The following is a 56,967-nucleotide window of genomic DNA, read 5'->3' as shown; positions in this document are numbered from 1 at the left end:
TGCTGGCGCTGGCCTGGGAGCCGCTCTCCGAGGCGCTGCTGCGTGTGGCCCTGCTGCCGCTGTGCCTGCCCTTCAACCTGGCGCTGCTGGGCAGCCTTTCCTTCTTTGGCTGGCTGCACCGCCGGGGACTGAGTGATGAGCGCATCCCGGTGGACTGGGCCTCATGCACGCCTGCGGACATCCGCTGCTTTTGCGCGCAGAAGGAGGTGGCCGACGGCTGTTGGGAGAGGCTCAAAAAAGCAGAGCCTGGACAGCCGCAGCCGAAGACGGCGCGCTCACTTCAGCTTCCGGCCAAAGTGGACCTCAAAGTAAATGCCGAGTGAATCTGCCAGCGCCACTGCGAAGCGGCGCTGGTTCTCGGGAGTATCTCGCACATTGTTCCAAGGGCATTCCAGCTGAATAGCGCTGACCGTGCCGCCGCTGCGCGAGCCGTGAGCCGCGACATCATACACACCGCTGAAGTAGCCTGCCATGAAGCCGGGGCTGGGTCTGGTGGGGCTGGGCAAAGAGCGGAAGCCGCGAAATTCCAGCAGTCCGCCGAGGCTCTGGGGGCCGCGCAGCAGCTCGGCAAAGGTCTGAGGCGAGCGTTTGTCGAGATCGCGGATGCAGGTGGAGGCGATAAGGGCGGTGTCGGCGTTCAGCTCCGCGTCGGAGTGCTTGAGAATGTCTGCCTTCACGAGGTAGCCCAGTTCCACGCGCTGCTCCAGGTGGCGGTGGCCATGGATGTCGAGAAGGAGACCGAGGCCGCTTTTTTTCATCACAGTATCGCAGGCCTTCTGGGCGCTGTCGTGAAAACGGTGCCAGGCGGCCACGGCAGTGGGGTCTCCTTGGGCGGCTTCTTCGAGATCGCGGTTGGGGTCGAGCCTTGTGCGGCTGAGGCGGGAGATGATGGCGTGAGGTCTGGCGCCGTAGCGAGACTCCAGCTCTTCGATGATCATCTCAGCCAGCGGTATGGTGTTGGAATCCGTGCCTGTCACGCCATAGCGGCGAGCGAGCACATTGGCCGGTTTCAGGCTGCCGCCGTGGGGGACGGTGAGAACGATGGGCAGCGTGCCGTGACGCACCTCGATGTACGTCTCCAGCTCCGCCGTCTGGGCCTGCAGTGCGGCGGCAGAAACAAAAAGAAAAAACAGGATGCGCATGATCGTGGCCAGTGAAAGACAGTTCCCCGCTTGCTGCCACGTTTTTTCTCGCATCATGATGACCCGACTGCTGCCCGCCCTTCTGCTTCTTTCCACCGCTACGTATGCCGGCAACTGGCCCGAATGGCGCGGCCCGTCCGCCCAAGGACATGCCTCTGCCTCAGGTCTGCCCGACACCTGGAGCGAGACAAGCAACGTGGCCTGGAAGACAGGGCTGCCGGGGCGTGGGCATTCGACCCCTGTCATGTGGGGAGAGCAGATCTGGCTGACGACTGCTCTGGAAACCGCCGCCACGGCTGAGGAGGCCAAGCGCAGGCTGGAAACCAACACCGGAGACCAGCCGCTGACGGTGCTGGGCTCAGTGAGCCTGCGTGCGGTCTGTGTGGATCGAAGCAGTGGCAAGATCCTGCATGACATCGAGCTGCTGAATGTGAAGGACCCGCAGTGGGCGCATCAGCTCAACAGCTATGCCTCGCCGTCTCCGGTGCTGGAGGAGGGGCGGCTGTATGCGCACTTTGGTTCGTTTGGCACGGTGGCGCTGGACACGCGCACTCTGAAGGTGCTGTGGAAAAATCAGGAGCTGAACGTGATGCATGAAAACGGACCGGGCTCCACGGCAGTGCTGCATGGAGACAGGCTGATCGCGCATTTTGACGGCAGCGACGCGCAGTTCATCGCCGCCTTTGACAAGAACACCGGAAAGCTGGCGTGGAAGACCCCGCGCAGCGGAGAGATGGACCCGCGCCCGCAGCAGCGCAAAGCCTATGGCACGCCGCTGGTGGCGACGATCAATGGCAAGCCGCAGGTGGTGAGTTCAGCGGCGAACAACATTTATGGCTACGATCCGCAGACCGGTGCCGAGCTGTGGAAGGTGCATTATGGTGAGCTGGGCTTTTCGATGTCCACGGTGCCGGTGGTGGACGAGCAGCAGATCTACTTCAGCACTGCGTATGGAAAGTCGGCGATGGTGGCGCTGAAATACGAGGGGCTCAAGACGCCTGAGGTGGCGTGGCGCAACAACAAGAACGCGCCCAAGATGTGCTCGCCCGTGCTGCATGGCGGCCTGATTTTCTACGTGGATGACGGCGGCATCGTGAGCTGCGTGGACACGAAGACGGGAGAGGCCTGCTACCGCGAACGCATTGGTGGAAAATACAGCGCCTCGCCGATCCTGGCGGATGGCAAACTTTACTTCTGCAGCCGCGAAGGCGTGGTGACGATCGTGAACGCCGCGAAGGAGTTCAAGATCCTGGCGCAGAACACGATGGATGGCGCGATCATGGCGAGTCCGATTGCCGATGGCAGCGCCCTGTTTGTCCGCACAGACAAGGCGCTGTACAAGATCGGGAAGTAATTACTTCAGTGCTTTGCGCAGCACGGGCTCGAAGATTTCTGCCTGGCGGAGGAAGCCGAGATCCGTGCCGTGGGAGGCATCGTTCGAGCCTTCGGCGTCGGTGCCGTAGAGGGCGTCTCCGCCGATGTAGTGGAGGTTGGCGACTTTCTCTTTTTTAAGCTGTTCGTAGGCGGCCTTGAGGGCGGCGTGGTTGTCGTCGTGGAACTTGGCCTTGCCAGGGGTGATCCAGGAGTTCGTGAAGCGGCGGTCCTCGACGAGGATGATGGGTATGGTGGTGTGCTTGGAGCGGAGCTGCTTGACGAGCGGCCCGCATTTGGCGGTGACGTCTGCGGGGCCCATGTTGGGGAGGCAGTCGATGACGATGGCGGCGGGGTCGAGTTCGTTGAGGAGGTCTCCCACTGCGGCGTCCATCTTGCCATTGCCGGAGAAGCCGAGGTTCATGACCGGGCGGTCCAGATGACGACCGAGGATGGCGGTGTGCACCATGCCGGGACGTGAGGCATTGGCACCATGGGTGATGGAGGTGCCGTAGAAGACAATGGGTTTCTGGCGCGGGGCAAGGCCTTCAAACTTTGCGCCAGCAGGGACGCCGATCTCGAGTTTTTCGACGCCGTTGTAGAGCGGCAGATAGGCGGCGAATTCGTGCTCGCCAGGGGTGATGTCGCCGATCATCACGGTTTCGACGTGTTGCTTGTCGGGCTTGGGGCAGGCGACCCAGCGCCACTTGCCTTTGGCATCGCGTGCGTAGAGGTCGAGCCCGCTGACGCCAGTGGCAGGCATGGCGGGGAGAGCGAGGTTGGCCTTGGAAAGATCGTAGCGGCAGTAGATGGCTTTGGCGTCTGTCTTGAAGCGAACCATCATGCCCGCGCTGTCGCGACTGAGGCCCCACACGGCGGGAGTGACGGTTTTTTCCGCCTTGGCGGGGAAGCGGTCGAACCAGCGCTTGCGTTCCTGGTCTTCCCAGCCACGGCCTTCGACACCCCATGTGGTGACATCATGCCACTGGGCATCTGCGGGAATGGTGGGGCCTTTGGGCTTGGCTGGTGTAGTATTGGGGGCTGGGGCGGTAGGCGCCTTGGGGGCGGCGGTCTGGGCTAGCAGGGACGTGCTGGCAAAGAGGGCGAGGAAGAGGGTTGGTTTCATGAGAGCGCTTTTTTACGTTGGGAGGAGGGATGATCTCACGGTAATCACGCGCAGGCAGCAGAGCCTTTTAGCCGCGCACTTTGGCGAGGGCTTTTTGGGTGGCCTCACGGGCGGTCTTTTCCCAGGTGGAAAGGGAAGAGCGGGCGGTGGGATTTTTCAGAGGGGGAACAGGACCAGGAGCTTCGGAGAGACTGGTGGCGACGGGCTTGCCACTGCGGTTGTGGGTGAGGATGCCGACGGTGACGCTCTGGTTGGTGAAATCGGGTGTGACCCAGACGCGAACGACCGCAGTGAGATGATTGATGGTGGCGAATTTTTTGACTTCGGAACGCTCATTGAAGGGCGTGAGGTGACGGGGCACCTGCTGCATCTGAGTGAAGGGGATGTAGCTGAAGGCACGACTGTCATCCAAGGCACGCTCCACGCCACGCTGAACGGCGAGATGAACTCGGAGTTCCTCTGAGGACTCTGGCTTGAGATGAGGCAGCTGCCGATCTTCAGGATGGCTGCCGGTAGGGCCAATGCCGATGGCTCCGGTGCGCACGTTTCTGAGGCGGCTGAGACTGCCTCCGGTGCAAGAAGACAACACGGCTGCGGTGAGCATGCCGACCATAAGGAGAGTGAGATGTTGGCGGATCGAACTCATGGCATGATATGCCACGAGGGGCAGAATTTGTCATGCAGGAACAGGTTCATGCCTTGATGAGAGACCTGCGTCTTATTCCTTATCGTCGTCGTCATGGTCTGAGAGGGAACCCTCACGAGAACGAGCGAGGAGATAGCCGAAGATGCCTTTGAAAAATCGCCAAGCACCCAAGAATCCGGTCAGCAATATGGCTGCGACACCGTGCTGGGAAATGGCACCAGACCCCTCGGCGAGCCGGTTGAAAAGATAGAAGGCAGCCAGCAGCAGGCCGAGTCCCTGAACCGTTTGTTTGATGGCATCAGTTCTGAGCGTGGAGACCCGTTCTGCGAGCGCGCGCTCGTACATTTGCTGCGCCTCGTCACTTGGAATACCATTGACCTCCAGGCGATGAAGGACATCGGCACGGGACTCTCCCCAGATGACCATGCGGCGGGCCCCCTGAAAAATGCGATCCTTGAATTCGTCGGTCATAGACCGGCGAGGGTAGAACAAGGCGTGTTTAACGGCAAAGCAGAAACTCCTTGGCGTTCACCAGGCTCCAGGTGATGTCCTCCAAGGCGAGGCGTCGGTCCTTGGCGGAGGCGAGGAGGGATTCGATGACTTTGCTTTCGTCCGGTGTGGGAGCGCGGGTGAGCAGGGCCCAATAGAGGTCACGGGTGACGGCGGCGTTGTCAGGATTTTTGATGAGAGAGCCGAGGCGGTTGTACTTCTGCGAGACCACGCTGCTAACCACCGGGCCGCTGATGAACTGGAAGATCTGACCGAGAGAGGTGTCGGTGCCGCGTTCGCACTCGCAAGCAAGCTCGCGCTTGGGGCGTCCAAACTGGACGAGGAAGGCCTCGGGAGACATGGGGTCGGGGCTGCCACGGCCATTGGCGGGCCCAGGAATCTGGCCAGCACGTAGGCCACGATCCCAGTCCTTGAACTGCGGGCTGACACGGAGCGCGCCGTAGAGGGAGTCCATGAGCTGCTCGGCGGTGAGGCGGCGCGGCAGGTGGTGGGAGTAGTTGGTGAGGTCGGTGGCGTTGGTCTCGTTAGGCGTGCTCTCCAGCTGGTAGGTGTGGCTGAGCATGATGGTGCGCACGATGTGGCGTAGGTCAAAGCCGCTGCGGACGAGGTCCTGGGCGAGCGCATCGAGAAGCTGCGGATGGCTGGCGGGATTGGTGAGGCGCATGTCATCGACGGGATCGACGAGGCCGCGGCCCATGAGGTGGTACCAGATGCGGTTGGCCTGGGCTTTGGCAAAGAGCGGATGCTGGGCGCTGGTGAGCCATTTGGCAGCGGCCTGCAGTTCATCTTCCTTTTCGAAGAGGCTGGGCATTTCAGCGCCGAGGAAGCGGGCTTTGGCGGTGTCTCCGGTGCGCGGGTTGGTGATGTTCAGCTTGGCGTTGAGGAAGACGAGCTGTTCGCCGTTGAACTCATGCTTGTCGTTCTTGTCCCTGGGTTTGATTTCTTCGAGGATCTTGTAGTCCACCTTGGCGAAGACGGCGGACCAGTTGTAGTAGTCGTCCTGCGTCCAGCGGTCGAAGGGGTGGTTGTGGCATTGAGCGCACTGGAGGCGTGTGCCGAGGAAGACCTGGGCCGCCGTAGTGGCGCGGAGTTCGGGCGTGCGGTTGGCGCGGTAGAAGTTGGACTCGGGCTCGTGGTAGGTGCTGCCACGAGAGGCGATGAGAGCACGCACCATTTCATTGATGGGACGGTTCTGCGAGATGCAGCTGCGGATCCAGCTGTGGAATGCCTTTGTGCCTTTGGTGTCGAGCGTGCGGGATTCGACCTTGAGTACATCGGACCACTTGAGCGTCCAGTAGTCGGCGAATTCGGGGCGCGCCATGAGGCGGTCGATCAGGCGGGAGCGTTTGTCGCGAGCCTTGTCGGCCGCAAAGGCACGGGCTTCATCTGCAGGTGGTATCATGCCGCAGAGGTCGAGCCAGGCGCGGCGGAGAAAGACCTCGTCGCTGCACAGGCCACTGGGGTTCATGCGCAGGGTCTTGAGCTTGCTGAAGACGTGGGTGTCGATGTAGTTGCCGCGCGGCGGGTTGCTCCAAGCGAAGGCAGCGTTGCTCTTTACGAAGGTGAGGCGAACGGGTGCCGATTGATTGAGGAAGCGCACGAGGATGGCGGGCTCGCCAAACTGGAGGCGTTTGACAAGGCCGCTGCGGCTGACCTCGACGAGGCCGTTTTGCAGAGGCTCGTAAATGGCGCGCTCGGTGACATCGCGCTGAGTGCCGTCTGAGAAGGTGGCCTTGACGGAGATCTGCATTTTGTCCTGAGGCTCATCCAGCACGAGCTCCGCGGGCGAGACGGTGAGCTGGGTGACCTGAGGAGCTGTTTTTTCATCGCGCGGCAGACCGGCAGCGATCCACGAGCGCAGCACCTGGTACTCCCAGTTTTTTGGGTCGAGACGCTTGCCACCTTCATGAGCGATCTGGTTGGCGCCCTTGACCAAAATGAGGCTGCGCTCCGGAGAGAAAACATCCACGCGGCGGCCCGAGCTTTCGCGGGCGAGCGCTTTGAAATCAAGTTCAGGGTCCTGGCCGCGTAGGGAGAGCTTGAAGCCGCCTTTGCCAGTCGCATTTCCATGGCAGGTGCCCAAATTGCAGCCTGCCTTGGAGATGGCAGCCATGACGTCATTGCGGAAGGAAACGGCATCGGCGGCAAACACCGAGGACCCGGCAACGACTGCAAGGGAGCCAACAAGACTGGAGACAAGGCGATTCACGCGGTCGCAGATTACGACCTGGAAGCAGGGTCTCTTCCAAACGCGCAGGGCTATTTCACCTGCGGTGGGAATCAAAACGGAATGTCGTCGTCTTCCATGCCGTCGGTGATGGGGCCTTCACCGAAGTCATCGTGCTGCGGCTGAGGAGCCGGAGCGGGGCGTTGCTGAGGACGCTGCTGCTGGGGAGCGGGGCGCTGCTGGGGACGCTGCTGAGGGCGATTGTAACCGCCGCCGCCACCTCCTCCGCCAGAATAGCCACCGCCGCCGCCACCACCGGAGTAACCGCCTTCATCATCGCCACCACCGCCGCCGCCTGCGCGGTCACCGCCGGGGCTGCCGAGGAACTGCATCTGCTCGCCCACGACGCGCATGCGGGTGCGCTTCTGGCCGGTCTGCTTGTCCTCCCAGGAGTCCATTTGCAGGCGGCCTTCGATGAAGACTGGGCGGCCTTTGTGGAGATATTTGCCAGCGAGTTCAGCCATCTTGGACCAGAGGACGACATCCACGAAAGTGACTTCCTCCACCTTTTCACCACTGTCGGAGGTGTACACGCGGTTCACGGCGAGACCGATGTCGCAAACTGCGCTGCCCTTGGGCGTGTAGCGCACTTCGGGGTCGCGGGTCAGATTGCCGATGAGCATGACTTTGTTATAGGAGGCCATAATGGGCCACCATTGCCGCCCCCGGTGCCGGAGGGCAAGAATTTTGTCATTCTCGTGACGCGCAAATCCGTGCGATGCTGGGGGGGTAATGCAGGAACTGATTGACGGCTTCATCCTCCACCTGGCGACCGAGCGGGGTCTGTCCACAAACTACCAACTGCTGGTGCGGCGGGTGTTGGAGGCGTTTGCCAGCTGGTTCAAAATGAAGCACGAACTGACGGCTGCCGAGGCGGTGACGACGGAGCATGTGAGCGGCTTCTTTTCTCAGCGGAAGAAGGACGGGATCGCGGCGTCCTCGGCGCGGGTGGAACTGATCGCGCTGAAGATTTTCTTTCGTTGGCTGCGGGCGCGCAAGGTCATCGCCACCGACCCAGCGGACCCGATCCTGCCGCCCCGGCAGGAGAAGCACCTGCCGGACTCGCTGAACGAGCAGGACGTGCGGCGGCTGGTGGAGTCTGTGAAGGGCAGCGCGCCGCTGGACCGGCGGGACCGGGCCATTTTGGAGCTGTTTTACGCGAGCGGGGTGCGGCTCTCGGAGCTGGCAGACGCGCGGTTGGAAAATCTGAGCCTGGAGGAGGGGTGGATTCGGGTGACGGGCAAGGGAAGCAAGACGCGGCTCTCGCCCGTGGGCGGAGCGGCGCGGGAGGCCATCGCGGCGTATGTGGAGCATGCGCGACCGGAGCTGGTGGGGCCGAAGTCGCAGAGCCACATTTTCCTCTCACGCAACGGCACGCGGCTGACCACGGCGCGCATCCAGCAGATCGTGAAGGAGCGGGCAGCGCTGTGTGGGCTGGACCCCGCACGGGTGCATCCGCACCTGCTGCGGCACAGCTTTGCCACGCACCTGCTGAACAACGGGGCGGACCTGCGGGTGATCCAGGAGATGCTGGGGCATGCGGACATCTCCACCACGCAGATCTACACGCATGTGGACCAGGCTCGGCTGAAGGAGGTGCACCGCAGGTTTCACCCGAGGGCGTGAGCCGCTACATCGCCCATGCGGGCATAGACTTCGCGGCCTGCGCGGCTGTGTTCGAGGAGGTCGTCGGTGAATTGGATTTTGCCGGGCTCGAAGAGGGTGATGAAGCAGGAGCCGCCAAAGCGGAAATAGCCTTTCTCCGCGCCTTTTTCGACCGGTGTGCCGGGGGTGTAGGTCTGGACGATGGAGCCGACGCAGGTGGCGCCGACCTCCAGCAGCAGGACGTCGCCGAGGACCGGAGTGTGGAGGAGGGTGATCTCGCGCTTATTTTCCCAGTGGATGCTGGCGCGGCGGCGCAGGGCGATGGGGCTGACGGAGTAGAGCGGGCCATTGATGAGGCGGGAGGGCCCGGGTGTGCCTGCACAGGGGAAGTGAAAGCGGTGGTAATCCACCGGGCAGAGGCGGGAGATGAGCATGCTGCCGTGGGCAAAGCGCGCAGCGAGGGACTCATCACGCAACAAAGCGTGGAGGTCGAAACGGGTGCCTTTGACGAAGAAGTCGCCACAGGCTGCGACGTCCGGCAGGACGAGGTGGCGGCCGTCCGCAGGGAAGGTGATCACGTTTTCACCAGGGAAGATGGGGCGGGCCTGGGGTTTGAGCCTACGGTAGAAAAATTCGTTGAAGGTGTGGTAGGAGTCCGGGGACTCGGCGAATTCCGAGGTGTCCACGTCGTAGGTGGCCAGGAAGGGGGCGATTTTAGCCCGGCTGGCCGGGGAGTCCATGCGACTGCCGTACCAACTGGAAAAAGCGGCCCGTTTCACCAAGGAATGCAGCGGCAGGGCACCGAGGGGACTCTCATAGGTGAAGCGCAAAAACCCCTCCCCATAAACCGCCTCGGTTTCGAGACGCCGGGTGATGCGGTTAAAAAAAGTGATAGGGGCGGCGGACATGGACTTGTTCACATAATGCCAAGATAAGAAAACGCTACACGAACAAAAGTGGCGACAAACCCGATTCGAGGCATAGTCGCGACCCTTTCCTGACCGATTCTGTATGACCGAAACCGAAGCCAACCCTGAAAACCAGCCGCAGATCTCCAGCGGACTGGTGGACCTTTCCGACCTGAAATTGATGCCTGCCTGGGTGGGCGAATTCGGCAAAGAAGAAAAGATCAAACAGCGCTACGCGGATAGCGAAGAGCGTCCGCAGCGTGGCGGACGCGATGACCGCCGTGGTGGTGGATTCGGAGGTCGTGATGACCGCCGTGGTCCGCCCCCGCGCCGTGACGGCCCCGGAGGCGGCGGCCCGCGTCAGGGTGCAGGCGGCGGATTCCGCCCACGTGGTGAAGGTGGCCCGCCGCGCCGTGATGGCGATGACCGCCGTGGCCCCCCGCGTCGTTTTGGAGATCGTGACCGCGACCGTGGCGGCCCGCCGCAGCGTGAGTGGGTGGAGATCCCAAAGGATGTGCAGGTGACGATCTTTCCGGATGACAAGTCTGTGGATGCGCTGGCCGCGCACGTGCGCCAGACGGGGCACGCCTTCAGCATGTTTGACGCCGCACGTCTGGTGCTGGCGGGTGGTGACCGCTTCATGGTGCGCTTCCGCTGTGCCGAGGAGCGTGCCACGGGCCTGTATCATGTGTCCGCAGACGGCGGTCTTTTCCTGACACGCGATGAAGCGCTGGCGCATGTGCTGCGCAGCGCCGCACTGGACGAGTACTACCGCGTGGAGGAGATTGAGCTGGAAGCACCGAAGGGAGAGTTTGCCTCCGTGGCTGTGTGCGGCCTGAGTGGCGAGATCATCGCCCCGCCAAGCCACCATAGCTACCAGACAGGTGTGATCCGCATGCACCGCGAGAGGTTTGCGAACATGTCCCTGGAGGACTACAAGCGCCGCATCCGCGTGGAAGCGAATCCGGAGCTGGTGGCCAAGTGGAAGGAAAACATGAGCAAGGGCCGCCGCTGGGTGTGCCTGAAGGGCGAAGTGCCTGAGGGCGGCGAGCCGCTGGCGCTGAGTTCACGTGCCGACATGGAGGCGCATTTCCGCCGCACCTTTGGCAATGATGCCGTGATCGAAGTGCGCGAGGCCGTGGTGCCGGGCAACATCGACAAGCAGAAGCTGGCCCACATCTTCTTCATCATGCTGCGCCAGGCGGTGGACGCCGCGCGCAAGCACCTTTTTGAGATCTCGCAGAAGCTGGGTGCAGGTCTTGAGCGCCGCGGCCTGAAGCTTTTCAAGCGTCGTGCGGGCAAGCAGTTCGTCTGCCGCGTGAAGCCGCGTGCAATCGAGTCCGGCATGGTGTTCTCAGACCGCCTGGCACAAATCGTGGAGCAGCTGAAGATCAACCATGGCATGCCGATGCAGAAGCTGGTGGAGTCAATCGTGCCTTCGCCTGAGGTGCCCGAGGGCACGCCTGCGGATGCGCCGAAGCATCCTACGGAAGAACAGATTGCGGTGATCAAGGACATCCGCTGGCTGGCGAATGAAGGTTACGTGATCGAGTACAGCGACGGCATGGTCTTCCTGGGGGTGCAGGGAGAGCCTGTGGCTGCGAAGAAGGAAGGCGCTGCTGAAAAGGGAGCCCCTGCTGCTGAAGCTGCGCTGCAAGGAGCTCCGGTGGAGGAGTCACTGGCGGAAGAAACGCTGGCTGAGGAGGCTGAAGTGGCGCTGGCATCTCCGGCTGCTGAAGAGCCTGCCAAGGCCGAAGTGCGCGAAGAAGAATCCGCACCAGCAGAGGCTGAGTCCACGCTGAAAGAACCTCCGACGGAAGAATCCATTGAAGAAACAGTGCTGGCGGAAGAGGCCGAAACAGAACTGGCAAAATCCTCGACGGAAGAAGGCGCTGCGTCCTAAGCGCACGTTTTCAAAGATCGAATCTGGCAAAGCCGCGCGGTGAGCGCGGCTTTGTTTTTGATGCGGCGTATGGGCGTCTTTCCCAGAGCGAGCTAAAGCTCGCGAGTACTTTCGACGGCCCAGAGCATCTTGACGGTCTGCACGGCGGCTTTGACGTTGTGGACGCGGAAGATCTGCGCGCCACGGGTAATGCCGGCGGCGATACAAGCCTGGGTGCCGGGATCGCGCTCCAAGGCGGGGACGCCAAGGACGTCTCCGATTACCGTTTTGCGTGAGACGGGAAGCAGGATGGGGCGCTCAAAGCGGTGCAGGCGTTGGAGATCGCGGTAGATGGTGAGGTTGTCATCCCGCTGCTTGGCGAAGTCGATGCCGGGGTCGAGGATGATGTTCTCGCGGGGCAGGCCAACGCTCTCCGCCAGCACAAGGCGCTGGGTGAAGAAATGGTCCAGCGTGTCCATGATGCTTTCATACTGCACGTGGGTGTGAGGCACCTTGGGCTGGCCGACGCTGTGCATGATGAGCAGGCCGGCATTGTGCTCGGCGCAGAGCTTGGCATTGAAAGCATCCGGCAGGCCGCTGATGTCATTGATGAGGTCGCCGCCATGAGGGAGCACTTCGGCGATGACATCGCTGCGCCAGGTGTTGATGGAGAGCAGCGGTGCGTTGAAGCGGGAGCCGAGCTCAGGCCATTTTTCGATGAACGGAAGCAGGCGGTCGATCTCCTCCTGCACGCTGATGGCCTCGCGGTTGGTGCGGGCGCTTTCGGCGCCGATGTCGATGATATCGGCGCCGTCCTGAAGCTGCTGCCTGGCCTGAGCCAGTGCCTGTGTGGGATCGAGTGTGCCGTCTCCGCAGAAGGAATCGTCGTTGATGTTCACGATGCCCATCACCAACGGGCGTCGGGGGAATTCGATGCGGTGCTGACGGGCCTGGAAGATCATAGCGGCCAGGCCTCCGGAAGGGGCACCACTTTGCGCTGGCGTTTCTCAAAGCGGACGGTGGTGGTGTAACCGACACTGCGGACAAGATCGAGGGCCTTGTTGAAATCGACACCGACGTCCGTTGGGATGTGGGCGTCTGAATTGATGACGATGGGGACGTTGGCGGTGAAGGCCATCTCCAGCATCTCGCGGGCGGGATAGATCTCGCGCACGTCTTTGCGCAGGCCGGCGGTGCTGACTTCGAGGATGCCGTTGGTGTCCACGAGCGCCTGGATCACGGGCTCGTAGTAGTGGCGCAGGTCGCCGGAGGGGCGGAGGCCAAAGCGCTTGGCGAGGTCTGGGTGGGCGTGAAAGTCGAACTGGCGGGTGCGGATCATCTGCTCGTAGAGCTTCCAGTACATGCCCCACATGTGCTCGATGTCGGAGGCGGTCTCCCAGCGGGAGACGTGCTTGGGGTCGTCCACGGCGATGCCGTCGTGGATGTAGTGGACGCTGCCGATGAGGTAGTCCCAGTCGGCCATGCCAGCGGTTTCATCGATCCACTTTTGATACCCCTCGATGTGGTCGCATTCGAGGGCGAGGCGGATGGGGAAGTCCGGGAGCGCGGCGCGGGCCTCCTCGACGAGCTCAAAGTAGCGCGGCAGGTCGGAGAGCGGCATGCGCCAGTTGTCGTAAGACTCCGGCATGGGGTTGTGGTCGGAGAGGCCGATCTCCCCCAGACCGATGCTCTGTGCGTGCCGCGCGTAGTCGATGGGGTTGCCCTCGGCATGCAGACAGAGCGGCGTGTGCGTGTGGTAGTCGGTGAGCATGGGAGTTTTTCGCTGCATTGGGCGCGCTGGCAAGTTGATCGCGCCGCATTTCGCGGGCATGAGGGAGATATGGCCAAACTCCAAGCCTTCATTTTTGACCTCGACGGCACGCTTATCGACTCGCTGGCGGACATCGCGGAATCCATCAACCGGATGCTGGACGCCCGGGGGTATCCGCGCTGCGAGAAGGAGGTGTTTAAGCAGATGGTGGGGGATGGGATGGAGAAACTGGTGGAGCGGGCGCTGCCGGAGGCGGTGCGTAGCGAGGCGCTGATCAAGGTCTGCACCGAGGAATACCGTGCACAGTATGATCTTCTCTGGCAGGAGCAGACGCGGCCGTACGAAGGCATCGTGGAGATGCTGGCGGAAATGAAGCAGCGGGGGCTGAAGCTGGGGGTGATCTCGAACAAAGCGCACCGCTTCACCGTGCCGATGACGGAGCATTTCTTTGGCAAGGGGGTGTTTGACCACATCCTGGGCCAGCGCGCGGAAGTGCCGCGCAAGCCGGATGCCGCAGGCGCGCACGAGATGGCGGCCTTTCTGGGCCTGCAGACGGATGAGATGGCGTATGTGGGCGACTCAGGCATCGACATGCAGTTTGCCCGGAACAGCGGGATGCGCGCGGTGGGGGTGCGCTGGGGATTCCGCAGCGAGGCGGAACTGCGCGAGTGCGGGGCTGAGCTGCTTATTTCCCGAGCTGCGGAATTGTTCGATCTTTGCTGAAAATATAGTTTCCGCTGGTACTTGAGCGTCGTGGGAGGTCCGTTAGTGTCGGGGCGCTGTGAAATTTCAAACCTCCTTTTCCCCGATGCGTGCCGGGCTCCTTCTCGGCATGGCGCTGCTGGCCGCCTGCCAGTCCTCACGCAAGCCGCCGCCTCCGCCGCCGGCACCGATCAAGGAGGTGTGGAAATACCCAGGCGAGTGGAAGGGCGGTAACAAGCCGATCACGCGCATGGTCATCAATGTGGATGTGCAGCGCGCGATGTTGTACAGCGGCAAGCAGGAGGTGGGCTGGACGTATTTCGCCAGCGGTATTCCATCCTTCCCGACTCCGACCGGAGAGTTCAAAATTTTGGAGAAGGTGAAGGACAAGGTCTCGAACTTGTACGGCAAGGGTTTTGACAAGGACGGCAAGGTGGTGAACTCCGACTTCAAGCAGGGACGTGATCTACTGCCTGAAGGCGGGCACTTTGAGCCGGCAAAGATGACCTATTTCATGCGCCTGACCGGCGACGGAGTGGGCATGCATATCGGGCCGATCCCTCGGCCTGGACGCCGTGCCTCGCATGGCTGCATCCGGCTGCCGAGCAAGATGGCGCCGATCCTCTTTGAGCATACTGCGGTGGGCACGCCGGTGACGATCACGGGCAATGGCCCTGATTACCAGACTTACCTGAAGCAGTCTGCAGAGAAGGCCAAGGCCAATGCCGAGAAGCTGGCGGCAGCGAAGAAAAAGGCGGCAGAAGCGGCTGCTGCTGCGACGGCGGCCACGACACTGGCACCGGATGATCCAAACGGGCCGAAGGGTGCTGTGACGACACCGCCGCTGGGAGCACCACCCGGAACGCCTGCTGTGGAAGTGAAGCCTGCTGAGCCGGTGAATCCGCCGCCTGCGAACAACTGAGAGTGCGGAGAGATTTGTGAGCGAGGGGCGGCTGAGAGGCCGCCTCTTTTTTGTGCGTGGGAAAGGAGGTGGCGGCGCTGGGCGGGGCGGAAATTTTGTCACTGCTACGCGGCTGAATGAAGCTACGTCCGTCACCGAAGGACTTATACCACGATCAGTTAAAAACGGGTCTGAAGGTGGAGGCACGAGCTGACGGAGGGGGATCATCTTGATCCCCCCACCTGCAGCGGCTTCGCGGATGTGCGATGGCGCTGGATGATGAGGGAGGCTCGGCTTTGTGGAGACGCGAGAATGCAGGGCGATGCAGGAGCGTGTGGGATCGGGACGATCCCACTCCGCCAGAGCGCGGGCTGGCCGCATGGAATGCTGGCTTCCACCCATGAGACCCGTTTTCAGCTGTGCGTGGTATTATGGGAAACCCGGCATGAAACAAAAAGGGGAGAGCGGTGAAGCTCTCCCCTTAGAGTGAAATGAGATCCGGTCTTTGGAGACGGGATTACTTCTTGCCGCCGCCGGCTGCGGCAGCTGCTGCAGCGATGGCCTGCTGGGCTTTCATCTGCTCGATCTGGGCGTCGAGCACCTGGCGCTTGAGGCTGGTGCCGGACTTCTTCGCGTACCAGAGCACCAGCGGGGAGGCGATGAAGATGGAGGAGTAGGTGCCGAGAAGCACGCCAATGGTGATCGGCATGGCGAACTCGAGCATGGCAGGATTGCCAAGGAAGAGAAGCACGACCATCGGAGCGAGGGCGGTGGGGCCGGTGAGGAGCGTACGGGAGAGGGTCTTGCAGATGGCCTCGTTCATCAGCTCGCGCATGGTGGAGCCGCTGCCGTTCTGGATGGTCTCGCGGATACGGTCAAAGACGACGATGGTGTCGTTGATGGAGTAACCAGCGATGGTGAGCAGCGCGCCGACGTGGATGACACTGAGCTCCTGGCCGAAGAGAACGCAAAGGCCGGGGACCATGAGCACGTCGTGGAAGAGGGCGATGATGGCACCGAGGGCGAAGGCGAACTCGTAGCGCAGCATCAAGTAGGCGAAGATGGCGACGAGGGCGACCATCATGGCCCAAAAGGACTGCTTGGCGAGCTCGGAGCCGATGACAGAACCCACGGTGGCGATGCTGGTGCCTGCGACGGTGTCGGTCTTCCACTTGGCGGTGATGGCATGCTGGATGGCGGGGCCGCTGAGCTCTTCACAGCGAATGCTGATGTTGAGGGCTCCGGTGGCGTCGTTCTTGCGCTGGATGTAGTAGCTGCCGAGATCCTTGCCGCCATCCTGCTTGAGGTTCTTGAAGAGGGCGTCGAATTCGCCATCGGCGATGTCCTTGCCTTTGGCGAGGGTGACGTCCACACGGCTGCCGCCGCGGAAGTCGATGCCGAAGCCAGCGCTGCCTTTGACGGCCAGGGTGCCGAAGGAGATGGCGGTCACTACAAGGGAGGCGATGATGAACTTGGGAGCCGAGGAGAGGATGTCGAAGACCTTGTCCGGGATGATCTTGGTGGTGTGGATCTTGTGGAGGAGGTTCTTGTCCACCACCCACATGAAGATGACGCGGGTGACGATGAGTGCGCCGATCATGGAGGAGACCAGACCGATCATGAGGGTGACGGCGAAGCCTTTGACCAGACCGCCGGAGATGACAAACAGGATGAGGGCCGAGATCAGGGTGGTGATGTTGGAGTCGGCGATGGCGGAGAAGGCCTTCTCATATGCGGCCTCCAGGGCTCCAGCGAGGGTCTTGCCGGCCTCCATTTCCTCACGCAGTCGCTCGTAGATCAGAACGTTGGCATCCACGGCCATGCCGATGGTGAGCACGACACCCGCGATACCGGGCATGGTGAGCGTGAAACCGAAGAGGGCCATGGAGCCGAAGAGAATGGCGATGTTGATGACCAGACCGACGATGGCCACGATGCCGGCCAGACGGTAGATGAACATCATGAAGCAGGTGGTGATGATGAGAGCGGCGATGCCGATCCACTTGCCCTGGTCGATGGAAGACTGACCATAAGCCGAGGAGACGGAGCTTTCGGAAAGGATGATCATCGGGTTCTTCAGCGGATTGCTCAGAAGGGTGGCCAGGGTGTCGGCTTCCTGCTGGGAGAAGCCTTTGCCGCCACCGCCGGAGATTTCGGCACGACCACCATACTGACGGGCCTGAAGGCGGGGTGCGGAGTGGATCTGGCCGTCAACGATGATGGCCATTTCCTTCTGATAATGCACGGCGGCGAGATCATCGAAGAGCTTGGCACCTTCGCTGTTGAACTGGAGGGCAACCTTGTTGCCTTCGGCATCGACAGTGCGGTAGGCCTGGGAGACGTAGCTGCCTTCGATATCAGGCGTGTCGCGGACGAGTTCGGAGCGGTTGATGACGGATCCATCCTTCGCAGTGATGGGTGCGCTGTATGGCATTTCGATCCAGCCGGGCTCTTTGATGCCGCCACGAGCTTTGATCTGCTCCAGCTTGGACTGGCTTTCAGGGTGGACGCGGCGGAATTCGAGGTGGGCTACGGTCTGGATGGCCTTGCGGACTTCCTTGATTTCATCCTCGGTGATACCTGGCATCTGAATCACGATGCGGTCGCTACCCTCAGGCTGCATGGTCAGGTCTTTGGACGCATCCGGATTGAGACGCTTTTCCAAGATGGCGATGGCCTGCTGCACATCACTGCTGGTCACCGCTTTGGGAGTGCCGTCTTCGTTTTTGCCGGGGGCAAGCTGAACGATGAACTCGCTGCCGCCTTGAAGGTCGATACCGAGGGGGATGCCCATGGAGCGCACCGTGTAGATGGCGGAGAGGGCAGTCAGGGCGACGAGGATGGAGCCCACCCAGCGCTTGGTCTTATGTACAGCAGTGCCGACATAGACGAGGAGCATCATCAAGATGGTGGCACCGACAAAGAAGGTGGCGAAGGGATTCATGAACTGGGTGGCTGGCTAGTGGGTTGGGAAAATCAGAAAGTTGCCTGTCTTATTAGGAGGCGGTCGCATCGACGACATCAGACTTTTTCGTCACGGCGGCAATCTTGGAGCGTTCGAATTGCACTTTGACGTTGTCGGCGATTTTGACCATCACGGTGCGGTCCTTGATGCTGGTGATGATGCCATGCACGCCGCTCTCCATGATGACGTGGTCATCCACAGCAATGCTGGAGACGAGCTTCTGGTGCTCCTTCATGCGCTTCTGCTGAGGGCGGAAGATGACGAAGTACATGAGCACGATCATGAGCACCGGGAACATCAGCGGGCTGCCAAAGGGGCCACCTTGGGCGCCAGCAGGTGCGGCCTGGGCCAGGAAGAGGGTGCTTTCGAGAGAAATGGGGGTCATGATTCGGAGGCTGAGGGATGGGAATTGTACTTCGCGACGACCTCTGCCCGGAACTCGGCGAAACAACCCTGTTCGATCGCTTGACGTGCCCTGGACGTGAGGGACGCGTAGAAATGCAGGTTATGAAGAGAAATCAACCGCAAACCCAGAATCTCCTGAGCCTGAACCAGATGGCGGATGTAGGCGCGTGAAAAGCCCTGGCAGAGGGGGTGGGTGTCTTCGGAGATGGGGCGGAAGTCGCGGGCGTAGCAGGCGTTTCGGAGGTTCATCATGCCCTCGTGAGTGAAGGCGGTGCCGTTCCGGGCCAGGCGGGTGGGCAGCACGCAGTCAAACATGTCGATCCCCCGGGCGATGAGCTCGATGACCTGGGGGGGGGTGCCGAGGCCCATGGCGTAGCGGGCCTGATTGGCCGGGAGGTGGGGCGTCGTCCATTCGGCGATGCGCATCATGTCCTCCTCGGGCTCTCCGACACTGAGGCCGCCGATGGCGTAGCCGTCGAAGCCCATGGCCACGAGTTCGCGGGCGGATCTTTCGCGCAGCTCTTTATAGACACTGCCTTGCACAATACCGAAGTGCTGCTGCGCCCCACCGCCCGTCTGGGGGCGGTGTTCATCGATCCAGGTACGGCAACGCCGGGCCCAGCGGAGGGTCAGGTCGAGGCTCTTTTCCGCCTCTTTGGCCTCGCAAGGGTAGGGGGTGCACTCGTCAAAGAGCATGGCTACGTCTGAGCCGAGGGTGGCCTGGATCTCCATGGAGGTCTCCGGGCCGATGAACATGGGGGTGCCGTCCAGATGGTTCTGGAAGTGGCAGCCTTCTTCTTTGATTTTCCGTAGCTTAGCCAAGGAGAAGACCTGGAAGCCACCGCTGTCTGTCAAGATCGGCCGGTCCCAGTTGGCAAAGGCGTGCAGGCCCCCCGCCTCCTTCATGATCTCCATGCCGGGACGGACGAAGAGATGGTAGGTGTTTCCCAGGATGATCTGGGAATTGAGCGCCTTGAGCTCGTCCGGGTGCATGGCCTTGACCGTGCCCTGAGTGCCCACCGGCATGAAGACGGGGGTCTCCACCACCCCATGGGGCGTCGTCAGCCGCCCACGGCGGGCGTGGGAGGAGGAATCGGTGGCTAAAAGCTCAAAAGACATGGGTGGGGACCGTAAAAAGGGCGCGGAGTCTCGCCGATATGCGGATCGGACGCAACGTCGCCTTGCTCATTTCTCATTCCGCCCTACTCTCGCGGGCCTTATGCTCAGAGCCGGAATCGTAGGCCTCCCTAATGTAGGCAAATCCACCCTTTTTAACGCCGTCACCCGCACCCGCAAGGCGGAGGCTGCCAATTATCCATTCTGTACCATCGAGCCCAACACGGGCGTGGTGACCGTGCCGGATGAGCGCCTGGCGGCGCTTTCCAAGCTCTCCGGGTCCTTCAAACTGGTGCCTGCCGCGATTGAGTTCGTCGATATTGCCGGCCTGGTAAAAGGGGCTGCGCAGGGCGAAGGGCTGGGGAACAAGTTCCTGAGCCATATCCGCGAGGTGGACGCCATCGTGCACGTGGTGCGCTGCTTTGAAAATGGTGACATCACCCACGTCAGCGGGACGATCGATCCCGTGACCGATATTGAGGTCATCAATACTGAACTCATCCTCGCCGACATGGAGGCCGTGCAGCGCCGCAAGGAAAAGGGCGAAAAGAAAGCCAAGAGCGGAGACAAGGAGGCCAAGGCCGAGATCGCCCTGTGCGAAAAGCTCATTCCCCACTTTGACGCCGGCAAGCCCGCCGTAACGCTGGAGTGCACGGATGACGAGCGCAAGCTGCTGAAGAGCTTTTTCCTCATCACCTCCAAGCCCTGCATCTTTGCCTGCAACGTGGCGGAGGACGAACTGGCATCAGCTTCCAACGACCCGGACAACCATCCCTTTGTGGGCAAGGTGCGCGAGTATGTGCGCCATGCGCATGAGGCCACCGCCGTGGTGGTCAGCGCCGCCATCGAGAGCGAGCTGATCGACCTGAGCGAGGAAGAGGCCAAGGCCTACCTGGCGGACATCGGTGTGACAGACAGCGGTGTGTCACGCCTGATCAAAGGCGCCTATGACCTGCTGGGGCTGCAGACCTATCTGACCACGGGCGAGAAAGAAACCCGCGCCTGGACGATCACGAAGGGTATGAAAGCTCCGCAGGCGGCTGGTGTGATCCATGGCGACTTTGAGCGTGGCTTCATCGCGGGCGAAATCGTGCATTTCAACGACCTGATCGAACTCGGTTCCACTGCCAAGGCCAAGGAGAAGGGCAAGTGGCGCATTGAAGGCAAGGAATACGTCATGCGCGATGGCGACGTCGTGGAATGGCGCTTCAATGTTTGATGCGCTGCCACAGGCACTTCTGTGTGTGCAGAAGTGCCATGGTGGCGGACGGCTTGTTTCAGACGCCTGATTATTCCGTAAAGACGCGTCCCTGCCCGGTGCGGAACGAGCGCTCCAGACTGCCGTAGAGTGCCGTGAGCCTGGCCTCCTCTTTGAGAACGAACTCGATGGTGTGCGCATGCGTGGACGCGGGGTAGTTTTTCACCACCTTGGGGGTGACCAGATCTGGCGAGACACGACCGGCGGCCTGTTCGAAGAGGCCCTTGGCTCTTTCCAGCGCCTGCGTGCCTGCACCCAGAGTGCTGCTGCCTGTTTCCGGCTTGTAGGGCTCCAGGAAATAGAAGCGCACGATCTGGGCGGAGTTCAGGGTGATGTTGACCTCCACCACACGGGCCACGCCATCGGAGATGTACTCATGCTTGGAGAGGGCGATGATGGCATTGCAGCGAACCATGTAGTTTCCGCCTTTGAGCTTCGCCTGCCAGAGGCCGTCCTGAGTGACGCCGTCTTGATTGTTGTTTTGTCCCGTGTTTTGGCCGGTGCTGCTCTGCGCATGGAGGGCGGAGGTCAGGAACAAGCAAAAAGAAAGGCAAATAAGGAGGGCTTTCATAGAGGTGGGATTAGGCAAGAGTAGCATGAAGGAGTCTGGCTTGAACACCATTTCTTCATCAAGGTTGTCAGTTGTGTGAGATCGGGCTGCCGGAGCGGAGGAGGGGGAGGCATTTTTCCAAACATGCTCGCTGCACAGAGGAAAGCCTGATTCCGGGGCGAATGTTACGGAGCTTGGTCGCTTCCTTTTGGTTTCTCCCGCCATGAAAGCGGATGGGTAAATACAACATGAGCGCAGTGTGAAATCAGTGCAGAATCATACATGGTGCACTGTGGTCGAGGTGGAAATGGTATGTTTGCACAGGATTATTCCTGCCCGAACCCGCCAAACGCAAAGCGGCATCGTCCATTTAGAAGCGTTCCTGAGTCGCGTATTAATATGGAAGTTCAAACCTCACGCGCACCATGTTCAAGTTCTCCGGCCAAGGCTCCATCACCAATTGCGACGGGATCACGCGTCGTGATTTCCTACAGGCAGGCGCACTCGGCGCCATCGGGCTGACGATGCCTGGATTTGCCAAACTGAAGGCGGAGGGGCGTGTGGACCCGAAGAAGAGCAGCAAGTCCTGCATCATGATCTTCAACCTTGGCGCTCCCAGCCAGCAGGATCTGTGGGACATGAAGCCGGATGCTCCGAGCGAGATCCGCGGACCTTTTAAGCCGATCCGCACGAAGAGTGATGCGTTTGAAATCTCCGAGATCCTGCCACTGCATGCGAAGATCGCGGACAAGTTCAGCCTGGTGCGTTCCTGTTACCACACAGCGGCTGCAGTGCATGACACGGGGCACCAGATGATGCAGACGGGACGGCTTTTCACCGGAGGTGTAAACACGCCGCATGTGGGCAGCGCGCTGGAGTTTCTGCAAGGCCGCCGGAGCGATCTGCCCGCCCATGTGATTCTGCCGGAGACGATGGGACCCACGGGCGGCAACATGCCACACGGCCAGGATGCCGGCTTTTTGGGCAAGTCCTACGATCCCTTTGTGCTGAATGCGGACCCTGCAGTGAAGGATTTCAAGGTGCCGGATCTGCTGCCGCCCAAGGAGATCGGCGAGGTGCGACTGGAGCGCCGCCGCGAGCTGCGTGAGCTGGTGGACAGCAGCGTGCGCAACTTTGAATACAGCGAGCAGGCCAAGCTGATGGACTCCAACTTCGAATCCGCCTACCGCATCATGACCAGCTCTCAAGCGCGCGAGGCCTTTGACCTGACCAAGGAGCCGATGAAGGTGCGCGAGCGTTACGGCCTGAACCGCTTTGGCCAGAGCTGCCTGCTGGCGCGCCGCCTGGTGGAGCGCGGCGTGCGTTTCGTGACGGTGAACACGTTTATCACCGTGTTTGGCGAGATCACCTGGGATATCCACGGCTCCAAACCCTTCACAAGCATTGAGGGTATGCGCGACATCGTGGCACCGATGTATGACCAGGGGTACAGCGCCCTCATCGAGGATCTCTTCCAGCGCGGCATGTTGGATGACACCATGGTCACCTGCCTGGCTGAATTTGGCCGCACGCCCAAGATCAATCCGGCTGGTGGCCGCGACCATTGGCCGAATTGCTGGACGGTGAACTTTGCCGGTGGCGGCGTGAAGGGCGGCCATGTGGTGGGCAAGAGCGACGACATCGGTGGCTATCCCACCGAGCGCCCCGTGGCTCCAAAGGAGATCGTGGCAACCATCTATCAGGCGATGGGCATTGACCTTACCACCGAGCTGCCCGGACCGCAGGGCAGGCCGTATCCGGTCGTCGATTTTGGAACGCAGGCGATCAAGGAGCTGTTTGCGTAACGCGGAGTCAGAGCTGCCAACCCTCATCAAGTTTCACTCATGATGTTTCGTTCCTTTATTGCCTTTGCGGTTTTTGCTTCGGCAAGCGTGGCTGAAGTCCCTTCCTTTCGTAACACCATCCAGCCGATCCTTACGCGCTATGGCTGTGCAATGGGGGCATGTCATGGTGCGGCTGCGGGGCAGGGTGGTTTTCGCCTGTCGCTGCGCGGTTTTGATGATGAGGGTGACTGGATCTCCATCACCCGCAGTGCGAACGGGCGCAGGCTGACGCTGGAAGATCCGGCGCGAAGTTTGTTTCTGTTGAAGGCCGTGAAGGCGGTGCCGCACAAGGGCGACAAGCGATTTGAAGTGAACTCGCCGGAGTACAAGGCGATCGCCGACTGGATCGCCGCCGGTGCGCCGGGGCCGAAGGCAGATGATCCGCGCATCGTGACGCTGGACGTGGAGCCGAAGCAACTGGTGACGAAACCCGGGACGACGCTGAAGCTCAAGGTCACGGCAAAGTTCAGCGACGGCCACAGCGAGGATGTGACGCGCTGGGCCAAGTACAACGGCGTGAACGCCAGCGTGGCCACCGTGGACGAGCAGGGCGTCGTGAAAACGACCGGCCGAGGGGAAACAGCCATCAGCGCGTGGTATCTGAGCCTCCTGACTGTATCCACCGTGGTGGTGCCTAGCGATGGCGTGGTGGATGAGCCTGCGTTTGCACAGATGAAGCCGCGCAATTTCATCGACGAGCAGGTGCTCAAGAAATTGCGTACTCTGAACATCCCGCCTTCAGGACGTGCGGATGATCACGAATTTCTGCGTCGTGCGTTTCTGGATACGATTGGTGTTTTGCCCGCGCTCGAAGAAACCCGCGCCTTTCTTGCGGACAAGAGTGCGGACAAGCGCGACCGCCTTATCGAGACGCTGCTGCAGCGGCCTGAGTTCGTCGATTACTGGTCGCACCGCTGGAGCGATTTGCTGCTGGTGAATGGAGACAAGCTCATGCCGCAGGCGATGTGGTCCTACTACAACTGGATCCGGCGCAACGTGGCCGCCAACACGCCGTGGGACGTGATGGTGCGCGATCTCCTGACCGCCACGGGCAGCACGCTGGAAAATGGCGCGGGGAATTTCTTCATCCTGAACGACGAGCCGACCAAGTGCGCGGAGACGATCAGCGTGGCGTTTTTGGGAACCTCCATCGCCTGCGCGAAGTGCCACAACCACCCGATGGAAAAGTGGACGAACAACGAGTATTTCGCCTTTGCCAACATGCTCTCCCGTGTGCGCACCAAGAACGGTGCGCAGGCGGATGAGAGGGTGCTTTTCTCCTCTGATGATGGTGAGCTGGTGCAGCCACTGACGGGCAAGCCGCAGCCTCCGCACCCGCTGGATGTGACCACGCCGGTCTCGATGACCTCGACTGAAGACCGTCGGGTGCCGCTGGCGAAATGGCTGACCGGCGCGGACAACAAGCTCTTTCAGCGTGCGATCGTGAACCGCGTGTGGGCGAACTTCTTTGGCTCCGGCCTCGTCGAGGCTGTGGATGATCTGCGAGTGACGAATCCGGCAAGCAATGAGCCGCTCTTTGCCGCAGCCTGTGATCATCTGGTGAAGGCGAAGTTTGACCTGAAGGCGCTCATGCGGACCATCCTGCAAAGCGAGACTTACCAGCGCAGCAGCGTGACTTTGCCGGAGAACATCACCGATCTGCGCTATGGCTCGCACTACGTGCCGCGCAGGCTGAAGGCGGAGGTGCTGCTGGACACGGTGTCCCAAGTGACGGAGGCGCCCACCACCTTCAAGATCGACAAGCGCAACGCCAATCGCGGCACGAGCGAGAGCTACCCGATGGGCTTCCGTGCGCTGCAACTGCCGGACAGCAACATCGCCAGCTATTTCCTCAAGAGCTTTGGCCGCGCCGATCGTGTGGCCACCTGCGAGTGCGAGCGCACCAACGAGCCCAGCATGGCCCAGGCGCTGCACATTGCGAATGGAGAGACGCTGAACCAGAAGCTGGCGCAGAAGGACAACCGCCTGGATGCGCTGCTGACCAGCAATCTGAGCAACGAGAAGATCATCGAAGAGGCCTACCTCATCGCGCTGACGCGTCTGCCCACGGAGAGGGAGAGCGCCAAGGCGGCGGAGATGCTGGCCAAAGCCTCAGCCGATGATCGCCGAACCACCCTTGAGGATATCTTTTGGGGGCTGATGAGTTCGAAGGAGTTTTTGTTTAATCACTGATAGGAGCGCGCCATGAGTTTTACCCGTTTCATTTTTCTCCTGTCCGTTTCCATTGCAGCAGGCCACGCCCAGACGGTTGACTACACCAAGCAGATTGTGCCGCTTTGGGACACCTACTGCATCGACTGTCATGACGACACGGATGCGGACGGGGAGTTCCGGCTGGACACGTTTGCCAACCTGATGAAGGGCGGCAAGGAGGGGAAGGCAATCATTGCAGGCAAGGCGGGTGAGTCGATGCTGGTGAAGTTTCTCGAAGGTCACTCAGGGCGCGGCGGGAAGAATGAATTCATGCCGCCGGGCAAGCGGGAGAAGCTTAAGACGGAGGAGATTGCGCTGATCAAAACATGGATCGATGCGGGGGCCAAAGGGCCTGCCCTTGTGGAGGCAAAGCCGATGCCGAGGGAGGTGATCACGCCGCAGATCAAACCGACGGTACCGCCCAAGCATGCGGTGCAGGCGGTGGCGTTTTCGCCCAAGGCGCAGTTCATCGCGGTCGGGCGCTATGGTGAGGTAGAGCTGCTCAATCCGGTGACACGTGCCGTGGTGCGCAAGCTCACGGGGTTCAAGGGCAAGGCTAACGCGCTCGCGTTTTCACCGGGTGGCGAGACGGTGTATGCTGCTGGTGGTGAGGCGGGCATTGTGGGCATCGTGAAAAGCTGGAAGACCAGCGATGGTTCGCCTGTGCATTCGTTTGAAGGGCATCTGGATGCTGCGTATGCGCTGGCGGTTTCGCCAGATGGGAAGATGATCGCCACGGGGGCCTATGATCAGAAGATCCGACTCTGGGACACGACCACGGGCAGGGAGATCGCGCTGCTGAAAGGACACAATGGTGCGGTGAACGGCCTCTCGTTCCGTACGGATGGCAAGGTGCTGGCCAGCGCCAGCGCAGACCGCACGGTGAAGCTCTGGAGCATTCCAGGAGGGCAGCGGCTCGACACACTCTCGCAGCCAACCAAGGAGCAGACGAGCGTGGTCTTCAGTGCGGATGGCAAACATCTCTTTGCGGCAGGCGGCGACAACCGCATCCGCCAGTGGAGCATCAGCGCGGATGCCAAGGAGGGCACGAATAAAATCATCACGAGTCGCTTTGCGCATGAGGGCGGCATCTTGAATCTGGCGCTTTCGATGGACGGTCATCTGCTGGCGTCCACCTCGACGGACAAGTCGCTCAAAATCTGGAGCACGGCAGACCTCACGGAGAAGGTGCCGCTGGAAAAGCAGCCGGACTGGTCTCCAGCACTGGCGTTTACTGACAAGGCGCAGCTCGTAGCCGGGCGTGTGGATGGCAGTCTGAGTTTCTATGAGTCTGCCACGGGCAAGGTGGTGTTGGCTCCTGCGCCTGCCAAGCCGGCGATGGCGGTGAAGCCTGAGCTGGCGCGGGTGGTGCCGCAGGCTGCGCACATTAGTGGAGAGCTGATGGTGAGCATCGCGGGAAAGAACCTCAGCGCTGACATGCAGGTGATGGTTTCCCATCCAGGCATCAAGGCTCAGCTGGCCAAGAATTCGGTGAAAGCGACGACGGCCAGGGTCAAGATCACCACTGGTCCCGAGGTGCCGCGTGGTGCCTATGAGTTGTGGCTCAAGAGCGGGGCAGGGGAGTCTGCGCGGATGAAGATCTATGCCGATGATCTGGCACCGCTGGTCACCAAGGCGGCGGATTTCAAAGCGGGTGCGGTCAGCATTGCCACGCTGCCAGCGAGCCTCTGGGGCACGCTGACGGAGATCGGCCAACATGACGCGTATCTGTTCAAGGCGAAGGCGGGAGAGGAGCTGGTGTTTGACCTCGCCGTGGCGCAGATCGGCAGCAAGGCGAAAGCGCCCACAGTGGAGATTCTGGACATGCATCAAAACGTGCTCGCGGTAAACCGCGGCCTGGACAGCGGAAGCGATCCGTTCCTTGCATGGAAAGCGCCCGCAGATGGCGAATACATTGCGATGGTGAGCAACACCACGATGGATGGCAGCGCAGAGCATGCCTATCGGCTAACCCTCGGTGCACTGCCGTATGTCACGGCATGGGCTCCGCTGACTGCACAGGCTGGCAAAGAAGCCAGGGTTACACTCATCGGTCATCACCTCGGAGACAATGCCACGGTCGTATTGAAGGCCGAGAAGGAGGGCGTGATGAATGTGCCGCTGGATGCCAGGGCGCTGAGATTCCGCTCCATGCCTGCGCTGCGCGTGAGCGCGCTGCCGCAGGCGGAGGAAGTGGAAGGGAATGACGATGTCGCCAAGGCGCAGGGAATCGTCGCGCCAGTCACCATTGGTGCACGTTTGGCGAAGACGCATGATGTGGACTGCTTTGCCTTTGAGGCTAAAAAAGGCCAGTGCTGGGTCATCGAGACACTGGCGGACATGGCGGGCTCTCCAGCCGACACCAAGATCGAGGTGCTGCATGCCGACGGCAAGCCGGTGCAGCGGCTGCTGCTTCAGGCCGTGCGCGACAGCTACAACAACTTCCGCAGCGTGGACGCCAACAACCCTGACATCCGCCTGCAAAACTGGGAGGAGATGGAGTTGAATGAATACGCCTATTTCAACGGCGATGTGATGAAGATCATCCGCATGCCGCGCGGTCCTGATGGCGGCTGCTTTTTCTATACCACGGGAGGCAAACGCCGCGCCTACTTTGACACCACGGCCAATTCTCACTCGCTTGATGAACCCTGCTACATCGTGGAACCCAAGGCGATCGGCAGCCACATCGTGCCGAACGGGTTGCCCGTCTTCACGGTGAACTACACCAACGATGACAGCGGGGATCGCAAGATCGGCAGCGATTCACGACTGGCCTTCACCGCGCCGGCGGACGGCAGGTATGTGGTGAAAGTGACCGACACTCGCGGCTGGGGTGGCGAGCGCTATGTGTATGCGCTCAGCATCCGCCAGCCGATGCCTGACTTCAGCGTGAAGCTCGCGGGCATGAACCCCACGGTGATGCCCGGTGCGTCCGTTGGCTTTTCCTTCCGTGCCGAGCGCGTGGACGGTTTTGATGATCCGATCCAGATCGAGGTCACGGGCCTGCCTGCCGGTTATTATGCTTCGTCACCGATGATCATCGAGGCGGGGCACGACCTGATCAGCGGCAGCCTGCGCGCTGCGCCGGATGCTGCAGCAAACGCCGACTGGAGCAAGCTCAAGATCACGGCGAAAGCCAAGGATCTCGTGCATGATTCTGGAACCTTTGGCAAGGTGACGCTGGGCGCTGCGCCCAAGTTCATCATCGTCATGGAACCGGATGCCGGAGGCAAAGCGATGATGCGCGAGATCAAGGATGAGACCAAGCCTCTCGAAATCACCCTGGCTCCAGGGCAGACGGTGAAGGCTTGGATCCGCGCCGTGCGCATGGGCAATGACGGCATTCTCAATCTGGATGTACATGGCCTGCCTCATGGGGTGATCGTGGATGACATCGGACTCAATGGCGTGCAGATTCGTGAGAAGGAAAACGAGCGCCCAATTTTCTTCCGCGCCGCGAACTGGGTGAAGGATCAGGATGCGTTCATCCACGCCGCCCTCAGTTCCGCCCGCAACGAGCACGACAGCGCGGGGCTGCAGACGAGCTTCCCTTTGCTGATGAAAATCCGGAAACCGGCGGGTGTGGCGGGGAGGTGATCCAATGACTCGGCGTCACCTGCTCAGGTGCTTGTGTCATTTTCAGAATAGACGGGGTTCTGTCCCAGCAACCAGTGGATAGCTTTTCGGCGTTCTTCCATGATGCCGCTGGTGCATTTCCAATCTTCTTCAGAAGACTCTATCAAAGGTGCGCCCTGGATCTCCAGATCGTTGTTGCTCAGCCTTGCCAAGGAAAGGTCCATCGCTCCCCACCACGCCCGGGGTGCGAACTCCGCGAAATCCATGGATTTCGGCTCAATGCTAAACTGGCGCAGACGCCAGTGTATGCAGAGCATTTGAGAAGACAGCTTTTCCAATTCTTCAGGGCTGCGCAGCTTGGGTGTCAGGCGTTGATTCTCCAGGTCGCCGATCACCTTGTATAGATCGTCAGTCTCAACCTGCTCATCATAAGCAGGTAATTCCATAAGTCCAAGTGACCATGCGAGCACGGCCGCTCCTTCGGAGAGCCAGGGCAGTTCCCAGCTCTTGTTCTCAGGAAGTTCACCGACGGGAGTTTCCAAGGCCGCAATCTCATCTTCTTCACCTTCCTGCCATGCATCTGAATCGCGAAAGCCATCCAGCATTTCCAAACGAAGAGCCTCACCTTCAGGATGATCTTCCATGAAGCCACGATTCACCAGAGCCCCCATGAAAGTCAGCCGGGAAATGACGCGTGATTCGGTTGGCGGATTACAGTCAGATGGTTCATCCGAAGGTTCGGCATCTTCGTTTTGCGCAGGCTCATGCGCGGGTAGCTGAGCCTCGGGATCAGCGTCATCATCAGCAGAGATGATCAGACGTCCTTCCGCGTCGCTCAGGCAGCCCGGAAGAAAAATGACGCCGTCCAGCAGACGTGTAACCGAGGCTATCACCTCCTGACGCGGGTCATTCTCTGTGAATGCCGGGTCGATGATAAAATTCACGGCGAAAGCCAGTCCTGGCAGATAGCCAAAAAGTTCGGGCCTCTGACTGGCACCGGGAAACTGCCTGAAATAGCCTGCCATGCCCGCAAGCTGAGCATCCCATCCTTCACCTGCGTAGTAGTCAGGGTCATGCCTCACTTCCATGTGGAGCGCACCCTTCATCCAGCCGCGTTTCCAGGTGCCCCTGACGCAGGACCAAACGCCATCCTCACTTGTTTCGACGATTGCTTCGGGGATCTGCTGCCGCAGCAGCTGCAAGACTTCTTCGGGCTTCCTGTGCTGGCTGAAAATGTTGATGGGAGGAGGCGGCATGCACGCCAGTTTTCACAGGCTCGTCATGGAGTCATACGAAATTTCAGGCCGGGAAGCGGGTCAGGAATTCGATTTACACGCTATAACCCCTCGTGCACTCGCGTTCCCATCTCCTCATGAACCGCCGCCATTTCCTCAAGCAGTCCTTCGCCGCATCTGCTGCTTACGTTTCCGCGCCAGCTATTTTGAGTGCAAGGTCGCCCAACTCGATGTTTCAAGTGGCATCGATCGGCGTGGGAGGGATGGGGGCGGTGACGATGATGAGCGTACTACAGCACTCCAAGGTGCGGCTTGTGGGTATGTGTGATGTGGATGCGAGGACGCTGGAGCTGGCGCGTGGCGGCAATGCGACACGGCGCAAGGAGCTGCAGGACCCAGATGCTGCGAAGCGGCTGGAGGGTGCGGCGGTGTATCGCGACTATCGCGAGATGATCGCTAAAATGGGTGACACGGTGGATGCGGTGACGATCGGCACACCGGACCACATGCATGCAGCCATGGCGGTCACGGCATTGCGGGCGAAGAAGCATGTTTATCTACAGAAGCCGCTGACCCATCACATCCATGAGGCGCGGATTCTCGGCGCCGAGGCGGCCAAAGCGGGGGTGACCACGCAGATGGGCACGCAGGGGCATTCCACCATCGAGACCCTGCTGGCGGTCGATCTCATCAAGAGCGGAGCCATCGGCAAGGTAAAGGAGGTCATCTGCTGGGAGAACAAGAAGACCAACTGGTGGCCCAAGATGACGGAGCGCAAGGCGCAGGCCGATCCGGTGCCGGAGAATCTGGACTGGAACCTGTGGCTGGGAGTGGCCGACGAGGTGCCGTTTCTGGAAGGGGCGTACCATCCTTCCATGTGGCGCTCGTGGGTGGATTTTGGGGTCGGCATGATGGGGGACATGGGCTGCCACTATTTCGACGTCGTTTCCTCCTGCCTCGGACTCATGGCCCCCACGCGCGTGCGATGCCTGGATGAGGGCAGCAAGGGGGCCCTGTATGCGCAGAAGCGGCATCTCGAATTTGAGTTTCCAGGCACGCCCCTGACGTCTGGGGACAAGATCAAAATGACGTGGACCGACGGCGGCTATCCCTTTGATGCCCGCGTTATCAAGCCCTCGGTGCTGACCAAGGACACGCCGAGCGGCATCTTCTTCATTGGCGAAAACGGCAGCGTCTTCAAACCGCACACGCAGCGCCCCTGGCTGGTGCCGGAGGAGAAGTTCACTGGCTTTGCCTATCCGAAGACACGTATTGCCAATCACTATACCGACTGGGTGGACGCCTGCATGAAGGGTGAAAAAGCCGCCGCCGACCTGCCGACCTATGGCTGCCCTCTCACGGAGGCCGTGCTCCTCGGGGTGCTGGCCGAGCGCAATCCAGGCGGCTGGATCGACTGGGACGCGGCAGCCGGACAGGTGACCAACCGGCCGGAACTCAATGCCCAGCTGGTGCGCAAATACCGGGAGGGCTGGAGCGTGCCCGGGCTGGGCTGAAAAGTGCCTGGTGCCCGCAAAGCAAGCGCAAAAAAGAATGTAAGTTGTTTATCAGCGGCGTTGCACTCGGCCAATGTCGTCGTAGCATCGTAATGACATTCAATGAGCGCGCACGATCACAAACCGGACTCTCGCCTGAAGCAGGCTGAGAAGATCGCTACTCATCCGGAGCAGTATAAAGTCTGCGAAGGATGCGGCTCCATCGTGGTCGCGCGTGCCATCACCTGTCCCAGTTGCCATGCCTACCTGTTTGACGCCACTTCCGTGCGCGTCATTGCGCAGGCCAAGGAGCTGGCGCTGAGGGCGGCCAACTCGGTCCTGGCTTCGGACCTGTCCTGAGTTTAGCCGTAATCAGCGTTTTGGCAGCGTATCCGGCGCTTCTCCGCGCAGCAGAGCGCCGAGCCTGCCAGTAAGCCAGAGGTAATGGTCGCTTGGCAGATCCGGCTCTGCAAGGAAGCGGCTTTCGCCCACAGGCGGGTGATTGTCGGTTTTGAAGATGGCGGTGCCTTCGTCCATCTCGTCAAACATGGCCACGTAGAGCATTTGTGCCCCGGCTTGTTTGGCCGCGAGCGCCTGCGACCACAGGAACTCGCCACCGAGACGGGGGATGGCGTCAAATTTTGCCGGCTGGTTGCGCGACTTGGAGAGATTCGTCCAGCTGAAGCCGGGGAAGATGACGGGCAGGTAGTCGAGCTTGTGCTCGGTGCACCAGGCGATGTCGGGCTTCAGGTATTTCTCCCCCCGGCTGGTGGCGTCCTTGGGCGTGCCGTAACGGCCCACGGACCAGGGGCTGACGATGTCGGCACGGGCGATGATTTCGAGCAGTCGGGGATCTTTGATGCAGTCGTGGTCCAGGGTGCGCCAGTAGTAGGGGACTCCGAGCATGATGGCGCAGCCGCCGAACTCGGGATCGTCGCGCAGAAAGGTGATGAGGCGTGACCATTCATCGAGCATGGGCGCGCGGTCATTGAAGCCCAGGCCCCAGAGGGCCACGAGGGGCCTGCCGTGGTGCTTGAAATAAGCGGCGCTTTTGGGGTCGAGGCGCTTTTCAGCGAGGATGCGTTTCCAGTCGTCGATCACCAGCTGGATGTCGCCTTCCTTGATGCCGCTGAGATCATACATCAGCGTCACGCCACGCCCGTTGGCAGCAGCAGCGGTCTGGCAATGGGCCAGCACCTGGTCCATGGGCTCGCGGAAGCGTTTGTCGCGTGTGGTGGTGGCAAAGCGCTGGATGAAGGCGCCGTCGATGCCGTAGTCGCGCATCCATTTGAAATGAAGCTGCACCACGGCGGGATATACGGAGCTGAAAACTTCAGCGGTGCGGCCATCGGCATGTTTGAAGGGGGTCTGCACACGGGCTTCTTGAGGCAGCTCGCTCACATCCGGCCACATTTCGATATGGGCGTGTCCGGGTTCCAAGATCTTGCTGCCAGCGGCGTAGTGATGCCAGCCGTTATTGCTGCCATCTCCTTCGCAGCGGAACCAGCCCTGGTAGCCGCAGACGACTTTGCCGGTGAGCGTGCTGGTGTCTACGGTCTGGGCTTGGGCGCTGAAAGCGAGCAGGGCGGACAGAAGGAAGAGGCGAAGCATGCGGGATGTTTTCGTTGACGGGGGCATGGCGTCAAGGTGTGATGTGGGCCGTATGAAACGACGCGCCTTTGTGAGTTCCCTGGCGGCATGGCCCGTGGCGACGTACCCATTGCCGACGTCTGAAGAGCAGAAGATCCGCGCCATAGCTGAAGGATTTCTGCGCGAGCATGGCATCCAAGGCATGAGCATCGCGTATGGCAGGGATGGGAAGATCGACTTTGAAGGAGGTTACGGTTTTGCTGATGCGGATGGGAAAGAAAAGGTAACGCCGCAGCATCGCTTCCGCATCGCCAGTATTTCCAAGCCCATCACGGCCACGGCGGTGATGAAGTGCATTGAGGAGGGACGGCTGAAGCCGGAGAGCACCGTGTTTGGCCCGCAGGGCATTCTGGGAGGTGACTACAGCGGAGAGGTGGCCGCCATCACGGTGGACCAGCTGCTGACTCACACCAGCGGCGGCTGGGCCAACGACAGGAATGACCCCATGTTTCAAAACCCGCAGATGAATCATGCGGAACTCATCGCCTGGGCGCTGACAAACCAGAAGCAGACGCACAAGCCGGGGGAGCACTTTGCGTATTCCAACTTTGGCTACTGCGTGCTGGGCCGGGTGCTGGAGAAGGTTTACGGCCAGCCTTACGAGACACTGATTCAAAAACGGATGCTGGAGCCCTGCGGCATCAGCAGCATGCAGATCGGCGGCAACACGCTGGCGGAGCGACGGCCGCAGGAGGTGATGTATGTCACACCCAAACCCGGAGCGGCCTATAGCATGAATGTCTCACGCATGGATTCACATGGTGGCTGGATTTCCAAGGCGGGGGACCTAGTGCGCTTCACCTCGCAGCTTTCGCTCATGCTCAAGCCTGAGTCGATTCGTGCCATGACCACGCCTGGTGTGGGAGGAGGCTATGCGCGGGGCTGGAACGTTAACAAGGTGCCGAACTGGTGGCATACTGGATCGCTGCCGGGAACGACGACAATCATGGTGCACACGGCCAAGGGAAGATGCTGGGCCGGGCTGCTCAATGGTCGCAGTGAAGGGCTGGGCCTCGCGCTGGACAAGCTGATGTGGCAGATGGGTGGCGTGGTGAAGGCGTGGGAGCTGTGAGCCTGCGGGGAGAAGAATAAAAGCGGGATGCCAGTTTTGATTTTCCAGGCCGTATTTTGTGCTCCCTTCTTCACTTCCTACCATGACACCCCAGCAAAAAGCAGAATCCCTCGGCATTGTTTTCACCAAGCAGCCCCCCGCCTACCTGAACCTCTGCATCCGCAGCGGCAATCAGCTCATCACCTCCGGCCACGTGAGCGACCTCAAGGGCAAGCTGGGCGCCGGTGTCTCCACGGAAGACGGTTACAAGGCCGCCAAGAACTGCGCCGAGAAGGTGCTGCGCTCAGTGTGGGACACACACGGCACGCTGGATGGGCTGAAGGTCATCAAGGTCCTGGGCTGCGTGAACTCGACGCTGGAATACAGCGACCAGCATCTGGTCATCAACGGCTGCTCCGACCTGCTGCATGAAATTTTCGGCAAGGAAGGTGATGGCTACCACGCCCGCAGCGCCCTGGGTTTTGCCCAGCTTCCCACCGGAGCTGCGGTCGAGGTTGAGGCCATCTTTGAGATCAAGGGATGATCCGGACCGGGGCCAAGCGCCTTGCGGTTGTGTTTTGGGCGGGAGTGGGTATGCTCCCGCCCCCCAAATGCCCCGCGTACACATCAAAACCTATGGCTGCCAGATGAACGAACGCGACACCGAGCAGGTGTCGCAGATGTTCGTGGAGCGCGGCTATACCATGACCGCGCGGGATGAAGACGCCGATGTGGTGCTCATCAACACCTGCTCCGTGCGTGATCAGGCCGAGCAGAAGGCCCTGGGAAAAATGGGCATGGTGCGCCGTCGGCGCATCCCCCTGGTCACCGGCTTCATGGGCTGCATGGCCCAGAGCCGCGGCAGCGAGCTGGTGGACAAGGCCAATGTGGACCTCGTTGTAGGTACGCAGAAGTACCACCGCGTGGTCGATTACGTGGACGAGATCATCCGTGCCAAGGAGGCCAAGCAGATGGACGACGAGCGCTTCTCCATCGTGGATGTGGAAGAAGAGACCGCTTCGCAGAACACCATTCGTGACCACACGCTGAAAGAAAAGCAGGCCAGTGCCTTCGTGAGCATCATGCAGGGCTGCAACATGAAGTGCACCTTCTGCATTGTTCCCTACACACGTGGCGGCGAGCGCGGCAGGCCCATCGCCGACATTGTTGAAGAGGTGAAGCGTCTCGCAGATCGCGGTGTGAAGGAGGTGACGCTGCTGGGGCAGATCGTGAATTTGTACGGACGGCACGAGTTTCCTGCGGTGGACGGCAAGAGTCCCTTTGTGCAGCTGCTGGAGGCGGTGCATGAGGTGCCCGGCATTCAGCGCATTCGCTTCACCAGCCCTCACCCGATCGGTTACAAGAAGGACCTCATCGAGGCCTTCACTTATCTGCCTAAGCTGGCCGAGCATGTGCACCTGCCAGTGCAGAGCGGCAGCGATGCCATCCTGAAGCGCATGCACCGGCCTTACACGACGGCGCGGTTTACAGAGCTGGTGGAGCGCATCCGCGCGGCACGCCCGGGCATCTCCGTGACGACAGATGTGATTGTGGGCTTTCCTGGCGAGACGGAAGAGCATTACCTGGAGACGCGGCAGATGTTTGAAAACATCCGTTTCGACAACGCCTTCGTCTTCCGCTATTCCAAGCGCCGGGGCACGCCTGCCGCTGAGATGGAGGACGCGATCCAGGTGCCGGAGCGCGTGAAGGAGGAGCGCAACCAAGACCTGCTCGGCGTGGTGAACCGCATCGCGCTGCCCATGTATGACGCGCTGGTGGGGCAGGAGGTGGAGATCCTCTGTGAAGGGCCCAGCAAAACCAACGAGGAGCGCCTTACCGGACGCACGGGTTCCAACCGCATCGTGGTTTTTGACGGCAATCCTGAGCGCCATGTGGGAGAGATGTTCAAGGTGCGCGTCACCGAGGCCGGGCACTTCACATTGTTTGGAGATCCGGTGCTGCATGCATGAGCACAAAGCCGGACATCCAGCTGCGGCCGCTCACTCAAGAGCATGCGGCGGCGTTTTGTCGGCTGGTGGTGGCGCTGGCGGAGTTTGAGAAGCTGCCCCCGCCAGATGAGGCGGCGCAGGCTCGTCTGGTGGAAGATGCCTTGGGCAAAAAGCCACGCATCGAGGTGTGGCTGGCGTTTGTGAACGAGGACGTCGAGCCCTGCGGCTACATGGTGCTGGTGGAGACATATTCGAGCTTTCTGGCGCTGCCGACCATGTATTTGGAAGACTTGTTTGTCCTTCCTGAACGCCGCAAAGGCGGTGTCGGAGGCGCGCTGCTCAAGAAAGTGGTCAGCCTGGCGCATGAGCGTGGCTGCGGACGTGTGGAGTGGACGGCGCTGGACTGGAATGTGAACGCACAGCAGGTCTATGAGCAGCGCATTGGTGCCAAGCGCATGAGCGAGTGGTACCTCTACCGCATGACGCGGGATGACATGCAACGGCTGCTGGATCGCGAGGCGTCCTAGAAAGACATCGTGGGCGCGTCGATGAGGGAATAGACCTCCACAGGATCAGGCTGGCCCTTCACCGGATGGATGCCGGCGTTTTGGTAGAGCTTCAGGCCTTCCTCCCATCCATTGAGGAAGGGTGCGCCGGCGAGCACAGGCACCTGCAGCTTGCGGGTCAGGCTCTCGATACGGAAGGTCACATTGACGGCTTCGCCCACGGCAGTGTTTACGCCGCGTCCCATGGCTCCCAGGGCCACGTCACCGACGTTCAGGCCGATATGGCAGTGGACCTCCAGATTCATGTTCTCCTTGAGCCATTTGCGCTTGGGAGAGTCGGAGACGTCGGGGCTGCTGAGGATCCTGGCGGCCTCAGTGGCCTTGACGCGGGAGGAGATGTCGTCCCCAGGCCAGTAAGCAAAGACACCGTCGCCGATGAACTTGTCGATGATCGCATCGCGGGTCTTCAGCACTTTTTCGCACTGGGCGTACCATTCACGAAGCATGGCGGCCACTTCCTCGGCGCTAAGCTGCGCGGAGATGGTGGTGAAGTTGCGCAGGTCTCCGACGAGCAGGGTAGCTTTGACCGTTTTGACCGGCAGAGCAATGGTGTGGAGAGACTGGGTGCTGACGTTGCTGGTCTCGCTGGAGGGGCGGTCTTCGTCCTGGCTGTCGAAAATGAAGGTGCTGGTGCCAAACTGTACGCGGTCGCCGTGGCGGAGGGCGCGGGCGGTGGTGACGGCCACATCATTGACGAAGCTGCCGTTGGCGCTGCCGAGGTCGGAGACCCAGAAAAGCTGCCCATCCCTGCGGATGGTGGCATGCTGGCGCGAAACACCCCCGTCCACGAGGCGGATGCTGGCATCCGGGCTGCGGCCGACCAGATTGAAGTCCTCGAGGACGATCTCGAGTCCTTTTTCCAGTGATTTGAGTGTGGCTCCCATACGGGTCGTTAAAAAAGAATGCTCTTTTGAAGCAATTTACGCGCCGTTAGTCAAGCGCGGTCGTCGTCCAGCTACAAGGTTTTTCGCCGGTTCTTTCGGGCAAGAGATTTTTGTTTAGAGAATCAAGGGCCTAAGCCAGAGACGGTAAGTGTATTACGACGTTACATTTGCCAATGGCAGGCTCATCTCCACCATGACGCATGATGCATCGATTTTCCGGCAACTGGCTGAGGAGCGCCGTCCTAGGGGTGGCGGGATGCACCATTGGGCTGGCTCAGGCTCACGTGGTGCCTAACATGACAGTGGAGGCAGATTTTGCCCCCGGGGGAGCCTACACACTGAGGATCAATGTGGATCCACGCACCTTTCTAGCCTCGGATCCTACCACCCTGCCGCCCGTGCCGGGCTCATGGTACCGTGAGCAGACGCCGGCGCAGGTGGCTGCCACCCATGAAAAAGCACAGCAGTACCTTAGGGGTGCTGTGAGCCTGATTTTTAATGATGAGAAAAAGCCGCTGCCAGCCTGCCAGATCCAGGCGATGGATGGTGCTGATAATACCCCGCTGAAGCCAGAAACCGAGGAGGTTCATCTACTGGCCACGATGGAAGGACGTCTGCCGGAAGGCGCCAACACTTTCAGGGTGGATTTTGCCAAAAACGCCAACACCAGCATGATCCTGCTGCTTTCCCAGCAGGGCAGGGCTGAGCCGCGTCCGCAGGTGGTGTTTCCAGGGGAGGTCAGCCGCCCCTTTGAGCTAAAAATCGCTGCGCCAGCAACATCCGCCAAGCCAGTGTCGCCTCCTTCTACGGCGACCGAACCCGCTGCGACCGGCAGGATTTTTCTCACATTGCTGACTGCTGCTACTTGCATTGCCGGGATTGCCGGCTGGCGGCTGCTCAAATACTACCGCCACCATCACCGTGCCCACGGCAGGGCCCGTGATGACTGAATGTGAAGAAGTCCTGCTTGTCCATCTCTCCGAGAAAGAGTTAATCCTCTCCCGCGCCGCATGCCTGATTCCTTTGTCCATCTCCACCTTCATACCGACTACTCGCTGCTCGATGGCGCGGTGCGCATCGATGCGCTCATGAAGCGGGTGAAGGAACTGGAGATGCCCGCCGTGGCGATCACGGATCACGGCAATCTTTTCGGCGCGATCGATTTCTACATGGCTGCGAAAAAGGCCAAGGTGAAGAGCATCCTCGGCTGCGAGGCCTACCTGGCCCCTGGCTCCATGATGGACAAAAATGAGGTGGCAGGCCGCAAGCGCTCCTCCCATCTGACGCTGCTGGCAGCGAGCAATGAGGGATTTGAGAACCTCTCCAAGCTGATCACCAAAGGGCATCTGGAGGGCCAGTGGTACAAACCGCGCGTGGACAAGGATGCGCTGCGGGAGTACTCCAAGGGCCTGATCTGCCTCAGTGGCTGCATCAATGGAGAGATCAACGAACTCCTGCTCTCCGACCGCAAGGACGAGGCGGAGAAGAGCTTGCAGGAGTTCCGCGACATCTTTGGTCCGGAGAATTTTTACCTGGAGATCCAGGACCACAACATGGAGGCCCAGCGCAAGAGTGCGCGGCAGATGATCGAGTGGGGCAAGCAGTACGGCCTCAAGACGGTGGCCACGAACGATGTGCACTTTCTCAACCGCAGCGACCATGAGTCTCACGACATCATGATCTGCATCGGCACGGGGGCGAGCATCTATGACCAGAACCGTATGACGTACTCCCCGGAGGTCTATTTCAAGACTGCCGAGGAGATGCGCGCCCTCTTTGCCGAGGTGCCGGAGGCCTGCGACGCCACGCTGGAAATCGCCGAGCGCTGCGATGTCAAAATCCATCTCGACTCGACAAGTATTGATCGCTATCCGCAGTATCCGATGCCGGATGGCGGGGACCGCAACGAGTACCTGCGCCGATTGACCACGGAGGGGTTGGAGCGCCGCTATGGCCGTGACCGCGCGCTGAATGACGAGGTCCTCCACCACCGAATGGAGGTGGAGCTGGCCCTGCTGAAGGAGAAAAACTTCACCAGCTACTTCCTCATCGTCTGGGACTTCATCAACTGGGCTCGCGAGCACAACATTCCCGTGGGACCGGGCCGTGGCTCTGCCGCAGGTTCACTCGTGGCGTTCTGCCTCGGCATCACGGACATTGATCCGCTGCGGTTTGAACTGGTGTTTGAGCGATTCCTCAATCCCGAGCGTGTCAGCCCTCCTGATATCGATATCGACTTCTGCCAGACGCGCCGTCCGGAGGTGATCCAGTACGTGCGCGAAAAGTACGGGGACCTCAGCGTTTCCCATATCATTACCTTCGGCACCATGGGGGCCAAGTCCGTCATCCGTGACGTGGGCCGTGTGCTCGGCTGGAGCTATGGAGACAGTGATGCGCTCTCCAAGATGATCCCGAACGAGTTGAACATCGATTTGGAGGAGTCGGTGAAGAAGAATCCGGATCTCGCGGCCAAGCTGGAGGCCGATGCCAATGCGCAGGAGCTCTGGAGGCATGCCACCTTCCTGGAAGGCCTGACGCGAGGCACCGGCGTGCATGCCGCAGGTGTGGTTATCGGGGACCGCAGGCTGGACAACTTCATCGCCCTCACACGAGACAAGGAAGATGCCATCCTCTCGCAGTATGCGATGAAGCCGCTCACCGAGCTGGGGATGCTGAAGATGGACTTCCTCGGTCTCAAAACGCTGACGGTGATCCACGAGGCTGAGTTCTGGATTCAGAAACGTGTACCCGGCTTCAGAGTGGCCAATGCGCCACTGGAGGACACAAACACCTTCGATCTCATCAAACGCGGCGAAACAGTCGCGGTGTTCCAGATGGAATCTGGTGGGATGGTCAACACTTGCAAACAGCTCGGGCCTGACACCATCGAGGAAATTATCGCTATTCTGGCGCTGTACCGTCCGGGTCCGATGCAGTTTATTCCCGATTACATCAAGCGTAAGAAGGGCGAGGAGAAGGTGGACTACCCCCACCCGCTGCTGGAGAAGATCTCCAAGGAGACCTACGGCATTCTGGTGTATCAGGAGCAGGTGATGCAGGCGGCCAATCTTCTGGCCGGTTTCTCACTCGGCCAAGCTGACTTGCTCCGACGCGCGATGGGTAAAAAAGACGCTGCTGAGATGGCGCGCCAGCGTCTTATTTTCGTCGAGGGCTGCCTCAAGACGAATGACATCCAGGCCAAGCTGGCAAACTCCATCTTCGACTTGCTCGAAAAATTCGCGCAATACGGCTTCAACAAATCCCACTCCGCAGCCTACGGTATCGTGACGTACCGCACAGCCTACCTGAAGGCCAACTACCCCGTGGAGTTCATGGCGGCGGTGCTCAGTTATGAAATCAGCAATCCCGACAAGATAGCCAATTTCGTCAGCGAGTGCTTTGAAATGGGCATCAAGGTGTTGCCGCCTGACGTGAACAAGTCGTCGCTGAAATTTGCTCCTGAACGCTTTGAAACAGAGGCCGAGCAGCCCAACGCCATCCGCTACGGGCTCAGCGCCATCAAGAATGTGGGTGAGGGAGCCATGGAGGCCGCCATCGCCGAACGTGAGGCGAATGGTCCCTATACCAGCCTGGAAGACTTTGCCGCAAGGCTGGACAACCGGGCGGTGAATAAGAAGCTCATGGAAGCTCTCGTGAAAGCGGGGGCGTTTGATTTCACCCGCGAGTCGCGTTCGGTGATGTTTGCCAAGCTGGAGCAGGTGCTGGCTTCTGCAGCCTCGCTGCAGAAAGATCGGAGATCAGGGCAGGGCGGCTTGTTTGATGACTTTGATCTTGCGCAGCCAAAGTCAAAAAAGAGCGAGACGGCAACACCTGCCGTGGTGTGGACTCCTGACGAGATCCTGGCCTTTGAGAAGGAGCTGCTCGGCTTCTATGTCAGCGGTCATCCTTTGGACAGCTATCGCGGCCACTTTGATTCGCCCAAGCTCATCAAAATCGCCTCCATCGAAGGCATCGACACCAAGGAGAAGGCGAGCTCGCACACCATCGCAGGCATCATCAGCCAGCTGGAAGTGCGCTACTCCAAACGAGACAACCGCCCCTTCGCCACCTTCAGGGTGGAAGATTTCACCGGGCAGATCGAGATGATGTGCTGGAGTGACGACTACGAGAAGGTGAAGGAGGTGCTGGCCGACGGTGCCGTGCTGGCGCTGCGTGTGCGTGTGAGCAAGGACCAGAAGACGGACGGCAACCGCGTCACGCTCAATGGTGCCTCGCCGCTCAAGCCGAAGGCGGCCAAACCGCGCAATGCCAGCGATCCTGATCCCTCGCTGCCCCCGCCGCCGAAACCACCCGCGCCTCCCAAGCCGATCGTGCTCAGGCTGAACACCAAACATCACACCGAGACGGATCTGGAGCGCATCGAAGAGGTGCTGCTGGCCTATCCAGGTACATTGCCAGTCTTCATCGAGATCTCGCAAAACGGGCACAAGGCACGGCTGGAGCTGGATGAGAGTTTTCGCGTGACTTCGGGGCCGGAGCTGCGACGTGCGCTCACGGTGTGGTTATGAGAGCTGCTCAATCTAGCGGCACCGACACCTTTTCCCCGAGATGTTTGGGGCGCGTGTGCAACACATTCACATCCAGCACTGCTTTGACGCAGGCCAGCTTTTCACGCAGGAAGGTTTTCACGGACAATGCCACAGGGACATCTCCTGCGTCCAGTCCCCAGGCATCGATTCCAAAAGCACGGGCCAGATAGATGGCGCGTGCATTGTGAAATCTCTGTGAAACGAAGATGATTTTCTGCTGCCCGAAGACCTCGCGGGCACGGACGACGGAGTCGAGCGTTCGAAAGCCGGCGTAGTCGCATACGATTTTCTCTACAGGCACGCCCAACTGCATCAATGCATGCTTCATGTCAGTGGGCTCGTCATAGTCCTGACGGCTGTTGTCTCCGCTGACGATCAGCGCCTTGACTCTGCCTGCCTTGAAGAGAGCCGCAGCGGCTTCCATACGTGGGAGAAAGAAGAGATTGGGCCTGCCGCCTGAAAGACGCGAGGCTGCGCCCAGCACCACCGCCACTGGAGCTGCGGGGATGGAATCCACCGAGTCGTAGCAGCGCCCCTGGGCGGCATGAGCTACCCACCACTCGCTGCCAAAGACGAGACTCGCCCCTGCCAAAACAAGGGCCATTCCAGGCAGCCACCAGCGTTTGAAAAGCGATTTCATGCCCGACTGCTCCGGGCAGTTCACACAGACTGCAAGCCGACGCTTCTATCATTTTGCCAAACGCCATTCGTGGCGCACTGTCCGGGGACACCATACCATGCGCCCGAATCGTCCAGACCAGCCTACCGCCCGGCAGAACCGCCACGCCCGCTCTGATCACCAAGTCCATATCTATGATGAAGGAGACATTGCTGCTCTGCTGGAAGACAAATCCAATCCGCTGGTGCTGATCCTCGACTGTGTGCAGGACCCGCACAATCTAGGTGCCTGCTTGCGCACCGCTGATGCGGCCGGGGTCTGCATGGTCATCATGCCCAAGGACAAAACTGCACCCATCACGGAAACGGTGGTGCGTGTGGCCTGTGGCGGCGCGGAAAACATTCCGCTCGTTCGTGTGACCAATCTTGTGCGCACGATGGACAAGCTCAAGGAGCTGGGAATCTGGCTGGTGGGCACGGCCGATGAAGCCACCAAGAGTCTCTACGATCTCGATCTCAAAGGCGGCATCGGCATCGTCATGGGGGCCGAGGGGCCCGGCATGCGCCGCCTTACCGGAGAGCATTGCGATTTCCTCGTTAAAATACCCATGGCCGGAAAAGTCGAGTGTCTGAATGTCTCCGTGGCCACTGGCGTGTGCCTGTTCGAATGCGTTCGCCAGAGGCAGCCGAAAAAATGAGAGCAGAGCCCAACATCGTCGTGCTCACTGGAGCGGGTATGTCTGCCGAGTCTGGCGTGCCCACTTTTCGCGGCGCTGACGGGCTTTGGGAGGGGCATCATATTGAGATGGTCGCCTCGCCTGAGGGCTTTGCTCGCGATCCGGAGCTGGTGCACCGGTTTTACAATCTGCGTCGTGCGGCTCTGAACACGGTGGAGCCCAATGCGGGCCACCATGCCCTGGCGCGGCTGGAGCGTGAGTGGCGCGGCAGGTTTCTGCTGGTCACGCAAAATGTGGATGATCTGCACGAGCGCGCTGGTAGCGAAAAGCTGATCCACATGCACGGAGAGCTGCGCAAAGCGCGCTGCGAATGCTGTGGTGCAGTGATGGCATGGAACAAGGATCTAGCCTCCGGCACACGTTGCCGGGCATGTGGTGAGATCGGGGGCTTGAGACCCCACATCGTCTGGTTTGGCGAGTTCCCGTTTGAGATGGAGACGATCATGAACGTCCTGAAGAACGCCGACATCTTTCTCTGCATCGGCACCTCAGGCGTGGTTTACCCTGCGGCAGGCTTTGCCAAAGAGGCTGCGCGAAATCCGGCATGCCGTCTCGTGGAGTTCAACATCGAGAGCACGGAAATATCACGCCAGTTCCGCGAGCGAGTCATCGGCCCCGTATCCGTAGAGCTGCCCAAATTTGTGGAGCAGCTGCTGACGGACACTCACCGTCAGGCTTGGCTAAAATGAAGGGCCAAACAATGCGTCTTTGATGTCCTGATCGGCATCACGCCGTATTCTTGGCGGGCCTCCGGGGCCGCGACCACTCTGCTCTGGATCTTCGGGGGTGTGGCCGATCACGATGTCCCAAGTGCCGACGAGCTCCTTGCTTTCAGTACTCATGGGTTTGAACTCGCGAATGACGGAGAGGCGCTGCTGCTCCGTGCCCATGCTGCGCAGGATGCCGTCGCGGTCATTCTGCGGTACACCGGCGATAAAAAGCTGCGTGGTGAGCATACTCTTGCCTCCCTGCTTCACACGGATGTGCCAGTGGATCGTGCGCCCGGTGTAGAGACCGGGTTTGATCGTGCGGAAGCGGTATTCACCCTTGGCATTGGTTTCGATTTTGCCGAAGCCCTGGAAGTTTGGATCCTTTTCATTTCCCTGCTGGGCGCCACGGCTGTGGATGTAGCAGCCATTGTTGTCCGCCTGCCAGAGTTCGATCACTCCATTTTCAATCGGCTTGCCATCTGCATTCAGCAGGCGTCCGCCAAACTCGGTCACCACACCGCTTGCTGGTGCTTTTCCACCGATGATCATCGTGAGGTCATTGTCCTGATCCAGTGGCAGATGATCAGGGTAGTAGGGGCCTTCAGTGGCGCGTGGCGTGAGCGTCAGTGCCTCGGCATACACGCTGTTGGTGATGATGCCGCCGGTGGTCAGCAGCATGCTATGGAGCAGCCTGCGGCGGTTCAGCGGAATGTGAAATGGAGATGGGGATGTTTTCATGGTGCAGATGTTACGGCTGATCAAACCGAGCACGGCTTGATTGGTTGCAGCGCACATGAATTTGTTTTTGAGCAGTTGTGCGAGCCTTACGGATGAATGACCAAAGTGCGGCTCACTGGCTCGGCAGTTTGCAGCTTTGGTTCAATGCTCCGGCCCCACTGCCAGGCCACCACGGTGATCTCCACGGGTTTCTTGGCGTGGGGTGGGAGTGGTGTGAGTTGCAGTTTGTCATCGACGATTTCCGCCGGGCCTTCGCGCACATAAAAGCGTACTTTCTCGCCAGCGCTTGACCGGGCGTGGAGCTTCAAATCCGTAGCGATCGGATCAAACTCGATGGTCTGCGGCTGCCCCTGGGTGTTGCGAATCGGGATGCGCAGAAGTGCCTGCTGAACGGCGCGTTTATAATGATCATCTCCGGGGTGTTCGATCTGCAGCCAGATTTCTGAGCTGCGCATGGCGTTGTCAAAACCAAGCCGGTCAAACTTCAAGGCGAAGGTGTTTGCGTTGAGCTTTTCCACCGGCCCGCAGATGGGGGAGATGGTGATCTTATCGGTGTTATTCGGGTGAGAAATCGCAGAGTCTGCCTTGAGCTTTGTCCAGCGTTCCGGCCGCCCGGCCGGGACAGTGTCAAGAAACGCGCCTTCGAGTGTGAAAGTCAGTCCATCGCCTTTTGGATCCGGGAGCCACTGCAGCGTCACCTGCTGATGGGTGCCATTCACCTGGCCCACCACGCGTCCATTTTGTTTGCAGCCGAGAAGCTGCGGTTGTTTTCCAGTGAATGCGTTTTGAAGGAGTTCTGTCGCGAGGGCCTGTTTTTCATCAAAGCACCAGAAGGTGTCTGCGGAGTTGCTGCGGGGAGGCTGGTTCATGCGCCACCGGTCCACCAGCGCCCCTTGCTTGGTGGCATCCAGCGGGCGTTCAGGATGGAGTGCCGCCGCACGGATGTAGTCCGCCATGAAGCGAATGATTGCCTCATGATGATCAAAATGCCCGCCACCTGCATCTGCCAGCATCGACAGAGGGGCGGAGGGATGTTTGCGTCGAAAAGCCTGGGCCTTACCCGCCCGTTCCTCGGCCCATTCATATTCACCGCTGATGAAAAGCAGGGGCACGCCTGCGGCGGCGAATCCTTCAACCCATGGCTGCTTTTCTGGCCAGGACCCCTTCAGTGAAATGGCCGCCAGCGTGCGCTGCGGCAGTGCCGACGCAAAGAGGTAGGGAAATTCCGCCATGGCGGAATGCCCTACCGGAACCAGCGGGGCGGTGGCCAGTTCTGCGTAGCCTGATTTGGCAGCGAGCGTGTCTAGCACGGCCACCAGTTCGGAGGCACCTGCGGCATCCAGACTTGTGGCACCTCCCCAGGGCGGCGTGATCCAGACGATGGCAAAATTCAGCTCTGCCATGGCCTGGCGGAAAAGCGGGCTTTCTAAGACTGGGAGTTCCAGCATGTTGTGCTGTGCCAGCAAGACTCCACGCACGCGCTCACACGATGGAGGTATCCACAAAAACGCACGAGGATGTCCCTTGGTCTCCGCGCTGACTTTCGACGAGATTTCGGCAGACCACTGGTATTCCGCAGCATTCAAACGGCTGAGAAGCAGAATACACAGAAGGGTAAGAATGCGGAGCATGAAGCGATCAGCGAGTTTGAATGGCGATATCCCGGCCTTTGTTTTCCTGCACCAGACCTTGCGTGAAGATCTGGCATTTTTCGGCCTTGGCCCCGATCACAACGGGCATCGATGTGTGATTGTGCAGGATCAGGCTGCGAGCGGCGCGCTCGGAATTGGCAGTGGCGTTTTCACCCATGGAGGGTGGCGTGAAGCCGACGAGGATAGGTGCTGCATGCGCGCGGTTTTTGGATGCGGAGATCGTTACCTCATTGTTGGTGCCGTAGATGGCGGAGATCGCATGCACGTGAATGTTTTCTGCCTCAGTCGGCAGCAGTTGCACATCCACCCTGGCTTTGTCCCCCTCCACATAGAGTAGGGGGCCGTAGCGGGCATCGCCCTTGCACTTCGTCAAGACGGCACCTGTGGAAATCCAGAAGGCGCGTTCACAGGCGGTCGCGGTGCAGTTTTCCAGGCGTGGGGCGGTCTTGGTGCGCAGTTCAAAACCACCTCGCATTCGCGTGGCGGTGCAGCCGCGCAGCACCAGCCCCTGGTGGGTGTGGTAGGTGCGAAAGGCGTCCTCGCTGAGCGCTTTCATGTAACCAGGCTGAATGCGGTTGGTGCCGCTGCGGTTCGTCGCCACGCTTGCAAAGTGGTGCTCAAAGGCCATGCCCGATGTCTCCGCAAGCATCTCGTCCGTGCTGCGCATCACGCCTTCCACGTGGCAGTTCTCAAAAAGCACGTCGTTGCAGTTTTCCTGAAGGTAGAAGCCATGGCCGAATGCCTTCTGAAAAACTTTGCAGCCGATGAAACGAGATCCGCTGCCTGTGACATGCACACCACTGTGCTTGTAGCCTCCTTTGCCAAAGAGGTCTCCGTAGCCGTAAGGGCTGGAGCCTTCCACGTGGATGGTGCAGTCCCGCAGGGTGTTTCCCTGACCTGTGACACCGAGCACCGCACCGCCAAAAGCTGCTCCTTTGCCGATGCTGGTGATTGTGAGCCCGCAGATCAGGTTGTTCTTACCGCTCACCAAAAACTCATCCGTGTGAATCGGAGCGTGCAGCTTTTCACGCAACGTGGTGTCCAGTTCGATGGTTACACCACTCAGGTCAAAGTTGTTGCCGGAGCCGCTGAAAGTGAGGAACTGCCAACGGGCTTTTTTGTGGCGTTCGGGAATCGTTTTCAGCGGGATGAACTCTGCCAGCCGGTAGGTGCCCGGCTTCATTTTCACCTGCTGCCCGTTTCCGGATGCAGCCTGCTCAAGTTCGGCAAGGCTGGAGATGGTGACTGGTGTATCGGCGGCTGCAGCCATACCGATAAGTGCGAAAAGGGCGGGTGCGAAGCGGAAGATCATGGGCGGTTGGCAGTGCAGTTTGAATCACACGATGCCGAGTTGTTTTTCGATTTTTTCAAGCGGCACTCCTTTGGTCTCCGGCACCATGAGGTGCACCCACACGAGTTGCAGCGCCATCATGCCGCAGAAAAAGGTGAAGACCCAGCCCGGTGGCAGGCTGGAGACCATACGCGGAAAAAAGGTGGTCAGCAGCGCGGCAAACACCCAGTGGGTGAAGCTGCCGAGAGACTGGCCTCCTGCACGATGCTGGTCCGGAAAAATCTCCGCGATGAAAACCCAGATGACAGCCCCCTGGCCTATGGCATGAGCTGCGATGAAGGTGAAGATGCACGCAGGGACGATGGCGTAATGCTGTGTGAAAAACGCCCATGCGCACAACCCCAGGGAGGTGATGTAACCGAACGAGCCGAGGTAGAGCAGAGTGCGCCGCCCCAGGCGGTCAATGAGCCACAAACCGATGAAAGTAAAGATCAGATTGGTGATGCCGATGCCCACGGATTGCAGCAGTGCAGCTTTTGCCGCCAGGCCTGTGAGCTCAAAGATGCGCGGCGCGAAGTAGAGCACCGCGTTGATTCCGGAGAGCTGATTGAAAAAGGCGATGCTGAAAGCCAGCAGGATGGGCGCGCGCAGCCTCGAGCTCCAGAAGCCCTCGGATCTGGCGCGTCCGGCAGACGCAGCGGAGGCGATCTGATCTGCGAGCGTCTGGATCTGCCCTTCGTTCATTTCCGGCTGGATCATTCTCAGCACGGCGACACCCTGCGCACGATCATCCTTGCGTGTGAGTAGCCAGCGCGGGCTTTCAGGAATGCGGAAACACAGCAGCAGGTAAACAAGCGAAGGCGCTGCCGCCACACCGAGCATCCAGCGCCAGGCATCTGCGCCGATGCCGCCGAGGAGGTAGTTTGACAAGAAGGCGATCACGATGCCGAAGACGATGTTAAATTGGAACATGCCCGCCAGTCGTCCACGGCGCTCAGGAGGTGAAATCTCCGCAATGTAGAGCGGGGCGGCAATGGTGGAGATGCCGACACCGAGGCCGCCGATGAACCGCGCCACGATCAACGATATGACCTCGGGAGCGAGCCCTGACCAAACTGCCGAGACCAGGTACAACACCCCAACCCAGATAAGAGTCACCTTGCGCCCCCAGCGGTCCGTAGGCCAGCCGCCGATCACCGAACCGATCACTGTGCCATAAAGGGCGGAGGCCATGGCAATGCCGTGCAAAGTGTCGCTCAGCCCCCAGAGAGTCTGAATGGTCTTTTCCGCACCTGAGATGACCACGGTGTCAAAGCCGAACAAAAATCCGGCCATGGCAGAAACGAGCGACCAGAAGAAAATCGGTGCGGCGGGAGAGACAGTGACAGACTTCATGGTGTGGCGGGATACCGCCACCCATGCGTGAGAGAAGGGCGCGGTCAAGGCTCGATCCCGGGCATGGTCAGGACGGTTTTCTGTCCAGCAACGCTTACCTCATACCATCCGGGGAAGCCGCGCCATTTCACACGGCCTTTGGCGTCCGTCTGCAAAGTGACCTCCGTGCGCCACCTGCGCCCGATCCATTCTTCCAGCACTTCACCGCGTTTACGGATGCTCCAATCCTTGCTCCATGATGCCGCCTCCGGCTTCCAGTGGGAGCCTTCCCAGAAACCCCACAGCAAGAAGCTAGTGTAAGCCGGGTGGCTGAAGACTGAAATGAGCACATCGCGTGTGTAGTCCGCAGCCAGTTCTTCATCCTCCGTGGTCACGATGTCGTATTCGGTGATGGATTGATGCGGCACCACTTGGGCAAACTCGTCCGTGACCTTGAGCAAATGTTCAGGAGATGGCAGGTAGCTCTCGTGGAAGTGTGCCTGATTGCCGAGACCGGCCACGGTGAGTCCTGCTTTATTGAGCGCTTCAATATAGGCCAGCGTGTCTTCATGCTGAGGTCCCGGGCGGAACACCTGATCTTCATTGACGAAGAATGGCAGTTTCGTCAGCGAACGTGCCAGCGTGAAGACCTCACAGTCGAGTTGCTCCAGGCCTGGGCGTTTGTTCAGCATGTCGGCGCCGTTCCAGGCGATGGGGTGATTGATCACATCCCACTCGACCACGCGGTCATTCACAAAGGACAGGCGCTCCTTCACGCTGGCGAGCGTGCGGTCACGGATGACGGCGCTGTCCTTGACGTCATGCAGATTGAACGGTGTGGCCACCTGCATGAGATAATGTCCGCGCACGGAGATGTGATGCTTCGAAAGCCAGTCAAAGGCCAGGTTCAGCTCCGTGTTTCGTTTGGCTTTCCGCTGCTCGTCGAAATCTGGAGCCCAGTTGCCGTCCTTCAGGTCGTTTTCGAAGACCACGATGCTGAAGAGGCGGTCGATGATTTCGCGGTAGCGGTGGTCGTCCTCGCTTTCTCCGCTCAAACGCTTCGCCACCACGGCGGAGCCGAAGCCAAAAGCATGACGGCGCAGGCTGAGCTTGACCTCGGCATTAGCTATGGGGCCGCCGGCTTCGTCCTTCACGATCATGGAGAGGTCCGCCTTGCGGTGCTGCTCGATCCTCTCCAGCGCGGCCTTGCGCCATGGTGCATCCGGCTCGCGGCCCTCATAGGTGCGTTTGATCAGACGGGCTTTTGGGAAAGAGCTGACGTCTGCTACAGCCGGATACTTCAGCACGCGGATGCTTTCGACCTCGAGGCTTTGCTCCTTCTGCCCGCATAGCAGCACAATGGCGGCCTTCCCCTCTGGAACTGGCGCATCTGCGGTGAAGAGCACCGGCTGCTCCGTCCAGTCAGGAAAGATGGCGACACCGACCGTGCTGCCAAAGGAGGTGTAAGGTGCTGCATTCAGCTGCAGCTTGGCCAGCACCTCTCCGGTATCTGCGCTCCCGACACTTCGTGCTTTGATGATCGCCAGCACGTTTTCGCCTTTCGCTATCCCACCGGCGATGGGGGCCGTGAACTGTGCTGTATAAGCCTTTGCTGCATCCGGTTTGGTGATGGTGATGCGCCTGCCTGTCTGCAGATCCTCAGCTTTTCCTGCCGCCGCAGATGCGGATGCAGCCAGGGATGTCTCTCCACGAATATCAGCACCGCCGGGCGGGATCTCCTGAGCCAGCGGTTGGCAAAGCGGAATCAGTGATAGGACGGTCAGCAGGCCCAGGAGTTTCATGGTAAACTGCATCTACCTCTGGTGAGGCCAGATTCAAGCCACACCCGTTGACGGCGTCAGCAGCGCACGGAGCCTGCATCTGCTTCCTGCAAGAGTCCCGCCTTGGAATGGTTGTCAGCACGCGAGGAGATTATTTCCCGGGTTTCTTATGCTGGGCACTGATCGCCCCGTCTTTGCCCTCGGGCCACTGAGCTCCCTCATTGATCCACTGGCGGATGAGCTGGATCTCATCCTTGGGAATGCGGTGGCCGGTGGCGGGCATGGCCTTCTTGTCCTTGGGCGGCAGGGTCAGCACAAGGTAGAGCATGCTTTTGTCAGCATTCTTTGGATGGATCACCGGGCCTGCCTTACGCTTTTCAAAGGCAAGGGCGCGCGACTGAAGGTTCAGCTCTCCCAGCAGGGTCTCGGAGTTGTGGCACTCCACGCAGCGGTCAGCGAGGATCGGCTTGATCTGTTTCACAAAATCCACCGGTGTATCTCCGACGGCCTTGAGGGTGGTGAAGGCGGCGAAGCCGCAGGCGAGAGCAAGGATGCGGTGAATTTTCATAGGATGATCTTCTTTAAATTACGGCGGACTGTCCAGCACGTCTTGCGACTGAATGAGCGCTTCTTGTCTTCTTCCGGGTTGCCGGGGGGGACGCGTGCCTGCATCATGCCGCATGACCATCGAAGAAATCACCGCCCGCATCTGCGCGTTTCGTGACGCCCGGGACTGGATGCAATTTCACAACCCCAAGGAGCTGGCGGTTGCCATCACGGCCGAGGCCGGGGAGCTGCTGCAGCACTTTGTCTGGCAGCAGCCGGGGCAGATCGAGAAGCGCGTGAAGGAGAAAATGCCGGAGCTCAAGGACGAGATGGCTGATGTGGGCATTCTGCTCTTTGAGCTGGCGCATAATCTGGGTGTGGATCTCGGTCAGGCCATGCTCGACAAGATCGAGCGAAATGAAACGCGCTATCCTGTGGCCAAGGCGAAGGGATCGAACGCCAAATACAACGAGCTGTGAGCGAATCTGAAGTCCCAGAATCTGCACCGGCACCCACGCCGCATCGTCGTCGTCCGCGCTACTCCGGCAAAAATCCTCGGCGCTTTGAGCACAAGTACAAGGAGCTGAATCCTGAGCGTTACGCCGAGACCATCGCCAAGGTTCGAGCTTCGGGCAAAACCCCAGCAGGGCAGCACGTGCCTATTTTGCTGAATGAGATCATGCAGATCCTGGCGGTAAAGCCTGGGGAGCGTGCGGTGGACTGCACGCTCGGCTATGGCGGCCATGCCAGCGCTTTGCTCAAAGCCGTGCAGCCCGGCGGGACATTGCTGGCCCTCGATCAGGATCCCATCGAGATCGTGCGTACAGAAGCAAGGCTGCGCGCTACCGGCTGTGAGGAGTCCGCGCTCGTGGTGAAACGCATGAATTTTGCGGGTCTCCAGCGCGCGCTTGGCGAGGTGGGCTGGAGCGACGGGGCTGATGTGCTGCTGGCTGACCTCGGATGCTCCTCCATGCAGTTCGACAATCCCTCCCGTGGCTTCAGCTTCAAGCATGACGGCCCTCTGGACATGCGCATGAACCCGCAACGCGGTGTGTCTGCGCGCGAGATGCTGCACAAGCTTACGGCGGAAAAACTAACCGCGATCCTGTCAGAAAATGCCGATGAGCCGCATGCCAGGCTGCTCGCGCAGGCGCTGGCTGGGGAGGATGTGGCTACCACGCGCACGCTAGCCGAGGCCGTGCGCCGGGTGCTGCCATATCGCATGGACGAAGAAGAGCGTGAGGCCACCGTGCGCCGGGTCTTCCAGGCCCTGCGCATTGCGGTCAATGAAGAGTTCACCGCACTAGACACCTTTCTACGTCAGCTGCCCGCCTGCCTGCGCCCCGGCGCACGTGTGGCCATCCTGACCTTCCATTCTGGCGAGGACCGTCGGGTGAAGCACCTCTTTCGTGAAGGCCTGCGCAGCGGCCTTTTCAGTGCCGCCAATGACGAGGTGATCCGCCCCTCTTCCGAGGAGACACGCAGCAATCCACGTGCGGCCCCCGCGAAGCTGAGATGGGCGGTGAAGGGGTGAATGCCGATCGTTGCTGAAATCTAGGTTGAGGCAAAGCGATGCAGGTTTAGAATAAGGGCATGATTGCTGAGACCATTCCTCAACTTAGTTCCATGCGTCCTCAGGAGAAGCTGGAGCTAATGGCAGAGCTATGGGAAGACGTACTACAGCACGAAGCCGAAATCGATGATCCTCCCGGGGTTGCAAGTATTTTGGCTGAAAGGCTCGCCAACTATCATGCCGGTGCAGATTCTGGCAAAAGCTGGGAGCAGGTTCGCTCTTTGATCCAAGGCCGCCATTGAGGTGAAGATTCCAGTGGTCATTCTTGCTGGTGCGGAATCTGATATTCAGCATATTTACAACCGCCTTTCCGATCAGCGCGATGGAGCCGGTGACGACTTCATGGAGCAACTCGGCGGTGTCATCCGGCAGCTGGAGATTTTTCCACAGTCAGCACCGCAGCGTATGCTGGGATTTCGCCGCGCTCTAGTTCCGGGCTATGTCTATGGCCTGTATTACCAAATCGAGCCCAGAGGCATCATGGTGCACTTGATTGCGGATTTGCGGCAGGACCCTGACATGCTGCTTCAGAAGCTGCGGGAAAGGCTGGAGTAGCACTTGTTTGAAAGACTGCACCTGGATGAAGGCTTTGTTTCGTCTCATGCTTCACTCTGTCCGTTCCCTCATCGCCAGTACATTGTTGATTTCCTCCGGGGCTCACGCAGCACTTCAGGAAACCTGGGAAACGGGTTACGCCAAGGATGACGCCACCGGGGCGCAGGTGCTAGGCTGCTGGAAGTTTGATGAAGAGTCGAAGGATGTGACACTTCATGGAGCGGCCCTCAATCCCGCTGGAAAATTTGGCGGAGCCTTGGAGTCCTTTCCAGGATTTCCCGTTGAGGACAAGAGACATGCGGCGGTTGTGGCAGTGAAGCCGGTGAAGGGGGCCTTTACCCTGGAAATGTGGATTAAGCCAAAGGCGGCCTTTGAACCCCGGCTGCGCTGCTTCCTGCTGGACAAGAAGTATGTCGATCACACGGACTACCAGTGGCAAATCGGCGATGCTGACAAAGCCGGTCTGCGTCGCATGTGGGTGACGCTGGGGTTTGGCGCAGAGTCAAAGACCATCTACTCCCTGCCGTTCAAGCTGGAGACGGATGTGTGGCAGCACGTGGCCTTCACCTATGACGGGACAGGAGAGGGCAAGTTCTATCGCAATGGCGTGGCGGCGGGTGGATCAAAGCTCGCAGGCTTTGGTGCCGTGGCACCCGGCACCAAGCCGCTGAGCATCGGCGACCGCCTGGGTAGCAACTACGGTGGCTTTCCAGGATTCATTGATGAAGTGCGCATCTGCGAAGGAGTGCTGAATTTCGAGCGTGTGTCCTTGGAGATCGCCACCGGGCGCCGTGTGTGGCGGCGCATGGAGACAGCCAGGCCGGTGGAGATCATCTGCACTAACCTGCGCCGTGAGACCTTAAGGGCTGCCAAGCTCAAAACCAGCCTCGGCGGTCGAAGCGAGGACTTCATCATTCCAGATCTAGCTCCAGGAAAAAGCTTCACCGCCAAATACGCGCTCAACACCGCCCTCAAGCCCGACGAGTATGAGCTGCGTGTGCGCTTCGAGGCGGGTGACTACGCTACCGAGCAGGCGGCTTCGTTGAAAATCGTGCCGCGTGTGCCGGAGCGCATGCCGGTCATCATGTGGGGGGCGGATGGCGATGAAATGGTCCGGCTCAAAGACATCGGATTCACGCATTTTATCGGGCTGGGGGCAGACTACGGCGAGATGTGGCAACAGAAAAAGGTCGTCCCGCCAGCCAAGCTGGAGGTGATTGCCAAAAAGCGTGACATGCTGGATCAGGCGCTGGCCAACGGCTTGGAGGTCATCGCCAGCCTCTCACCAGGGCGCGCACTCGAGTCCGAGGAAAAAAATCTGCGCATCGGCCGCGATGGGAAGCCCTATGCACGTCCGGACATCTGCGCCTCGCTGCCGGACTTTGCCTCCTTCTTCCAGGTAGTGGGCATGAGCGTGGCCAAGGCCTATGGCGATCATCCTGCCTTCACCACCACGCTGATCAATTCCGAAGTCCGCGACAACACCCAGGTGAGCTTCAACTCGGTGGATGTTGAAGCTTACAAGAAGTTTGCCGGCACAGACATCCCCGCCGAGGTTTCTGCCAAGTGGGGCGTGGACTGGACCAAGCTGAAGGACTTTCCGGCAGACCGCGTCGTCGCCGACGACCACCCCATTTTGAAATACCTGCGCTGGTTCTGGACGGTGGGGGATGGCTGGAACGGTCTGCACACCGCCTTGCACAAAGGCGTGAAAAGCAGCCGTGGCTGGACCTTCTTTGACCCCGCTGTGCGGCAGCCGAGCATCAGCGGCGCGGGTGGCGCGGTGGATGTGCTCTCGCACTGGACCTACACCTATCCAGATCCACAAAAAATAGGCATGTGCGCCGACCAGCTCTTTGCCATGAGCGCGGCCAGCGGCAAAAATCAGCGCGTGATGAAGATGACGCAGCTCATCTGGTACCGCTCACAGACCGCACCGATCGGCAGCAAGGCACCCGGAGAGGTGGTGGCCTGGCAGGACCACGATCCGGACGCGGCCTACATCACCATAGCGCCGATGCATTTGAAGGAAGCACTTTGGACGAAGATCGCGCGGCCCGTGCAGGGCATCATGTATCATGGGTGGCAGTCGCTCGTGCCCACAGACAGCCCCGGCGGCTACCGCTTCACCAATCCAAATACCGCTCCCGTGCTCAAGCAGCTCATTCACGATGTGATCGAGCCGCTTGGACCCGCGCTGATGGCCATTCCCGATGAGCGCAGCGAGGTGGCTTTCCTGGAAAGTTTCACCTCGCAGATGTTCGCCCGGCGTGGCAGTTACGGAAACAACACCGACTGGGCCGCAGACGTGTGGCTGGCGCTGCAGCATGCGCATGTGCAGACGGACATGCTCTATGAGGAGACTCTGCTCAAGAACGGCCTCAGCGGGCGCAAGGTGCTCGTCATGCCGTATTGCGACGTGCTGACCAAATCTGTGGTCACACGCATTCAGGACTGGCAGAAAAAAGGCGGCAAGATCGTGGCGGATGAATTTATCTGCCCGGGACTCAAGCCGGACTTTGTGCTGCCGAGCTTCAAACGCGTGAAGAAGGCCGACGTGGACAAGACCAAGGTGCTCGAAATGGCGCAGACGGTGAGCGGCTTCTCGCTGCCGCAGAAGGCCATGTGCGACAATCCCGAGATCATCGTGCGCACGCGCAAATTTGGAGATGCCACCTATGTCTTTGTCGTGAATGACAAACGCGAATACGGCACCTATGTGGGCCAGCATGGCCTGGTGATGGAAAATGGCCTGCCTTCCAGTGGCGTGGTTAGCTTGAAAATGGACGCCGCCAATGTCTATGAACTCACAGGCACGCAGTTCATCGTTCCCAAGCGCGGCCCGGATGGCACGCTGAGCTGGCCTGTCGATCTCGGGCCGTGTGACGGCCGTATCTTCATGGTCATGCCAAAGCCACTGCTCGGCCTGAAGCTCGATGTCCCGGAAAATGCCATTGCCGGCAATAAAGGCAAAATCTCCGTTAGCATCACCACCACTCAAGATGCTCCTACCAAAGCCGTGGTGCCCGTGCGTGTCGATGTCCGCGATGCGAGCGGAAAATCCACCGAAGGCAGCGGCTTTTACGCAGCTGAAAACGGCATCGTCGAAGTCAGCCTGGACATCGCTCCCAATGAAGACTCGGGCACCTGGGAGATCCGCGTCAAAGAATTGGCCAGCGGCATGGAGGCTCGGAAGTGGATGCGGGTGACTTCCAAATAATGACCTTCTTTGAAGGTGGTGCGCGGAGAGGGATTCGAACCCCCGACCAACTCGGTGTAAAAGGATTGCTCT

At 60.2% G+C, this 56,967-nt stretch carries 48 protein-coding genes (1 of these 48 only partly in view); 25 read left to right on the top strand and 23 right to left on the bottom strand.

Annotated elements, in window-relative coordinates:
• A protein-coding gene (locus HNQ65_RS18580; RefSeq protein WP_184341729.1) for an urea transporter crosses the window boundary here: on the top strand, positions 1 to 323 show its final stretch. Its footprint begins 1,189 nt before the window's first position; only the last 323 of its 1,512 coding nucleotides appear in the window; its start codon lies beyond the left edge, outside the window; it ends in the stop codon at positions 321 to 323.
• On the opposite strand, the gene HNQ65_RS18575 is transcribed toward HNQ65_RS18580, so the two are convergent.
• A complete protein-coding gene (locus HNQ65_RS18575; RefSeq protein WP_184341727.1) occupies positions 276 to 1,142 on the bottom strand; it encodes a hypothetical protein in 867 nt (288 codons plus the stop codon). The two genes, HNQ65_RS18580 and HNQ65_RS18575, sit on opposite strands and share 48 nt — an antisense overlap.
• 55 nt (positions 1,143 to 1,197) lie before the next feature.
• Between HNQ65_RS18575 and HNQ65_RS18570 the strand changes: the two genes are divergently transcribed.
• Complete coding sequence (locus HNQ65_RS18570) at positions 1,198 to 2,496, top strand: outer membrane protein assembly factor BamB family protein (protein ID WP_184341725.1); 1,299 nt, start codon at positions 1,198 to 1,200, stop codon at positions 2,494 to 2,496.
• Here the strand turns inward: HNQ65_RS18570 and HNQ65_RS18565 are convergent, their stop codons facing one another.
• The 5 genes from HNQ65_RS18565 to HNQ65_RS18545 form a co-directional block, all read right to left on the bottom strand.
• Positions 2,497 to 3,639, bottom strand: coding sequence for an SGNH/GDSL hydrolase family protein (locus tag HNQ65_RS18565; protein ID WP_184341723.1), 1,143 nt, complete (start codon positions 3,637 to 3,639; stop codon positions 2,497 to 2,499).
• Between the two features lie 67 nt (positions 3,640 to 3,706).
• The gene (locus HNQ65_RS18560) at positions 3,707 to 4,285 is read right to left on the bottom strand and encodes a hypothetical protein (RefSeq protein WP_184341721.1); all 579 of its coding nucleotides are present in this window, start codon (positions 4,283 to 4,285) and stop codon (positions 3,707 to 3,709) included.
• A gap of 72 nt (positions 4,286 to 4,357) precedes the next feature.
• A complete protein-coding gene (locus tag HNQ65_RS18555; RefSeq protein ID WP_184341719.1) occupies positions 4,358 to 4,756 on the bottom strand; it encodes a hypothetical protein in 399 nt (132 codons plus the stop codon).
• A 28-nt stretch (positions 4,757 to 4,784) separates the two neighbouring features.
• Positions 4,785 to 7,004 (bottom strand): DUF1549 domain-containing protein, encoded by a 2,220-nt coding sequence (locus HNQ65_RS18550; protein ID WP_184341717.1) that lies wholly within the window; start codon positions 7,002 to 7,004, stop codon positions 4,785 to 4,787.
• Positions 7,005 to 7,075: 71 nt separating this feature from the next.
• Positions 7,076 to 7,666 (bottom strand): single-stranded DNA-binding protein, encoded by a 591-nt coding sequence (locus HNQ65_RS18545; protein ID WP_184341715.1) that lies wholly within the window; start codon positions 7,664 to 7,666, stop codon positions 7,076 to 7,078.
• An 88-nt stretch (positions 7,667 to 7,754) separates the two neighbouring features.
• Between HNQ65_RS18545 and HNQ65_RS18540 the strand changes: the two genes are divergently transcribed.
• Positions 7,755 to 8,648 (top strand): tyrosine recombinase, encoded by an 894-nt coding sequence (locus HNQ65_RS18540; protein ID WP_184341713.1) that lies wholly within the window; start codon positions 7,755 to 7,757, stop codon positions 8,646 to 8,648.
• On the opposite strand, the gene HNQ65_RS18535 is transcribed toward HNQ65_RS18540, so the two are convergent.
• Positions 8,633 to 9,535: a phosphatidylserine decarboxylase gene (locus HNQ65_RS18535; protein WP_184341711.1), complete on the bottom strand. Its 903-nt coding sequence runs from the start codon at positions 9,533 to 9,535 to the stop codon at positions 8,633 to 8,635. The two genes, HNQ65_RS18540 and HNQ65_RS18535, sit on opposite strands and share 16 nt — an antisense overlap.
• A gap of 103 nt (positions 9,536 to 9,638) precedes the next feature.
• Here HNQ65_RS18535 and HNQ65_RS18530 point away from each other — a divergent pair, with 103 nt between their 5' ends.
• Complete coding sequence (locus HNQ65_RS18530) at positions 9,639 to 11,438, top strand: hypothetical protein (RefSeq protein ID WP_184341709.1); 1,800 nt, start codon at positions 9,639 to 9,641, stop codon at positions 11,436 to 11,438.
• 92 nt (positions 11,439 to 11,530) lie between these two features.
• Here the strand turns inward: HNQ65_RS18530 and folP are convergent, their stop codons facing one another.
• A complete protein-coding gene (folP, locus tag HNQ65_RS18525) occupies positions 11,531 to 12,379 on the bottom strand; it encodes a dihydropteroate synthase (protein WP_246438384.1) in 849 nt (282 codons plus the stop codon).
• Positions 12,376 to 13,206 (bottom strand): histidinol-phosphatase HisJ family protein, encoded by an 831-nt coding sequence (locus HNQ65_RS18520; protein ID WP_246438378.1) that lies wholly within the window; start codon positions 13,204 to 13,206, stop codon positions 12,376 to 12,378. The genes folP and HNQ65_RS18520 overlap by 4 nt, the downstream gene beginning before the upstream one ends.
• Positions 13,207 to 13,257: 51 nt before the next feature.
• Between HNQ65_RS18520 and HNQ65_RS18515 the strand changes: the two genes are divergently transcribed.
• A complete protein-coding gene (locus tag HNQ65_RS18515) occupies positions 13,258 to 13,911 on the top strand; it encodes an HAD family hydrolase (protein ID WP_184341707.1) in 654 nt (217 codons plus the stop codon).
• 85 nt (positions 13,912 to 13,996) lie between these two features.
• A complete protein-coding gene (locus HNQ65_RS18510; RefSeq protein ID WP_184341705.1) occupies positions 13,997 to 14,812 on the top strand; it encodes a L,D-transpeptidase in 816 nt (271 codons plus the stop codon).
• Positions 14,813 to 15,308: 496 nt separating this feature from the next.
• Here HNQ65_RS18510 and secD read toward each other — a convergent pair whose 3' ends face one another.
• Genes secD through tgt form a run of 3 tightly spaced genes read right to left on the bottom strand, consistent with a single transcriptional unit; the run spans position 15,309 to position 19,280 of the window.
• Positions 15,309 to 17,735 carry a protein translocase subunit SecD gene (secD, locus tag HNQ65_RS18505; RefSeq protein WP_184341703.1) on the bottom strand — a complete coding sequence of 809 codons (2,427 nt, stop codon included), beginning with the start codon at positions 17,733 to 17,735 and terminating at the stop codon, positions 15,309 to 15,311.
• A 52-nt stretch (positions 17,736 to 17,787) separates the two neighbouring features.
• Entirely contained in the window at positions 17,788 to 18,141 is a 354-nt protein-coding gene (yajC, locus tag HNQ65_RS18500) for a preprotein translocase subunit YajC (protein WP_184341701.1), read from the bottom strand.
• The gene (tgt, locus tag HNQ65_RS18495; RefSeq protein WP_184341700.1) at positions 18,138 to 19,280 is read right to left on the bottom strand and encodes a tRNA guanosine(34) transglycosylase Tgt; all 1,143 of its coding nucleotides are present in this window, start codon (positions 19,278 to 19,280) and stop codon (positions 18,138 to 18,140) included. Before tgt ends, yajC begins: the two co-directional genes overlap by 4 nt.
• 100 nt (positions 19,281 to 19,380) lie before the next feature.
• Here tgt and ychF point away from each other — a divergent pair, with 100 nt between their 5' ends.
• Positions 19,381 to 20,496 carry a redox-regulated ATPase YchF gene (gene ychF / locus HNQ65_RS18490; protein WP_184341698.1) on the top strand — a complete coding sequence of 372 codons (1,116 nt, stop codon included), beginning with the start codon at positions 19,381 to 19,383 and terminating at the stop codon, positions 20,494 to 20,496.
• Between the two features lie 70 nt (positions 20,497 to 20,566).
• On the opposite strand, the gene HNQ65_RS18485 is transcribed toward ychF, so the two are convergent.
• Positions 20,567 to 21,106, bottom strand: coding sequence for a hypothetical protein (locus tag HNQ65_RS18485; RefSeq protein WP_184341696.1), 540 nt, complete (start codon positions 21,104 to 21,106; stop codon positions 20,567 to 20,569).
• 404 nt (positions 21,107 to 21,510) lie between these two features.
• On the opposite strand from HNQ65_RS18485, the gene HNQ65_RS18480 reads away from it, so the two are divergent.
• The 3 genes from HNQ65_RS18480 to HNQ65_RS18470 are packed head-to-tail and all read left to right on the top strand — an operon-like array spanning position 21,511 to position 28,743.
• Positions 21,511 to 22,890, top strand: a complete 1,380-nt coding sequence (locus HNQ65_RS18480) for a DUF1501 domain-containing protein (protein ID WP_184341694.1) — start codon at positions 21,511 to 21,513, stop codon at positions 22,888 to 22,890.
• Between the two features lie 39 nt (positions 22,891 to 22,929).
• Entirely contained in the window at positions 22,930 to 25,122 is a 2,193-nt protein-coding gene (locus tag HNQ65_RS18475; RefSeq protein WP_184341692.1) for a DUF1549 domain-containing protein, read from the top strand.
• 12 nt (positions 25,123 to 25,134) lie between these two features.
• On the top strand, positions 25,135 to 28,743 hold the full coding sequence (locus tag HNQ65_RS18470; RefSeq protein WP_184341690.1) for a c-type cytochrome domain-containing protein: 3,609 nt from the start codon (positions 25,135 to 25,137) through the stop codon (positions 28,741 to 28,743).
• A 23-nt stretch (positions 28,744 to 28,766) separates the two neighbouring features.
• On the opposite strand, the gene HNQ65_RS18465 is transcribed toward HNQ65_RS18470, so the two are convergent.
• Positions 28,767 to 29,978 carry a DUF4272 domain-containing protein gene (locus HNQ65_RS18465; RefSeq protein ID WP_184341688.1) on the bottom strand — a complete coding sequence of 404 codons (1,212 nt, stop codon included), beginning with the start codon at positions 29,976 to 29,978 and terminating at the stop codon, positions 28,767 to 28,769.
• A gap of 116 nt (positions 29,979 to 30,094) precedes the next feature.
• Here HNQ65_RS18465 and HNQ65_RS18460 point away from each other — a divergent pair, with 116 nt between their 5' ends.
• Together HNQ65_RS18460 and HNQ65_RS18455 are read left to right on the top strand one after the other, a co-directional pair.
• Positions 30,095 to 31,471: a Gfo/Idh/MocA family protein gene (locus HNQ65_RS18460; protein ID WP_184341686.1), complete on the top strand. Its 1,377-nt coding sequence runs from the start codon at positions 30,095 to 30,097 to the stop codon at positions 31,469 to 31,471.
• A 102-nt stretch (positions 31,472 to 31,573) separates the two neighbouring features.
• Positions 31,574 to 31,810 (top strand): hypothetical protein, encoded by a 237-nt coding sequence (locus HNQ65_RS18455; protein WP_184341684.1) that lies wholly within the window; start codon positions 31,574 to 31,576, stop codon positions 31,808 to 31,810.
• A gap of 12 nt (positions 31,811 to 31,822) precedes the next feature.
• On the opposite strand, the gene HNQ65_RS18450 is transcribed toward HNQ65_RS18455, so the two are convergent.
• Positions 31,823 to 33,061, bottom strand: coding sequence for a glycoside hydrolase family 71/99-like protein (locus HNQ65_RS18450; RefSeq protein ID WP_184341682.1), 1,239 nt, complete (start codon positions 33,059 to 33,061; stop codon positions 31,823 to 31,825).
• Between the two features lie 52 nt (positions 33,062 to 33,113).
• Between HNQ65_RS18450 and HNQ65_RS18445 the strand changes: the two genes are divergently transcribed.
• The 4 genes from HNQ65_RS18445 (at position 33,114) to HNQ65_RS18430 (ending at position 36,627) form a co-directional block, all read left to right on the top strand.
• Positions 33,114 to 34,172, top strand: a complete 1,059-nt coding sequence (locus HNQ65_RS18445; protein ID WP_184341680.1) for a serine hydrolase domain-containing protein — start codon at positions 33,114 to 33,116, stop codon at positions 34,170 to 34,172.
• Between the two features lie 82 nt (positions 34,173 to 34,254).
• Complete coding sequence (locus tag HNQ65_RS18440) at positions 34,255 to 34,695, top strand: RidA family protein (RefSeq protein ID WP_184341678.1); 441 nt, start codon at positions 34,255 to 34,257, stop codon at positions 34,693 to 34,695.
• 67 nt (positions 34,696 to 34,762) lie between these two features.
• Entirely contained in the window at positions 34,763 to 36,121 is a 1,359-nt protein-coding gene (gene miaB, locus HNQ65_RS18435; protein ID WP_184341676.1) for a tRNA (N6-isopentenyl adenosine(37)-C2)-methylthiotransferase MiaB, read from the top strand.
• The gene (locus HNQ65_RS18430) at positions 36,118 to 36,627 is read left to right on the top strand and encodes a GNAT family N-acetyltransferase (RefSeq protein WP_184341674.1); all 510 of its coding nucleotides are present in this window, start codon (positions 36,118 to 36,120) and stop codon (positions 36,625 to 36,627) included. The genes miaB and HNQ65_RS18430 overlap by 4 nt, the downstream gene beginning before the upstream one ends.
• Here the strand turns inward: HNQ65_RS18430 and HNQ65_RS18425 are convergent.
• Positions 36,624 to 37,550 carry an adenylate/guanylate cyclase domain-containing protein gene (locus HNQ65_RS18425; RefSeq protein WP_184341672.1) on the bottom strand — a complete coding sequence of 309 codons (927 nt, stop codon included), beginning with the start codon at positions 37,548 to 37,550 and terminating at the stop codon, positions 36,624 to 36,626. The genes HNQ65_RS18430 and HNQ65_RS18425 overlap by 4 nt on opposite strands.
• 200 nt (positions 37,551 to 37,750) lie before the next feature.
• Here HNQ65_RS18425 and HNQ65_RS18420 point away from each other — a divergent pair, with 200 nt between their 5' ends.
• Complete coding sequence (locus HNQ65_RS18420; RefSeq protein WP_184341671.1) at positions 37,751 to 38,500, top strand: hypothetical protein; 750 nt, start codon at positions 37,751 to 37,753, stop codon at positions 38,498 to 38,500.
• A 60-nt stretch (positions 38,501 to 38,560) separates the two neighbouring features.
• Positions 38,561 to 42,079 (top strand): DNA polymerase III subunit alpha, encoded by a 3,519-nt coding sequence (dnaE, locus tag HNQ65_RS18415; protein ID WP_184341669.1) that lies wholly within the window; start codon positions 38,561 to 38,563, stop codon positions 42,077 to 42,079.
• 7 nt (positions 42,080 to 42,086) lie between these two features.
• Here dnaE and HNQ65_RS18410 read toward each other — a convergent pair whose 3' ends face one another.
• Entirely contained in the window at positions 42,087 to 42,740 is a 654-nt protein-coding gene (locus HNQ65_RS18410; RefSeq protein ID WP_184341667.1) for a SanA/YdcF family protein, read from the bottom strand.
• A gap of 97 nt (positions 42,741 to 42,837) precedes the next feature.
• On the opposite strand from HNQ65_RS18410, the gene rlmB reads away from it, so the two are divergent.
• Together rlmB and HNQ65_RS18400 are read left to right on the top strand one after the other, a co-directional pair.
• Positions 42,838 to 43,416 carry a 23S rRNA (guanosine(2251)-2'-O)-methyltransferase RlmB gene (gene rlmB, locus HNQ65_RS18405; RefSeq protein WP_184341665.1) on the top strand — a complete coding sequence of 193 codons (579 nt, stop codon included), beginning with the start codon at positions 42,838 to 42,840 and terminating at the stop codon, positions 43,414 to 43,416.
• Positions 43,386 to 44,144: an NAD-dependent deacylase gene (locus HNQ65_RS18400; RefSeq protein WP_408004805.1), complete on the top strand. Its 759-nt coding sequence runs from the start codon at positions 43,386 to 43,388 to the stop codon at positions 44,142 to 44,144. The genes rlmB and HNQ65_RS18400 overlap by 31 nt, the downstream gene beginning before the upstream one ends.
• On the opposite strand, the gene HNQ65_RS18395 is transcribed toward HNQ65_RS18400, so the two are convergent.
• From HNQ65_RS18395 to HNQ65_RS18370, 6 genes are all read right to left on the bottom strand, one after another.
• Complete coding sequence (locus HNQ65_RS18395; protein WP_184341661.1) at positions 44,136 to 44,903, bottom strand: dioxygenase family protein; 768 nt, start codon at positions 44,901 to 44,903, stop codon at positions 44,136 to 44,138. The two genes, HNQ65_RS18400 and HNQ65_RS18395, sit on opposite strands and share 9 nt — an antisense overlap.
• A gap of 86 nt (positions 44,904 to 44,989) precedes the next feature.
• On the bottom strand, positions 44,990 to 46,534 hold the full coding sequence (locus HNQ65_RS18390) for a hypothetical protein (RefSeq protein ID WP_184341659.1): 1,545 nt from the start codon (positions 46,532 to 46,534) through the stop codon (positions 44,990 to 44,992).
• A gap of 7 nt (positions 46,535 to 46,541) precedes the next feature.
• Complete coding sequence (locus HNQ65_RS18385; RefSeq protein ID WP_184341657.1) at positions 46,542 to 47,867, bottom strand: right-handed parallel beta-helix repeat-containing protein; 1,326 nt, start codon at positions 47,865 to 47,867, stop codon at positions 46,542 to 46,544.
• Between the two features lie 24 nt (positions 47,868 to 47,891).
• On the bottom strand, positions 47,892 to 49,241 hold the full coding sequence (locus HNQ65_RS18380) for a sugar porter family MFS transporter (RefSeq protein WP_184341656.1): 1,350 nt from the start codon (positions 49,239 to 49,241) through the stop codon (positions 47,892 to 47,894).
• 44 nt (positions 49,242 to 49,285) lie between these two features.
• Positions 49,286 to 51,022 (bottom strand): endo-1,4-beta-xylanase, encoded by a 1,737-nt coding sequence (locus HNQ65_RS18375; protein ID WP_184341654.1) that lies wholly within the window; start codon positions 51,020 to 51,022, stop codon positions 49,286 to 49,288.
• A gap of 130 nt (positions 51,023 to 51,152) precedes the next feature.
• Complete coding sequence (locus HNQ65_RS18370; protein WP_184341652.1) at positions 51,153 to 51,569, bottom strand: c-type cytochrome domain-containing protein; 417 nt, start codon at positions 51,567 to 51,569, stop codon at positions 51,153 to 51,155.
• 112 nt (positions 51,570 to 51,681) lie between these two features.
• Here HNQ65_RS18370 and HNQ65_RS18365 point away from each other — a divergent pair, with 112 nt between their 5' ends.
• The 5 genes from HNQ65_RS18365 to HNQ65_RS18345 are packed head-to-tail and all read left to right on the top strand — an operon-like array spanning position 51,682 to position 56,895.
• Positions 51,682 to 52,026, top strand: coding sequence for a nucleotide pyrophosphohydrolase (locus HNQ65_RS18365; protein WP_184341650.1), 345 nt, complete (start codon positions 51,682 to 51,684; stop codon positions 52,024 to 52,026).
• Positions 52,023 to 53,081, top strand: coding sequence for a 16S rRNA (cytosine(1402)-N(4))-methyltransferase RsmH (rsmH, locus tag HNQ65_RS18360; protein WP_343076571.1), 1,059 nt, complete (start codon positions 52,023 to 52,025; stop codon positions 53,079 to 53,081). Before HNQ65_RS18365 ends, rsmH begins: the two co-directional genes overlap by 4 nt.
• 59 nt (positions 53,082 to 53,140) lie before the next feature.
• Complete coding sequence (locus HNQ65_RS18355) at positions 53,141 to 53,362, top strand: addiction module protein (RefSeq protein WP_184341648.1); 222 nt, start codon at positions 53,141 to 53,143, stop codon at positions 53,360 to 53,362.
• A gap of 1 nt (position 53,363) precedes the next feature.
• Positions 53,364 to 53,675: a type II toxin-antitoxin system RelE/ParE family toxin gene (locus tag HNQ65_RS18350; protein ID WP_184341646.1), complete on the top strand. Its 312-nt coding sequence runs from the start codon at positions 53,364 to 53,366 to the stop codon at positions 53,673 to 53,675.
• Positions 53,676 to 53,721: 46 nt separating this feature from the next.
• The gene (locus HNQ65_RS18345) at positions 53,722 to 56,895 is read left to right on the top strand and encodes a LamG domain-containing protein (protein ID WP_184341644.1); all 3,174 of its coding nucleotides are present in this window, start codon (positions 53,722 to 53,724) and stop codon (positions 56,893 to 56,895) included.
• The last annotated feature ends 72 nt before the right edge of the window (positions 56,896 to 56,967 follow it).

Source organism: Prosthecobacter vanneervenii, assembly GCF_014203095.1.
GTDB classification, from domain to species: Bacteria; Verrucomicrobiota; Verrucomicrobiia; order Verrucomicrobiales; family Verrucomicrobiaceae; genus Prosthecobacter; species Prosthecobacter vanneervenii.
The sequence above is the reverse complement of the archived record's forward strand: the minus strand, read 5'-3'. Positions and strand labels throughout refer to the sequence as shown.

Bases quoted from the DNA above. Each gene is read 5' to 3' on its own strand.
- HNQ65_RS18575 (WP_184341727.1), bottom strand. From the start codon at position 1,142: ATGCGCATCCTGTTTTTTCTTTTTGTTTCTGCCGCCGCACTGCAGGCC.
- HNQ65_RS18570 (WP_184341725.1), top strand. From the start codon at position 1,198: ATGATGACCCGACTGCTGCCCGCCCTTCTGCTTCTTTCCACCGCTACG.
- HNQ65_RS18565 (WP_184341723.1), bottom strand. From the start codon at position 3,639: ATGAAACCAACCCTCTTCCTCGCCCTCTTTGCCAGCACGTCCCTGCTA.
- HNQ65_RS18560 (WP_184341721.1), bottom strand. From the start codon at position 4,285: ATGAGTTCGATCCGCCAACATCTCACTCTCCTTATGGTCGGCATGCTC.
- HNQ65_RS18555 (WP_184341719.1), bottom strand. From the start codon at position 4,756: ATGACCGACGAATTCAAGGATCGCATTTTTCAGGGGGCCCGCCGCATG.
- HNQ65_RS18545 (WP_184341715.1), bottom strand. From the start codon at position 7,666: ATGGCCTCCTATAACAAAGTCATGCTCATCGGCAATCTGACCCGCGAC.
- HNQ65_RS18540 (WP_184341713.1), top strand. From the start codon at position 7,755: ATGCAGGAACTGATTGACGGCTTCATCCTCCACCTGGCGACCGAGCGG.
- HNQ65_RS18535 (WP_184341711.1), bottom strand. From the start codon at position 9,535: ATGTCCGCCGCCCCTATCACTTTTTTTAACCGCATCACCCGGCGTCTC.
- HNQ65_RS18530 (WP_184341709.1), top strand. From the start codon at position 9,639: ATGACCGAAACCGAAGCCAACCCTGAAAACCAGCCGCAGATCTCCAGC.
- folP (WP_246438384.1), bottom strand. From the start codon at position 12,379: ATGATCTTCCAGGCCCGTCAGCACCGCATCGAATTCCCCCGACGCCCG.
- HNQ65_RS18520 (WP_246438378.1), bottom strand. From the start codon at position 13,206: ATGCAGCGAAAAACTCCCATGCTCACCGACTACCACACGCACACGCCG.
- HNQ65_RS18515 (WP_184341707.1), top strand. From the start codon at position 13,258: ATGGCCAAACTCCAAGCCTTCATTTTTGACCTCGACGGCACGCTTATC.
- HNQ65_RS18510 (WP_184341705.1), top strand. From the start codon at position 13,997: ATGCGTGCCGGGCTCCTTCTCGGCATGGCGCTGCTGGCCGCCTGCCAG.
- secD (WP_184341703.1), bottom strand. From the start codon at position 17,735: ATGAATCCCTTCGCCACCTTCTTTGTCGGTGCCACCATCTTGATGATG.
- yajC (WP_184341701.1), bottom strand. From the start codon at position 18,141: ATGACCCCCATTTCTCTCGAAAGCACCCTCTTCCTGGCCCAGGCCGCA.
- tgt (WP_184341700.1), bottom strand. From the start codon at position 19,280: ATGTCTTTTGAGCTTTTAGCCACCGATTCCTCCTCCCACGCCCGCCGT.
- ychF (WP_184341698.1), top strand. From the start codon at position 19,381: ATGCTCAGAGCCGGAATCGTAGGCCTCCCTAATGTAGGCAAATCCACC.
- HNQ65_RS18485 (WP_184341696.1), bottom strand. From the start codon at position 21,106: ATGAAAGCCCTCCTTATTTGCCTTTCTTTTTGCTTGTTCCTGACCTCC.
- HNQ65_RS18480 (WP_184341694.1), top strand. From the start codon at position 21,511: ATGTTCAAGTTCTCCGGCCAAGGCTCCATCACCAATTGCGACGGGATC.
- HNQ65_RS18475 (WP_184341692.1), top strand. From the start codon at position 22,930: ATGATGTTTCGTTCCTTTATTGCCTTTGCGGTTTTTGCTTCGGCAAGC.
- HNQ65_RS18470 (WP_184341690.1), top strand. From the start codon at position 25,135: ATGAGTTTTACCCGTTTCATTTTTCTCCTGTCCGTTTCCATTGCAGCA.
- HNQ65_RS18465 (WP_184341688.1), bottom strand. From the start codon at position 29,978: ATGCCGCCTCCTCCCATCAACATTTTCAGCCAGCACAGGAAGCCCGAA.
- HNQ65_RS18460 (WP_184341686.1), top strand. From the start codon at position 30,095: ATGAACCGCCGCCATTTCCTCAAGCAGTCCTTCGCCGCATCTGCTGCT.
- HNQ65_RS18455 (WP_184341684.1), top strand. From the start codon at position 31,574: ATGAGCGCGCACGATCACAAACCGGACTCTCGCCTGAAGCAGGCTGAG.
- HNQ65_RS18450 (WP_184341682.1), bottom strand. From the start codon at position 33,061: ATGCTTCGCCTCTTCCTTCTGTCCGCCCTGCTCGCTTTCAGCGCCCAA.
- HNQ65_RS18445 (WP_184341680.1), top strand. From the start codon at position 33,114: ATGAAACGACGCGCCTTTGTGAGTTCCCTGGCGGCATGGCCCGTGGCG.
- HNQ65_RS18440 (WP_184341678.1), top strand. From the start codon at position 34,255: ATGACACCCCAGCAAAAAGCAGAATCCCTCGGCATTGTTTTCACCAAG.
- miaB (WP_184341676.1), top strand. From the start codon at position 34,763: ATGCCCCGCGTACACATCAAAACCTATGGCTGCCAGATGAACGAACGC.
- HNQ65_RS18430 (WP_184341674.1), top strand. From the start codon at position 36,118: ATGAGCACAAAGCCGGACATCCAGCTGCGGCCGCTCACTCAAGAGCAT.
- HNQ65_RS18425 (WP_184341672.1), bottom strand. From the start codon at position 37,550: ATGGGAGCCACACTCAAATCACTGGAAAAAGGACTCGAGATCGTCCTC.
- HNQ65_RS18420 (WP_184341671.1), top strand. From the start codon at position 37,751: ATGATGCATCGATTTTCCGGCAACTGGCTGAGGAGCGCCGTCCTAGGG.
- dnaE (WP_184341669.1), top strand. From the start codon at position 38,561: ATGCCTGATTCCTTTGTCCATCTCCACCTTCATACCGACTACTCGCTG.
- HNQ65_RS18410 (WP_184341667.1), bottom strand. From the start codon at position 42,740: ATGAAATCGCTTTTCAAACGCTGGTGGCTGCCTGGAATGGCCCTTGTT.
- rlmB (WP_184341665.1), top strand. From the start codon at position 42,838: ATGCGCCCGAATCGTCCAGACCAGCCTACCGCCCGGCAGAACCGCCAC.
- HNQ65_RS18400 (WP_408004805.1), top strand. From the start codon at position 43,386: ATGCGTTCGCCAGAGGCAGCCGAAAAAATGAGAGCAGAGCCCAACATC.
- HNQ65_RS18395 (WP_184341661.1), bottom strand. From the start codon at position 44,903: ATGAAAACATCCCCATCTCCATTTCACATTCCGCTGAACCGCCGCAGG.
- HNQ65_RS18390 (WP_184341659.1), bottom strand. From the start codon at position 46,534: ATGCTCCGCATTCTTACCCTTCTGTGTATTCTGCTTCTCAGCCGTTTG.
- HNQ65_RS18385 (WP_184341657.1), bottom strand. From the start codon at position 47,867: ATGATCTTCCGCTTCGCACCCGCCCTTTTCGCACTTATCGGTATGGCT.
- HNQ65_RS18380 (WP_184341656.1), bottom strand. From the start codon at position 49,241: ATGAAGTCTGTCACTGTCTCTCCCGCCGCACCGATTTTCTTCTGGTCG.
- HNQ65_RS18375 (WP_184341654.1), bottom strand. From the start codon at position 51,022: ATGAAACTCCTGGGCCTGCTGACCGTCCTATCACTGATTCCGCTTTGC.
- HNQ65_RS18370 (WP_184341652.1), bottom strand. From the start codon at position 51,569: ATGAAAATTCACCGCATCCTTGCTCTCGCCTGCGGCTTCGCCGCCTTC.
- HNQ65_RS18365 (WP_184341650.1), top strand. From the start codon at position 51,682: ATGACCATCGAAGAAATCACCGCCCGCATCTGCGCGTTTCGTGACGCC.
- HNQ65_RS18355 (WP_184341648.1), top strand. From the start codon at position 53,141: ATGATTGCTGAGACCATTCCTCAACTTAGTTCCATGCGTCCTCAGGAG.
- HNQ65_RS18345 (WP_184341644.1), top strand. From the start codon at position 53,722: ATGCTTCACTCTGTCCGTTCCCTCATCGCCAGTACATTGTTGATTTCC.